The organism is Lysinibacillus sphaericus, assembly GCF_006864135.1.
Classification (GTDB): Bacteria; Bacillota; Bacilli; order Bacillales_A; family Planococcaceae; genus Lysinibacillus.
Genome location: NZ_SADV01000008.1, coordinates 1 through 57,288, shown reverse-complemented (window position 1 = coordinate 57,288; position 57,288 = coordinate 1). Strand labels below are relative to the sequence as shown.

The 57,288-nt window shown below is 36.9% G+C and carries 62 protein-coding genes, 1 pseudogene, 1 riboswitch and 1 other annotated feature; of the genes and pseudogenes, 50 read left to right on the top strand and 13 right to left on the bottom strand.

Features of this window, described 5'->3' with window-relative positions:
• Nucleotides 1-42: 42 nt before the first annotated feature.
• On the top strand, nt 43-702 hold the full coding sequence (locus C7Y47_RS11750) for a tetratricopeptide repeat protein (RefSeq protein ID WP_142508959.1): 660 nt from the start codon (nt 43-45) through the stop codon (nt 700-702).
• Between the two features lie 46 nt (nt 703-748).
• Here C7Y47_RS11750 and C7Y47_RS11745 read toward each other — a convergent pair whose 3' ends face one another.
• Both C7Y47_RS11745 and hisA read right to left on the bottom strand, forming a co-directional pair.
• A complete protein-coding gene (locus tag C7Y47_RS11745) occupies nt 749-1,492 on the bottom strand; it encodes a GTP pyrophosphokinase (protein ID WP_142508958.1) in 744 nt (247 codons plus the stop codon).
• A 354-nt stretch (nt 1,493-1,846) separates the two neighbouring features.
• The gene (hisA, locus tag C7Y47_RS11735) at nt 1,847-2,614 is read right to left on the bottom strand and encodes a phosphoribosylformimino-5-aminoimidazole carboxamide ribotide isomerase (RefSeq protein WP_142508956.1); all 768 of its coding nucleotides are present in this window, start codon (nt 2,612-2,614) and stop codon (nt 1,847-1,849) included.
• A 596-nt stretch (nt 2,615-3,210) separates the two neighbouring features.
• Here hisA and recD2 point away from each other — a divergent pair.
• Together recD2 and C7Y47_RS11725 are read left to right on the top strand one after the other, a co-directional pair.
• Entirely contained in the window at nt 3,211-5,631 is a 2,421-nt protein-coding gene (recD2, locus tag C7Y47_RS11730; RefSeq protein WP_142508955.1) for an SF1B family DNA helicase RecD2, read from the top strand.
• Nucleotides 5,632-5,812: 181 nt separating this feature from the next.
• Nucleotides 5,813-7,510, top strand: a complete 1,698-nt coding sequence (locus C7Y47_RS11725; protein ID WP_142508954.1) for a polysaccharide deacetylase family protein — start codon at nt 5,813-5,815, stop codon at nt 7,508-7,510.
• A 187-nt stretch (nt 7,511-7,697) separates the two neighbouring features.
• Here C7Y47_RS11725 and C7Y47_RS11720 read toward each other — a convergent pair whose 3' ends face one another.
• On the bottom strand, nt 7,698-7,886 hold the full coding sequence (locus C7Y47_RS11720) for a hypothetical protein (RefSeq protein WP_142508953.1): 189 nt from the start codon (nt 7,884-7,886) through the stop codon (nt 7,698-7,700).
• 344 nt (nt 7,887-8,230) lie between these two features.
• Here C7Y47_RS11720 and hpaB point away from each other — a divergent pair, with 344 nt between their 5' ends.
• The 21 genes from hpaB to mtnN all read left to right on the top strand — a co-directional run bounded on the left by hpaB (nt 8,231) and on the right by mtnN (nt 29,997).
• Nucleotides 8,231-9,667 (top strand): 4-hydroxyphenylacetate 3-monooxygenase, oxygenase component, encoded by a 1,437-nt coding sequence (hpaB, locus tag C7Y47_RS11715; protein WP_142508952.1) that lies wholly within the window; start codon nt 8,231-8,233, stop codon nt 9,665-9,667.
• Nucleotides 9,668-9,763: 96 nt separating this feature from the next.
• Nucleotides 9,764-9,929: riboswitch (M-box (ykoK) riboswitch) on the top strand.
• Between the two features lie 285 nt (nt 9,930-10,214).
• Nucleotides 10,215-11,180, top strand: coding sequence for a magnesium transporter CorA family protein (locus C7Y47_RS11710; RefSeq protein ID WP_142508951.1), 966 nt, complete (start codon nt 10,215-10,217; stop codon nt 11,178-11,180).
• 70 nt (nt 11,181-11,250) lie between these two features.
• Nucleotides 11,251-11,465 (top strand) — a binding site (T-box leader).
• A 111-nt stretch (nt 11,466-11,576) separates the two neighbouring features.
• Complete coding sequence (alaS, locus tag C7Y47_RS11705) at nt 11,577-14,237, top strand: alanine--tRNA ligase (protein WP_142508950.1); 2,661 nt, start codon at nt 11,577-11,579, stop codon at nt 14,235-14,237.
• Nucleotides 14,238-14,437: 200 nt separating this feature from the next.
• The gene (locus C7Y47_RS11700; protein WP_004226839.1) at nt 14,438-14,704 is read left to right on the top strand and encodes an IreB family regulatory phosphoprotein; all 267 of its coding nucleotides are present in this window, start codon (nt 14,438-14,440) and stop codon (nt 14,702-14,704) included.
• Between the two features lie 2 nt (nt 14,705-14,706).
• Complete coding sequence (ruvX, locus tag C7Y47_RS11695; protein WP_142508949.1) at nt 14,707-15,123, top strand: Holliday junction resolvase RuvX; 417 nt, start codon at nt 14,707-14,709, stop codon at nt 15,121-15,123.
• Between the two features lie 18 nt (nt 15,124-15,141).
• Nucleotides 15,142-15,450: a DUF1292 domain-containing protein gene (locus tag C7Y47_RS11690; RefSeq protein ID WP_132356923.1), complete on the top strand. Its 309-nt coding sequence runs from the start codon at nt 15,142-15,144 to the stop codon at nt 15,448-15,450.
• 166 nt (nt 15,451-15,616) lie between these two features.
• Entirely contained in the window at nt 15,617-16,144 is a 528-nt protein-coding gene (locus C7Y47_RS11685) for a DUF1292 domain-containing protein (protein ID WP_142508948.1), read from the top strand.
• 319 nt (nt 16,145-16,463) lie between these two features.
• Nucleotides 16,464-17,228, top strand: a complete 765-nt coding sequence (locus C7Y47_RS11680; protein ID WP_255505150.1) for a MetQ/NlpA family ABC transporter substrate-binding protein — start codon at nt 16,464-16,466, stop codon at nt 17,226-17,228.
• Between the two features lie 235 nt (nt 17,229-17,463).
• The gene (locus C7Y47_RS11675; protein ID WP_142508946.1) at nt 17,464-18,543 is read left to right on the top strand and encodes a methionine ABC transporter ATP-binding protein; all 1,080 of its coding nucleotides are present in this window, start codon (nt 17,464-17,466) and stop codon (nt 18,541-18,543) included.
• Nucleotides 18,485-19,138, top strand: coding sequence for a methionine ABC transporter permease (locus C7Y47_RS11670; protein ID WP_142508945.1), 654 nt, complete (start codon nt 18,485-18,487; stop codon nt 19,136-19,138). The genes C7Y47_RS11675 and C7Y47_RS11670 overlap by 59 nt, the downstream gene beginning before the upstream one ends.
• Before the next feature lie 14 nt (nt 19,139-19,152).
• Nucleotides 19,153-19,989 carry a MetQ/NlpA family ABC transporter substrate-binding protein gene (locus tag C7Y47_RS11665; RefSeq protein ID WP_142508944.1) on the top strand — a complete coding sequence of 279 codons (837 nt, stop codon included), beginning with the start codon at nt 19,153-19,155 and terminating at the stop codon, nt 19,987-19,989.
• An 88-nt stretch (nt 19,990-20,077) separates the two neighbouring features.
• Nucleotides 20,078-21,421 carry an LLM class flavin-dependent oxidoreductase gene (locus C7Y47_RS11660; RefSeq protein ID WP_142508943.1) on the top strand — a complete coding sequence of 448 codons (1,344 nt, stop codon included), beginning with the start codon at nt 20,078-20,080 and terminating at the stop codon, nt 21,419-21,421.
• Nucleotides 21,421-22,113: an acyl-CoA dehydrogenase family protein gene (locus C7Y47_RS11655; RefSeq protein WP_255505148.1), complete on the top strand. Its 693-nt coding sequence runs from the start codon at nt 21,421-21,423 to the stop codon at nt 22,111-22,113. The genes C7Y47_RS11660 and C7Y47_RS11655 overlap by 1 nt, the downstream gene beginning before the upstream one ends.
• A gap of 398 nt (nt 22,114-22,511) precedes the next feature.
• Nucleotides 22,512-23,639 (top strand): endolytic transglycosylase MltG, encoded by a 1,128-nt coding sequence (gene mltG, locus C7Y47_RS11650; protein ID WP_142508942.1) that lies wholly within the window; start codon nt 22,512-22,514, stop codon nt 23,637-23,639.
• 550 nt (nt 23,640-24,189) lie between these two features.
• Nucleotides 24,190-24,822, top strand: coding sequence for an O-methyltransferase (locus C7Y47_RS11645; RefSeq protein WP_142508941.1), 633 nt, complete (start codon nt 24,190-24,192; stop codon nt 24,820-24,822).
• A 5-nt stretch (nt 24,823-24,827) separates the two neighbouring features.
• Nucleotides 24,828-25,760: a peptidase U32 family protein gene (locus tag C7Y47_RS11640; RefSeq protein ID WP_142508940.1), complete on the top strand. Its 933-nt coding sequence runs from the start codon at nt 24,828-24,830 to the stop codon at nt 25,758-25,760.
• Nucleotides 25,761-25,774: 14 nt separating this feature from the next.
• Nucleotides 25,775-27,055 (top strand): peptidase U32 family protein, encoded by a 1,281-nt coding sequence (locus C7Y47_RS11635; protein WP_142508939.1) that lies wholly within the window; start codon nt 25,775-25,777, stop codon nt 27,053-27,055.
• Nucleotides 27,055-27,693, top strand: coding sequence for a uridine kinase (gene udk, locus C7Y47_RS11630; protein WP_142508938.1), 639 nt, complete (start codon nt 27,055-27,057; stop codon nt 27,691-27,693). Before C7Y47_RS11635 ends, udk begins: the two co-directional genes overlap by 1 nt.
• A gap of 187 nt (nt 27,694-27,880) precedes the next feature.
• Nucleotides 27,881-28,369, top strand: coding sequence for a transcription elongation factor GreA (gene greA / locus C7Y47_RS11625; protein WP_049667741.1), 489 nt, complete (start codon nt 27,881-27,883; stop codon nt 28,367-28,369).
• A gap of 220 nt (nt 28,370-28,589) precedes the next feature.
• The gene (locus C7Y47_RS11620) at nt 28,590-29,243 is read left to right on the top strand and encodes a YrrS family protein (RefSeq protein ID WP_142508937.1); all 654 of its coding nucleotides are present in this window, start codon (nt 28,590-28,592) and stop codon (nt 29,241-29,243) included.
• Nucleotides 29,244-29,304: 61 nt separating this feature from the next.
• Entirely contained in the window at nt 29,305-29,997 is a 693-nt protein-coding gene (mtnN, locus tag C7Y47_RS11615) for a 5'-methylthioadenosine/S-adenosylhomocysteine nucleosidase (RefSeq protein ID WP_142508936.1), read from the top strand.
• Nucleotides 29,998-30,743: 746 nt separating this feature from the next.
• On the opposite strand, the gene sigK is transcribed toward mtnN, so the two are convergent.
• Nucleotides 30,744-31,451 (bottom strand): RNA polymerase sporulation sigma factor SigK, encoded by a 708-nt coding sequence (sigK, locus tag C7Y47_RS11605; protein ID WP_053484741.1) that lies wholly within the window; start codon nt 31,449-31,451, stop codon nt 30,744-30,746.
• A gap of 87 nt (nt 31,452-31,538) precedes the next feature.
• Complete coding sequence (pssA, locus tag C7Y47_RS11600) at nt 31,539-32,039, bottom strand: CDP-diacylglycerol--serine O-phosphatidyltransferase (protein ID WP_142509087.1); 501 nt, start codon at nt 32,037-32,039, stop codon at nt 31,539-31,541.
• Between the two features lie 136 nt (nt 32,040-32,175).
• Between pssA and C7Y47_RS11595 the strand changes: the two genes are divergently transcribed.
• The 12 genes from C7Y47_RS11595 (at nt 32,176) to C7Y47_RS11540 (ending at nt 41,890) form a co-directional block, all read left to right on the top strand.
• Nucleotides 32,176-32,958: a phosphatidylserine decarboxylase gene (locus tag C7Y47_RS11595; protein WP_142508935.1), complete on the top strand. Its 783-nt coding sequence runs from the start codon at nt 32,176-32,178 to the stop codon at nt 32,956-32,958.
• Nucleotides 32,959-32,994: 36 nt separating this feature from the next.
• Nucleotides 32,995-33,516 (top strand): YqeG family HAD IIIA-type phosphatase, encoded by a 522-nt coding sequence (locus C7Y47_RS11590; protein ID WP_049667747.1) that lies wholly within the window; start codon nt 32,995-32,997, stop codon nt 33,514-33,516.
• The gene (gene yqeH, locus C7Y47_RS11585; protein ID WP_142508934.1) at nt 33,513-34,616 is read left to right on the top strand and encodes a ribosome biogenesis GTPase YqeH; all 1,104 of its coding nucleotides are present in this window, start codon (nt 33,513-33,515) and stop codon (nt 34,614-34,616) included. The genes C7Y47_RS11590 and yqeH overlap by 4 nt, the downstream gene beginning before the upstream one ends.
• Before the next feature lie 29 nt (nt 34,617-34,645).
• Nucleotides 34,646-35,476 (top strand): shikimate dehydrogenase, encoded by an 831-nt coding sequence (aroE, locus tag C7Y47_RS11580; protein ID WP_142508933.1) that lies wholly within the window; start codon nt 34,646-34,648, stop codon nt 35,474-35,476.
• A gap of 5 nt (nt 35,477-35,481) precedes the next feature.
• Nucleotides 35,482-35,784 carry a ribosome assembly RNA-binding protein YhbY gene (gene yhbY, locus C7Y47_RS11575; RefSeq protein WP_132356910.1) on the top strand — a complete coding sequence of 101 codons (303 nt, stop codon included), beginning with the start codon at nt 35,482-35,484 and terminating at the stop codon, nt 35,782-35,784.
• A gap of 9 nt (nt 35,785-35,793) precedes the next feature.
• On the top strand, nt 35,794-36,384 hold the full coding sequence (locus C7Y47_RS11570; RefSeq protein ID WP_142508932.1) for a nicotinate-nucleotide adenylyltransferase: 591 nt from the start codon (nt 35,794-35,796) through the stop codon (nt 36,382-36,384).
• Nucleotides 36,353-36,925, top strand: coding sequence for a bis(5'-nucleosyl)-tetraphosphatase (symmetrical) YqeK (gene yqeK / locus C7Y47_RS11565; RefSeq protein WP_142508931.1), 573 nt, complete (start codon nt 36,353-36,355; stop codon nt 36,923-36,925). The genes C7Y47_RS11570 and yqeK overlap by 32 nt, the downstream gene beginning before the upstream one ends.
• A complete protein-coding gene (gene rsfS / locus C7Y47_RS11560; protein WP_142508930.1) occupies nt 36,922-37,266 on the top strand; it encodes a ribosome silencing factor in 345 nt (114 codons plus the stop codon). Before yqeK ends, rsfS begins: the two co-directional genes overlap by 4 nt.
• Nucleotides 37,267-37,268: 2 nt before the next feature.
• A complete protein-coding gene (locus C7Y47_RS11555; RefSeq protein WP_255505146.1) occupies nt 37,269-38,009 on the top strand; it encodes a class I SAM-dependent DNA methyltransferase in 741 nt (246 codons plus the stop codon).
• Nucleotides 38,010-38,282: 273 nt separating this feature from the next.
• Nucleotides 38,283-38,930: a helix-hairpin-helix domain-containing protein gene (locus tag C7Y47_RS11550; protein WP_142508928.1), complete on the top strand. Its 648-nt coding sequence runs from the start codon at nt 38,283-38,285 to the stop codon at nt 38,928-38,930.
• A 102-nt stretch (nt 38,931-39,032) separates the two neighbouring features.
• A complete protein-coding gene (locus tag C7Y47_RS11545) occupies nt 39,033-39,602 on the top strand; it encodes a ComE operon protein 2 (protein WP_142508927.1) in 570 nt (189 codons plus the stop codon).
• Between the two features lie 341 nt (nt 39,603-39,943).
• Entirely contained in the window at nt 39,944-41,890 is a 1,947-nt protein-coding gene (locus C7Y47_RS11540; protein WP_255505145.1) for a DNA internalization-related competence protein ComEC/Rec2, read from the top strand.
• Between the two features lie 34 nt (nt 41,891-41,924).
• On the opposite strand, the gene C7Y47_RS11535 is transcribed toward C7Y47_RS11540, so the two are convergent.
• Nucleotides 41,925-42,062, bottom strand: coding sequence for a YqzM family protein (locus C7Y47_RS11535; RefSeq protein WP_142508925.1), 138 nt, complete (start codon nt 42,060-42,062; stop codon nt 41,925-41,927).
• 165 nt (nt 42,063-42,227) lie between these two features.
• On the opposite strand from C7Y47_RS11535, the gene holA reads away from it, so the two are divergent.
• Nucleotides 42,228-43,238 (top strand): DNA polymerase III subunit delta, encoded by a 1,011-nt coding sequence (holA, locus tag C7Y47_RS11530; RefSeq protein WP_142508924.1) that lies wholly within the window; start codon nt 42,228-42,230, stop codon nt 43,236-43,238.
• A gap of 139 nt (nt 43,239-43,377) precedes the next feature.
• On the opposite strand, the gene rpsT is transcribed toward holA, so the two are convergent.
• Nucleotides 43,378-43,626, bottom strand: coding sequence for a 30S ribosomal protein S20 (gene rpsT, locus C7Y47_RS11525; protein ID WP_142508923.1), 249 nt, complete (start codon nt 43,624-43,626; stop codon nt 43,378-43,380).
• A 162-nt stretch (nt 43,627-43,788) separates the two neighbouring features.
• Between rpsT and gpr the strand changes: the two genes are divergently transcribed.
• From gpr to lepA, 5 genes are all read left to right on the top strand, one after another.
• Entirely contained in the window at nt 43,789-44,805 is a 1,017-nt protein-coding gene (gene gpr / locus C7Y47_RS11520) for a GPR endopeptidase (protein ID WP_142508922.1), read from the top strand.
• 52 nt (nt 44,806-44,857) lie between these two features.
• A complete protein-coding gene (spoIIP, locus tag C7Y47_RS11515; protein WP_255505144.1) occupies nt 44,858-45,754 on the top strand; it encodes a stage II sporulation protein P in 897 nt (298 codons plus the stop codon).
• A gap of 539 nt (nt 45,755-46,293) precedes the next feature.
• A complete protein-coding gene (locus tag C7Y47_RS11510; protein WP_142508920.1) occupies nt 46,294-48,189 on the top strand; it encodes an acyltransferase family protein in 1,896 nt (631 codons plus the stop codon).
• 100 nt (nt 48,190-48,289) lie between these two features.
• The gene (locus C7Y47_RS25635; RefSeq protein WP_255505143.1) at nt 48,290-48,421 is read left to right on the top strand and encodes a hypothetical protein; all 132 of its coding nucleotides are present in this window, start codon (nt 48,290-48,292) and stop codon (nt 48,419-48,421) included.
• A gap of 174 nt (nt 48,422-48,595) precedes the next feature.
• A complete protein-coding gene (gene lepA, locus C7Y47_RS11505) occupies nt 48,596-50,422 on the top strand; it encodes a translation elongation factor 4 (RefSeq protein WP_142508919.1) in 1,827 nt (608 codons plus the stop codon).
• Nucleotides 50,423-50,514: 92 nt separating this feature from the next.
• Here the strand turns inward: lepA and C7Y47_RS26100 are convergent, their stop codons facing one another.
• The gene (locus C7Y47_RS26100) at nt 50,515-50,667 is read right to left on the bottom strand and encodes a tyrosine-type recombinase/integrase (RefSeq protein ID WP_142508914.1); all 153 of its coding nucleotides are present in this window, start codon (nt 50,665-50,667) and stop codon (nt 50,515-50,517) included.
• A gap of 19 nt (nt 50,668-50,686) precedes the next feature.
• Here C7Y47_RS26100 and C7Y47_RS25630 point away from each other — a divergent pair, with 19 nt between their 5' ends.
• From C7Y47_RS25630 to C7Y47_RS11490, 3 genes are all read left to right on the top strand, one after another.
• On the top strand, nt 50,687-50,818 hold the full coding sequence (locus tag C7Y47_RS25630) for a hypothetical protein (RefSeq protein ID WP_255505142.1): 132 nt from the start codon (nt 50,687-50,689) through the stop codon (nt 50,816-50,818).
• Nucleotides 50,819-51,280: 462 nt separating this feature from the next.
• Entirely contained in the window at nt 51,281-51,685 is a 405-nt protein-coding gene (locus C7Y47_RS11495) for a phage holin family protein (RefSeq protein ID WP_142508918.1), read from the top strand.
• On the top strand, nt 51,682-52,170 hold the full coding sequence (locus C7Y47_RS11490) for a M15 family metallopeptidase (RefSeq protein ID WP_255505141.1): 489 nt from the start codon (nt 51,682-51,684) through the stop codon (nt 52,168-52,170). The genes C7Y47_RS11495 and C7Y47_RS11490 overlap by 4 nt, the downstream gene beginning before the upstream one ends.
• Before the next feature lie 322 nt (nt 52,171-52,492).
• Here the strand turns inward: C7Y47_RS11490 and C7Y47_RS11485 are convergent, their stop codons facing one another.
• Nucleotides 52,493-52,819 (bottom strand): DUF3139 domain-containing protein, encoded by a 327-nt coding sequence (locus tag C7Y47_RS11485; protein ID WP_132356892.1) that lies wholly within the window; start codon nt 52,817-52,819, stop codon nt 52,493-52,495.
• 94 nt (nt 52,820-52,913) lie between these two features.
• Here C7Y47_RS11485 and C7Y47_RS11480 point away from each other — a divergent pair, with 94 nt between their 5' ends.
• Complete coding sequence (locus C7Y47_RS11480; RefSeq protein ID WP_185903470.1) at nt 52,914-53,648, top strand: hypothetical protein; 735 nt, start codon at nt 52,914-52,916, stop codon at nt 53,646-53,648.
• Between the two features lie 54 nt (nt 53,649-53,702).
• Here the strand turns inward: C7Y47_RS11480 and C7Y47_RS26095 are convergent.
• Nucleotides 53,703-53,885: pseudogene (locus tag C7Y47_RS26095) on the bottom strand (hypothetical protein); the annotation flags it as partial.
• A 66-nt stretch (nt 53,886-53,951) separates the two neighbouring features.
• Nucleotides 53,952-54,056 carry an SHOCT domain-containing protein gene (locus tag C7Y47_RS11475; RefSeq protein WP_142508916.1) on the bottom strand — a complete coding sequence of 35 codons (105 nt, stop codon included), beginning with the start codon at nt 54,054-54,056 and terminating at the stop codon, nt 53,952-53,954.
• A 196-nt stretch (nt 54,057-54,252) separates the two neighbouring features.
• Here C7Y47_RS11475 and C7Y47_RS11470 point away from each other — a divergent pair, with 196 nt between their 5' ends.
• Nucleotides 54,253-54,642 (top strand): YidH family protein, encoded by a 390-nt coding sequence (locus tag C7Y47_RS11470; protein WP_142508915.1) that lies wholly within the window; start codon nt 54,253-54,255, stop codon nt 54,640-54,642.
• A gap of 306 nt (nt 54,643-54,948) precedes the next feature.
• Nucleotides 54,949-55,263 (top strand): hypothetical protein, encoded by a 315-nt coding sequence (locus tag C7Y47_RS24920; RefSeq protein WP_185903469.1) that lies wholly within the window; start codon nt 54,949-54,951, stop codon nt 55,261-55,263.
• 731 nt (nt 55,264-55,994) lie between these two features.
• On the opposite strand, the gene C7Y47_RS26090 is transcribed toward C7Y47_RS24920, so the two are convergent.
• Nucleotides 55,995-56,234 (bottom strand): tyrosine-type recombinase/integrase, encoded by a 240-nt coding sequence (locus tag C7Y47_RS26090; protein WP_366151266.1) that lies wholly within the window; start codon nt 56,232-56,234, stop codon nt 55,995-55,997.
• A gap of 21 nt (nt 56,235-56,255) precedes the next feature.
• Here C7Y47_RS26090 and C7Y47_RS11455 point away from each other — a divergent pair, with 21 nt between their 5' ends.
• The gene (locus C7Y47_RS11455; RefSeq protein ID WP_142508913.1) at nt 56,256-56,819 is read left to right on the top strand and encodes a hypothetical protein; all 564 of its coding nucleotides are present in this window, start codon (nt 56,256-56,258) and stop codon (nt 56,817-56,819) included.
• A gap of 37 nt (nt 56,820-56,856) precedes the next feature.
• Nucleotides 56,857-57,192 (top strand): hypothetical protein, encoded by a 336-nt coding sequence (locus C7Y47_RS11450; RefSeq protein ID WP_142508912.1) that lies wholly within the window; start codon nt 56,857-56,859, stop codon nt 57,190-57,192.
• Nucleotides 57,193-57,203: 11 nt separating this feature from the next.
• Here the strand turns inward: C7Y47_RS11450 and C7Y47_RS11445 are convergent.
• Nucleotides 57,204-57,288: IS3 family transposase (locus tag C7Y47_RS11445; RefSeq protein WP_142509086.1), on the bottom strand; the 85-nt coding region annotated here is incomplete at its 5' end.

The following is a 57,288-nucleotide window of genomic DNA, read 5'->3' as shown; positions in this document are numbered from 1 at the left end:
AGAGTTTAGGCCTCTTTCGCTACATAGAGATGAGGAATAACAATGGATTTTAACGAGCAGGGCATTCAAGCGTTTCAAGAAAAGCGCTACGAGGATGCTGCACAACTTTTTACACAAGCAATTGAAGCAGAGCCTGAAAACCCAATTGGTTATGTGAACTTCGGAAATCTTTTAGCGGTCTTAGAGGATACTGAACGTGCAGAACGTTTTTTTCAAAAAGCAATTACAGTTGATGAAACGGCAGCAACTGCTTATTATGGTTTAGCAAATTTATATTATAATGCGGAACGATATGCGGAAGCAGCAAAGCTTTATGAGCAAGCACTAAAACATAAAATTGAAGGCGCAGATGTGTATTATATGATGGGCAAATGTTTTGAGCGAATGGAAAGTCCGAAGCTTGCACTACCATATTTACAACGAGCTTCAGAGCTTGCACCAGAAGACACACAAATTCGTCTAGCATATGCCATCGTGCTATGTGCGCTAGAAATGTTCGAAGAAGGTAAAAAGGAATTAGACTATTTGATCGAACAGGATTGGAATAACGCAGATGCACATTATAATTTAGGTGTACTATATGCGGTATCTACTGAGCAAACAGAAGATGCTATGTACCACCTAAAACAAGCCTTTACATTACAGCCAGAATACGACCAAGCACGTTATATTTATGATATGATTGCTCAGCGATTTAACTAAAATAATTTGAAAGGATGCCGAAACTAGTTCAGCATCCTTATTTATTTTAGTCTTCGTCATCTTCTGAAAACTCATCAAATGGTAGTTGATATATATATTGTGCTAAATGTGCAATTGGGGTAGTTTCTAAAATTGATGATTCTGTGTCGTTCGCTTTTAGAATATTGATTTCTTTATTAAGTCGCTCCATTTTTCGATCCAACTCAGCTACTTGAATAGCAGCCTCCTTCAATTCAAAACGGATATGTTCAGGTACTTCCTTGTTATATTTGTAATAGATTTTATGTTCAAGGCTGGCCCAAAAGTCCATTGCAATTGTACGAATTTGAATTTCGACATATACCTTTTCCATACGATCGGACATAAAAATAGGGATTTTTATAATAAGATGCAAGCTTTGATAGCCATTTCCCTTTGGGTAGGCAATATAATCCTTTACATCCACAACTTCAATATCATTTTGTGCCTGTAGCATTGCACTCACTTTATATATGTCTTCTACAAAGGAGCAAGTGATTCGAACACCTGCAATATCACGAATATCTTCTCGAATCGCTTCAAGAGATGGCTCAAGGTTCTTTTTCTTGACCTTCAATAATATGCTTTTCGGTGATTTTACGCGAGTTGATAAATGCTCTATCGGGTTATATTCATGAATTAGCTTAAACTCTTCTTGTAAAATAGTTATTTTCGTCTCAATTTCTTGCAAGGCAAATTTATAGACTAAAAAGAAGCGTGTTAATTCTGTTTGTAAAGTTTGTAAAGTGGTTGCTTCAAGTTCATTTTTCATACTTCATAAAATCCTTTCTTTTAGTAGTAACTAAATTATTTAATATTCAATATTAGCTTAACAAAAATAGCAACTAAATAGAAATAAGGGCTCCGAATCTATGTATAATATTCTTGATTCATAAATTTACTTTGTAAAAACAAAAAAGGGGTGTCTAGTCCCCTTAGTAATTAAACGATGTTTCTCCGCTTGTTGTTTTTATAGATTTTGAAAACGCAAGTAGCATTTGTTCATCATCTAGTTGTCTATGCAACGAAAGAGAATTATCCGTAGTTACCTTGAAATTTTTACCCTCTATAATGCGTTCTGAATTTGTTTCTTGAAAAGGAAAAACATAATCCTTATATATTAATTTCACAATAACTCGCCTTTTTTGCAATAATTCACCACATCTGAATAAGGTAAATCTCCACCAAAAATTGAAAGAGCGCTACCGATTGTCACATGAAGTCTACCATTTGCGATATTTTCAAATTTCTTTAAGTCGTCCAAAGAACGAACCCCACCAGCATATGTTGTTGGAATTGTTGTCCAAGTGGCTAAATCATGCACTAAGCTTTCTTGCATACCGCCTTTTTTCCCTTCCACATCAACAGCGTGAATAAGTAGTTCATCACAGAAATTTTCGATAAATGCAATAGACTCAGCATTTACTTCAAAGTCACTAAACTTTGTCCATTTATCAGTAACAACAAACCATTTTCCATCGTGCAGACGGCAGCTTAAATCGATGACAAGATGTTGTTTACCAACAATCTGTACTAATTGCTTTAGTCGATCTAAATGAAGCTTACCATCATAGAAAATAAATGATGTGACAATAACATGGGTAGCTCCCGCATCAATATACTTATTTGCATTTTCCATGGTGATGCCGCCACCAACCTGCAACCCCTGAGGATATGCTGCTAATGCTGCTAATGCAGCTTCTTCGTTTCCATCACCTAGCATAATGATGTGACCACCTGTTAATTGATCCTTAGCAAACATTTTTGCATAATAACTAGAGTCATGATTTGAAATAAAGTTCTCGATAACTTCTTGATCTTTACGACCTAGTGTGCTGCCAACAATTTGTTTTACTTTGCCATCGTGTAAATCAATGCAAGGTCTAAATTCCAATAGTTTCACAATCCTTCCGTGCGACAAATTCACCTATATCATAGCATGGAAAGGATGATGAAAACCGTGAAATGTTTTTTATCAATACAATTTTAATTTCTTTCAGCAAATGTTTTATGTAGCGAAAGGAAAGCGACAGCTACAAATGTTTTATGTAGCGAAAGCAAAGCGACAGCTACAAATGTTTTATGTAGCGAAAGGAAAGCGACAGCTACAAATGTTTTATGTAGCGAAAGCAAAATGTCAGCTAAGAGAAGTCTCCCATCTCTATAAGCGGTGAAACAAAGGCTTTAATCTCTTTTACAGCGGGTATTGAAACATCGCTGAAATAGAGGAACGCAGGCTTAGAGCTTCACATCCTGTGAAAACGCCTGAGTGACCAACATCTTGCCGCTGCCGCTTCGTTTTCGCGCAATAAACATTTGTTGTTTGTAGGCCTAAAGCGAAGCGGATGTCACGTAATTATACCTAGGCATAATTGATTAAAATTGATTAATATTGATTGAAATTTATTGAATTCTCTTTTTAAACGATTTTTCACGTTATGGTGTGGTAAAATAATATGGTTGAAATGAACACGAAAGGACGAACCGAGAATGGCAGAAAACCTGGATTTATTTGAACTAAATAAATTTTTTATACTCGGACGCCCAATCGTCTCTATATTCCATAATGCACAAAATATGTATTCGATAGTTCGTGTGAAAATTCAAGAGACCAACTTACAGTATGAAGATAAGGAAATAATAGTTGTTGGATATTTTCCGCCGTTACAGATGGATGAACAATATCGTTTTACTGGTTTATTGAAACAACATCCAAAATATGGTGTGCAATTCCAAATTGAGACATTTACAAAGGAAGTGCCAGCAACAGAGCAGGGCATTATTCATTACTTATCGAGTGATTTGTTTGTTGGAATCGGAAAAAAAACTGCTGAAACAATCGTAGAGAAATTAGGAGCAAATGCGTTACGTCTTATTTTAGAGGACCCAAATGCTCTTGATGCTGTGCCTCGTTTATCTGCTGAAAAAAAAGAGGTTATCTATCGTACCATTGAACAAAATCTAGGCTTAGAACGAGTGATGATCCAACTTAATGAATGGGGTTTCGGACCACAGCTCGGCATGAAAATTTACCAAACATATCGAACAGAGGCCGTTGAATTATTAACTGAAAATCCATATCGCCTGATTGAAGATGTAGAAGGTGTTGGTTTCTTTCGTGCCGACGAGCTAGGTGCAAAATTAGGAATTACTGGCAATCATCCAGACCGTATTAAGGCGGCGATTTTACATACTCTAAATACAGCAGCTTTATCGGATGGGCATGTGTATTTAGATGCAGAAAATGTTTTACCACTAGTAAAAGATATGCTTGAGCAAAGCCAGCGAGAGGAAATTCCCTTTGAGATCATTTCTAAAGCTTGCATCGAATTGCGCGAGGAAAGTAAAATTTGTGGGGAAGAAACAAGACTATATTTACCATCTCTATATTTCTCAGAAGTAGGAATTGCATCAAAAATATTAGCTTTAATCGAACGTAACAATAAGGCTGAACATTTTAGTAAGGACGAAATACGTAAAGCGATTGGTGAAACAGAAGAATTTCTTAATGTCACATATGCTGAAACGCAAGCGAACGCGATTGAACAAGCACTAAATTCCGCCGTTATGATTTTAACTGGTGGACCTGGAACAGGTAAAACAACTGTTGTTCGGGGTGTGGTAGAAGTGTATGCAAAGCTACATGGATTATCATTGAACCCGAAGGAATATGCACAAAAAGAAGAACCTTTTCCGATTATTTTATGTGCTCCAACAGGACGTGCAGCCAAGCGTCTATCGGAATCGACAGAACTTCCAGCAATGACAATTCATCGGTTGCTAGGCTTTACAGGTCAGGAAAAAGAGGAAGAAACTGAGCGTGAGGTAACAGGAAAACTCATTATTGTAGACGAAATGTCGATGGTCGATACTTGGCTCGCGCATCAACTATTAAAATCCTTGCATGAGGATGTACAAGTCGTTTTTGTAGGAGATCAAGATCAGCTTCCACCAGTAGGACCAGGACAAGTGTTAAAGGATTTGTTGGCATCCGGGCAAATACCTACTGTGGAATTGACAGATGTTTATCGACAAGCAGAGGGCTCAACGATTATTGAGCTTGCTCATCAAATTAAACGTGGTAATATCACAAATGACCTAACATTAAAAACGTCTGACCGTTCATTTATTAAAGCCTCCCCAGATCAAGTAGCAAGCGTTGTCACTCAGGTTGTGAAAAGTGCGGTTGTGAAAGGTCAAGAAATCCGTAATATCCAAGTGTTAGCACCTATGTACAAAGGTCCAGCAGGAATAGACAATTTAAATAAAATGATTCAAGAACTTATTAATCCAAACGATACTGGTACTAGAAAAGAGCTCGTTTTTGGTGATGTCACATATCGCATAAAGGACAAAGTTTTACAGCTTGTCAATCAACCAGAAAGCAATGTTTTTAATGGTGATATGGGTGAGGTAATTAGTATTATTAAGGCAAAGGAAACAATTGAGAAACAAGATTTGCTTGTTGTGTCATTCGACGGTATTGAAGTAACTTATCAACGAAGTGATCTCAATCAATTGACACTTGCCTACTGTTGTTCTATTCATAAATCGCAAGGCTCTGAGTTCCAAACAGTTATTATGCCGGTTGTACGAGGTTATTCTAAAATGCTGCGTCGTAATTTGTTATATACAGGTATTACGCGTGCTAAAAATTTCTTAATTTTATGTGGCGAGCCGGATGTGCTAGCAGATGGCTTACAGCGTACTGATGATTTACAGCGCTTTACGTCTCTCCGTGCAAGACTCAATCCAATGGAAATTGTAGAGGTAGAAACGATTCCATTAAACGAAGATTTACAACAAGAAAAACAATCCATTGATTTCAAACTAACGGTAGAAACAGAACCATATATCCATCCATTGATTGGAATGGAGGGTGTCTCGCCGTATGATTATTTAGATAAGTGAGTTAATATCATAAATTTAATCCCTTTAGCACCAAGAGTTCTGAAACAATAGATTGGGCATCTCCTCAATAAGATCTTGGAAAATATGATTTATGAAATTAATACCAATAAACTTTTATTGGTTGGAAAATCGTCTAATGATTGCAGTAAAAGATAATTAAAAATTTTTTGAGGTGAATAAATTGAAACGCTTATTATTATTGCTTCTATTCATGATGCTATTACCTTTTGCAGAAAAAGCATATGCAAAAAATACTGTCATCCAAATGAATGAGGAAGCAACTGTCTTTGATAATCGTTCAGGCTCACTAGTTCAGGTGGGGACATTATCTGCAGGACAAACTTTTGAAGTAACAAAAGACTATGGAGCCAATTGGTGGCAAATTCGTTGGGCTGGTTATTATGGTTATGTTGAAAAACGTTATACAACCGTTGTTCCAGCAACAACTTATAAAAACACAGTCCCAACTGTTGCTAAAATAACGGATTATATTGTCGCAACAAAGGTTGCACCGATTTACGATAATACTGGCAGTAAACTTGTTCAATTTGCTACATTGTCAGAGGGAGTTCGCTTCCCTATATTTAGCGGAATGGGTAATTGGTATGGAATTGCTGTGAACGGACGCTTAGGCTACGTACATAGTAATTTTGTAGTGAAAGAAAAAGGTCAAAATTCAACAAATACAAATACAAATACCACAAAGCCTGTTGAAAAACCAACTACAACTCCTCCTAGTAAACAAAATGGCTATATAGAGGCGTTAGAAAACGTAATGCTTTATGATTTCCGCCGTGAAAAAGAGATGGCTATTGCTACGTTAATAAAAGGGCAACAGCTAGAAGTTGTAGATTCAATGGACCCAATATATGTTCAAGTTCGTTGGGGGAAATCATATGTTTATGCCGAAAAATCAAAGGTGAAATTTTTAAATACTCCTTCATATAAAAATGTTGGTAAGGACAATGACATGAAAAATGAGTATTTCATCCCTACTTCTGCAAACAGTGAGATTTATGATAATAAAACAAAAGCGATGCAGCCATTTGCTAAACTAGATACAAATCGCCGTTATCCGATATTGCGGAAAGAAGGGGCTTGGTACGTAACAGTACTTGGCGGCCGTGAAGGATATATCCATAGCTCTAAAGTAGCGATTGATCGTGGTGTCCCAGTAATGATGTATCATCATGTATTAAAAGAGCATGAGCTTGGGCGATTCAAAAATTTAAGTACTACGGTAACAGATGTTCAATTTACAAATGAAATGAAGTATTTAAAAAGTAAAAACTACGAAACCATTACTGTAGATGAATTATGGCGTTTTATGCGCAATGAAATTACACTGCCTGCCTATTCAATTGTTTTGACTTTTGATGATGGCCTATTGTCGACACGTGAATATGCGTATCCTGTACTTAAAAACAATGGCTTTAAAGCTACACAATTTTTAATTACGTCCCGTAATGAAAGTGCGAAAGATGGACAAATTTTTAATTATAATGATTTACAGCCCCTTTCACGTCAAGATATAACAAATATGCAAGATGTTTTTGCGTTTGATTCACACACTTACAATTTACATGTTTTAGAAGGGAATAAAGGCAAAATGCTTCTAACACCTTATCATGAGGTTGTTCAGGATTTACAGCGTAGTATAGCAATTATTCCGAATGCTAAGGCTTTTGCTTATCCGTTTGGGCAATATAATGCGAATATCATTAATGCGGTAAAGGAAGCTGGATTCACAATGGCATTTTCAACGAAGCATGGCTATAACAATCCGTACGATGATGTCTATCAAATTAAACGCTTATCTAGTAATCAACAAACAACAAATGCGCAATTCCAAAAAATGGTTCTCCCATACGCGCAGTAAAATATATAAAACCCGATCAATTCTGAATTGATCGGGTTTTTTGTGCGATTTTTTAACTTCTTCCAGCGGGTGTCCAAACATCTACTGCTGCCGCTACGCTTTCGCGCAAAAAACATCTGCTGCTGCCGCTACGCTTTCGCGCAAAAAACATCTGCTGCTGCCGCTACGCTTTCGCATGGCAATTGATTTAGTGAATACTAACTAAATGATGTTTAACGACTTCATATGCTTGGCAAACATTTTTAAATTGATCTTTTTCTTTGGCAATCATATCTGAAGCAATAGAAAATAAAAGATTTTCTTCATTATGATCCTCCATTTTATTCATTAAAGCAGCTTCCATTTCCGCCACGTATGAGAGGATTTGTTTATTCATATATATTCTCCTTTTATAAAAAGATGTTTTTCGTTTTGGTTACGAAGCTATCTTACACCTGCATATACAAAAAATCTAGCGAATCTGTACTAGTTGAAAAGGACTTTTTTATGAATGTGTCGCAAAATTGAACTCGTTAAAAAAGTGCTAATTGAAATCGTTTTTTTCTAAAGTAACTGAAAAATCGTGCAATAATTGCAGACTTTTAACTGTATTTAAAAAGTAATACAGTATGAGAAACTGAGGGTTTGCTATAATACAGTTGGCATAATCGGAACCTAATATTAGGAAAATTCATATACTAATCAAGTATAAAAACATTTGTAACGTTTAGGGGTGACTGCATGCCAGTAATTACAGGAAAACAATATATTGACCGTATTGACGCTTTACAAACTTATATTTCGATTGATGGGAAAGTTGTCACAGGGAAGGTGTCTGAGTATCCAGCATTTAAGGGAGTAATGCAGAGTCAGGCAAAGCTTTTTGATTTACAAAATGAAGAGGCATTGCTTGAAAAGATGACATATGTTTCACCGACAAGCAATAAGCGTGTAGGTATGTCTTTCCTTCAAGCGGTGACAGTCGATGATCTCGTGAAAAGACGTAATGCAATACGAGAGTGGGCATTATCCAATAATGGCCTTATGGGGAGAAGCCCAGATTACATGAATACGACATTAATGGCGCTAGCATCAGTGGCAGAATATTTGAAAGATAAGCCAAATTGTTTCCCGCAGCATTTGTTAAAATTTTATGAGTATGCTCGTGAGAACGATTTGACGATGACACATACATTTATCGAGCCACAAGTAAACCGTCAAAAATTTTATTTTGAAGATGAAGATGTAACAATTGCTGCTAAAATTGTAGATAAAACGAGCGAAGGATTAGTAATTAAAGGTGCGAGATTACTAGCGACACAGGGAGGAATTACAGATGAACTCCTTGTTATATCAACAAATGGTTTTGATGAAGGAAAAGGCTTTGCTTTCTCAATCCCAAGTAATACAAAAGGTTTAAAGTTTTTATGTAGGCAATCATTTATCGGAGGAGAATCGGTTTTTGATTATCCATTAAGTAGTCGTTACGAGGAAATGGATGCAATCGTTGTGTTTGATAATGTGGTAGTGCCGTGGGAACGCGTCTTTTATTATGAGAATGTGGAAGTTGCTAATAGCTTTTTGAACGTAAGTGGTTTTCAAACATATGGTTTACATCAAGTTCTGACACGTCAAATTGCTAAAACAGAATTTGTCTTAGGTGTTGTACAGTCAATTGTAAATACGATAAATATTGGCGGGTATCAACATGTGCAGCAAAAGGTCGTGGATATCATCGTGACATTAGAAACGATGAAGGCCTTACTGATAAAGTCTGAAGTAGAAGCAAAAAGTGATGAATTTGGTTTTATAAGACCTGATCTTCCAACAGTACAAGTAGCTATTCAGATGTTCCCTAAAGTGTATCCGACCTTTACAGAAATTATCCAGTTACTTGGCGCAAGCGGATTAATGTCCATTCCAAGTGAAAAAGCATTTACTGCGGATGACGGCGATCTTGAGCATTATTTACAGTCTTTTCAGGATGGCGGAAAGGAGCGCGTCAAAAAATTCCGCCTAGCTTGGGATTTAACGATGAGCAGCTTTGGTACAAGACAAACACTATATGAGCGCTTTTTCTTTGGGGACTCAGTTCGTTTAGCCAGCGCACTTTATAATTCTTATAATAGAGAAGAATTCGTTAATCGGGTAGAAAACTTTTTGAAAAATAATCATTAATTTTAGTGGGCAACTGTTTAAAGATTTTTAAAATTCGATGTTCCGTTTGACAGTTGTCACACTATGCATTATGATTTACAGGAACTATAAAAATAACAATCCCTTCGTTAGGTGAGGCTCCTATGCTGGAGATACGCTACTGCCCAAAAATGTCGAGAGACGCCAATGGGTCAACAGAAATCATCGAAATAAGGTGTTTTTTAACGTAGCTGGTGTAATCCCTATGCCGCATAGTGCTAAAACTCAACGTTTGAAGGAAGAAAGCAGAGTAGTTTTTTAACTATGCTGTTCTTTGATACGTGTATTCAACACGCCTTCATTCGTTGAAGGTGTGTTTTTGTTATTTAAGGAAGGTGATGAGAAATGGATAGTGGCCCTGAACCGAATACGAAAATGTTAGGTAGTAGTGAAGAATTAAGGATTGTCGATTTCTTATCGCCAAAAACGAATGGGTATTGATGAGAAACGCTTCTAAAACAAGCTAAAATATAATCAATAACGTCACCTATTTGTTTTCCTTAAATAATAAAACATGAGGTGAAGAACAATGATAAAAATCCATTATTTTAAAAAAGGAAATAGCGCAGTACAACATAATTTTGAGATTAAAGAATTTAATCATAACCTTCATGCTGAGGATTTGTTATGGGTTGATTTATATGCATACAATTACAATGACTTGAATGATATAGCTGAAATATTTGGTTTTCATCCATTAGCAGTTGAGGACTGTCTTAATGAAGGTTCACGTCCTAAAATGGATAATTATGGGGAATATAAATTTTTTGTTTTCCATGCACCAATTTATAATGAAAAAAGCAGCAATGAAATAACAACAGTAGAGTTAAACATTTTTATGGGTCCTAACTATGTTGTAACGGTTCATAAACAAAAACTTAAATGGCTAGGTCATATTGAGAATGTGTGTTTAAATAGTACAAAGTATTTAGATAAGGGTACCGATTTTCTATTGCATACTATTATCGATGGCATTACGGATGAATACTTCCCGGTTTTAGAGCGAATTAGAGCACGGATTGATGAGCTAGAAGAAGAAATATATGATTATGAACCAAAAGAAGTTACGGAAGAATTCCTTGCACTAAAAAGAACTATTATTTTAATTCGACAAGCAATTATGCCCCAAAAAAGAATTTTTTCAAATAGTAATGGACAGTGGAAATTTGAAATTCGTGAGGAAAATATACCTTTCTATAAAGATTTAAATGATCATCTAGAACGAATTGTAGAATCAACAGAAACTTATAGAGATTTAGTAAACAGTACTTTGGATACGTATTTTTCTATTATAAGTGGTAAATCAATAGAAAAGCTCAATTTATTAACGGTCATTTCAACTATTATGTTACCTTTATCAGTCATTACAAGCTTTTTTGGAATGAATGTTCCGTTACCATATCAAGATTCTCCAATAGCGACAATCATAATTACTGTGTTTCTAGTCGTTTTTACTTGGGGAATGTGGGCTTATTTTAAAAAAATGATTGCTTAGTTATGATTAGCAATTATAGTGCCAATTGACAGAAGAACATATTTTTTTTATAATTCTCGTTAGAAAATAGTAAAAAACGATGATGGAAAAAGTACGTATTTGTGCGTGTAAAAGAAAGGGATTTCTTGGCTGAAAAAATCCTCACAATAGCAAATACCGAAAGCTACTCCAGAGTGCAGTTAATCCCTGCCGTTCACTTACGTTACAAGTGCTAAAGAGGTAAGTATACTTTTACTTACAACTAGGGTGGTACCGCGAGACAAATCACAAGTCCTCGTCCCTTTTTTGGGATGTGGGCTTTTTTATGTTTATCTGCGTGAAAGCTTACGCCAAGGCAAAATTGATTTGCGGATTCATTTCGTGATTTTACAAAACATATAGGGAGGAACTTTTCAAATGAAAGCAGTAGAAATTCGTCGCATGTATTTAGAATTCTTTAAAGAAAAAAGTCATCATCATGAACCATCAGCACCACTTGTGCCAATCAATGACCCATCATTACTTTGGATTAACTCAGGTGTTGCAACACTTAAACCATATTTCGATGGTCGTATCATTCCTGAAAATCCACGTATTACAAATGCACAAAAATCAATTCGTACAAATGATATTGAAAACGTAGGTAAAACGGCTCGACATCATACATTTTTCGAAATGCTAGGTAACTTCTCAATTGGGGATTACTTCAAAAAAGAAGCTATTCATTTTGCTTGGGAATTTTTAACAGATAAAAAATGGATGGGCTTTGATCCAGACCTTTTATCTATTACGATCCATCCTGAAGATCAAGAGGCGTATGACGTTTGGCATAACGAAATTGGTATTCCTGAAGAGCGTTTAATCCGACTTGAGGGGAACTTCTGGGATATTGGTGAAGGTCCATCTGGTCCTAACTCAGAAATTTTTTATGACCGTGGGGAAGAATACGGTTCAGATGAAAATGATCCAGAAATGTACCCAGGTGGTGAAAATGAACGTTATCTTGAAATTTGGAACTTAGTGTTCTCTCAATTCAACCATAATCCTGATGGTACGTATACACCACTTCCAAAACAAAATATTGATACTGGTATGGGTCTAGAGCGTATCGTATCAGTTGTTCAAAATGTTCCAACGAACTTTGATACTGATTTATTCATGCCGATTATTGAAAAAATTGAGCAGTTAGCGAATCGCAAATACAAACGTCCAGGTGAAGTAGCACTAAGTGAAATCTTCGGTTCAGAAGAAGATATTAATACACCATTTAAAGTTATCGCTGACCATATCCGTACAGTGGCGTTTGCCATTGGTGATGGTGCTCTTCCTTCAAATGAAGGTCGTGGTTATGTATTACGTCGTTTACTACGTCGTGCAGTGCGCTATGCAAAACAAATCGGCATTGAAAAGCCATTTATGTTTGAATTAGTACCAACTGTTGGTGAAATCATGAATGATTTCTACCCAGAAGTAACGGAAAAATGTGAGTTTATCCAACGTGTTATTAAAAATGAAGAAATTCGCTTCCATGAAACATTAGACGGTGGTCTTGCTATCTTTAACGAAGTAGTAGAAGCTCAAAAAGCAGCTGGCCATGACTATATTCCAGGTGCAGATGCATTCCGATTATATGATACTTATGGTTTCCCAATCGAATTAACAGAAGAGTATGCAGAAGAAGTAGACATGAAGGTAGATCATGACGGCTTTGAAGCAGCAATGGAAGAACAACGTGAACGCGCACGTGCAGCTCGTCAAGATGTGGATTCTATGCAAGTACAAAACGAAGTGTTAGCAAACTTGACGGTTGCGAGTGAATTTGTTGGTTATGATACATTAACGACAAATACAGAAATTGCAGCGATCATTGTCAACGGGCAAGTGTCAAAGGTAGCATCTGAAGGGCAAGAAGCATTAGTTATTTTAGCTAAAACACCATTCTATGCTGAAATGGGTGGTCAAATAGCGGATAGCGGTGTTATTTCTAATGATAGCTTTACTGCTATTGTAAAAGATGTACAAAAAGCTCCAAATGGTCAGCCGCTTCATACTGTACTTGTAGAAACTGGCGAAATGCAAGTTGAAGATGCAGTGAAAGCAGTAGTTAGCCGTGAAGAACGTAATTTAATTATTAAAAACCATACAGCAACACATATTATGCAACGTGCGCTAAAAGATGTACTGGGCGACCATGTTAGCCAAGCAGGATCATATGTAGGACCTGATCGCTTACGCTTTGACTTCTCTCACTTTGGACAAGTGACAAAAGAGGAATTACAACAAATTGAACGTATTGTAAATGAAAAAGTGTGGGATGATATAGAGGTCGTTATTGCAGAAAAAGGCATCGATGAAGCGAAAGCTATGGGAGCAATGGCGCTATTCGGTGAGAAATATGGCGATATCGTTCGCGTTGTTTCAATTGGTGACTACTCTATTGAGCTTTGCGGTGGTATTCACGTAAAACGTTCTTCTGAAATTGGTTTCTTCAAAATTGTTTCAGAAGGTGGTATCGGTGCAGGCACACGTCGTATCGAGGCTGTGACAGGTAAAGTTGCATATGAAGCAGTAAAAGAGGAAGAAGCTCTATTAAACGAGGCTGCAGCATTATTAAAAGCAAATTCAAAAGATATTGTGACAAAAGTACAGGCGTTACAAGCTGACTACAAAGATTTACAACGTGAAAATGAGGCATTATCACAAAAAATCGCGAATGCACAAGCAGGCGCAATTGTGGATGCAGCGCAAACTTTTGGGGATGTAACTGTTTTATCTACTAAAGTTGAGGCGAAGGACAATAATCAACTTCGTCAAATGATGGACGACTTGAAAGTAAAAATGCCTAAAGCTGTTATCGTTCTTGGTGCTGTCGATGGCGAAAAAGTTATGCTATGTGCTGGTGTAACAAAAGATTTAGTTGGTGGTAATTACCACGCAGGAAATATCGTAAAAATGGTAGCTGAAGCATGTGGTGGTAAAGGTGGCGGTCGTCCAGATATGGCGATGGCAGGTGCGAAAGAAGCGTCAAAACTTGATGAAGCACTACTTTCTGTGTATGATTATGTTAAATCCATTTAACTTCTTTCAGCGAAAAGAAGTTAAAGCATCCGGCGGAGGTCACGGAATCGGAAAAGGAGTTCTTTGTGTAAACACAAAGCCGATTCCGGACGCAATTATGCCGAGGCATAATTGATAATACGCCAAAACATGTTATAATAAAGAGAAATTGGAGATGAGCTTTTGCACATCTCCTTATTTCTGAAAGCGAGGTGCTGGTCATGAGTTCATTTGATCAAACTATGAAATTTAATTTTCCAGAAGAATCAATGGAACAGGAAGTCAAGCAGGTAATGTTGAAAGTACATTCTTCATTAGAGGAAAAGGGATATAACCCTATCAATCAGATTGTCGGTTATTTACTTTCTGGTGATCCGGCGTATATTCCTCGCCATCAGGATGCTCGTAATTTAATTCGCAAGCTTGAGCGTGACGAAATTCTAGAAGAGCTTGTTAAGTTTTATATTAAAAAGAACAACGAGGACTAGAAATGAGAATTATGGGATTAGACGTTGGGTCAAAAACCGTTGGCGTTGCTGTTAGTGATGCTTTAGGGTGGACAGCCCAAGGTATTGAAACCGTAAAAATTGATGAAGCTAACGGCGAGTTCGGCATTGACCGTATAGCCGAGTTAGTAAAGGAGTATGCTATAACAGAATTTGTTGTAGGATACCCGAAAAACATGAATAATACGGTGGGACCGCGTGGTGAGGCTTCTGAAAACTATAAAAAGCTTTTAGAAGAAACATTTTCACTACCGGTCAAGCTTTGGGATGAGCGTTTAACAACGATGGCTGCTGAGCGTATGCTAATCGAAGCAGACGTGAGTCGTAAAAAGCGTAAGCAAGTCATTGATAAAATGGCTGCTGTGATGATTTTACAAGGCTACTTAGATAGCAAAAATTAATTGATGAGGTGACACCACATGGCACACGAGCATAACCATGAAGAAGAATTACACGTACAACACATTACAGTGATTGACGAGAACGGAAACGAACAGCTTTGTGAAGTAATTCACGTACATGAATCAGCTGAATTTGGCAAATCATACGTATTTTACTCTATGGTAGGCGCAGAAGAAGATGAGGATGGCTCTGTAGAAATCTTCGTATCTTCATTCGTTCCATCTGAAAATGGTGAAGATGGTGAATTAACACCAATCGAAACTGAAGCAGAGTGGGATATGGTAGAAGACGTATTAAACGCTTTAGAGGATGAAGACGAAGAATAATCATCGTTCTTTATAAGTGTGGAACAAGGATGGCACCAAGCACTCCTTGTTCCTTTTTTACTTTAGGAAGAATGAAGCTATGAGGTTGTAAGACGAGTTGGTGAGAATTATATCTTTTTAAGGACTCGCTTAAAAATTTGAACCATAGTTAAAAGGAGGACATTGAATGAACGAGGAAACGCAAGAATTTCTTATAGTAGGGGAAAATGGTAAGGAGCAAAAGTGTCGTGTTGTCTTCACCTTCGATGCAGATGAAAAATCATATGTATTGTTTTCATTAATCGACGAAAATGGTAATGAAATTCCTGGAGACATTTCTGCTATGACATTTGATTATGATGATAACAATGGAGAAATGACAAATTTACAGCCTGTAGAAACAGATGCAGAATGGGAAATGATTAATGAGGTAGTCCTGACACTTCTAGACGAATTCGAAGAAGAGCCGCAACTATTTACAATAACAGATGAGGATGGGGCAGATCAGGTCTGTGAGGTTATTCATACATTTTCATCAGAACAATTTGGTAAATCCTATGTACTTTATGTTCTGGCAACGGACGAGCCAATAGAGGAAAGAGATATTTTTGCTTCACAATATGTATCTGGAAATGACGGAACGATTGATGAATTATTACCGATTGAAACAGATGAAGAATGGGCATTTGTTGAAGATGTATTAAATGAATTATAATTAGAACTCTCCGAGTGGTAAAATACTGCTCGGAGTTTTTTTATGACATAGCTTGTAGAGTATTAATAAAGAATTTCTATCTCGTATGTAAAAATATTCTATCCAAAAACTGAATTTACGTAATTTCGAGCTAATTCAGTTGTTTTTGTAGATAAAACGGAATTTTCTGCTTTTTATATTATCTGAATTTTTAAATATTAAGCATTGACCAATTACGAGTAAACAGATAAGATTTGTTTTAAATTAAAATAATTAATTCGAAAAGGGGGAAATCGAATGAGGACAATGGGGACTACTAGTTGGTGTATTCATAATAGGTTTGCTGGTAGGTTGCACAAACAAAGGAGAAGCGAGCAAAGATGAAACAGTAACGTTAAAGGTGGGGGCAGCCAATGTGCCACATGCGGAAGTACTAGAGTATTTAGCAAAGGATCTTGAGAAAGATGGTGTGAAATTAGACATTACCATTTTAAAAGATGCTGTTCAAACAAATCAGCAAACGGCAGATGGTGAACTACATTTTAACTTTTTTCAACACATTCCATTTTTAGAACAAACGAATAAAGAAAGCCATTTAGATTTAGTGAGTGTAAAAGGAATTCATATTGAACCCTTTGGTGTGTACGCCAAAAAAATTAAAAATATTAATGAATTACCGCAAAACGCAAAGGTTTCCCTCCCAAATGATGTCGTCAATTTCTCTCGAGCTTTACTACTATTTAAAAATAATGGACTAATTGAATTAGATAAAACAAAGGAAAACGATTATACAGTTGAGGATATTACAAAAAATGAAAAAAATATTCAATTTATCGGTGTTGATTCTCAGTTATTGACCCGTTCATTAGATGATGTAGACGCATCGGCAATTAATACGAACTACGCCTTAGAAGGGGGCTATAATCCTATGAAGGATGCTCTTATTATAGAAGGTCCGGAATCGCCATATGTCAATATTATTGCGACGACAAAAGAAAAACAAAATGATCCAGCGATTCAAAAAGTCGTTAAATGGCTAACAAGCGAAAAGGCACGTACCTTTTTTGACAATCAGTATAAGGGGGCTGTCGTTCCAGCATTTTAACTTTTTTCAGCAATTGAAAACGGCAGTTACCATTTTTTCTGTAGAAAAAGCGAAGCGTCAGCTACATCCCTGAAATAGAGGAACTCGGTCTAAGAACGCCACGTCCTGTGGCAATTTATCTACAAAAACATTTGTTGGCCTAAAGCTCCGGCGGATGTCACGGAATTATGTCGAGGCATATTTGATCTTAAAGTCGAGAGTAGTCTAAATGAAATGCTTAGGAGGTAGACGTGGAATGATTGAATTTATCGAAATGACAAAGGAATTTCAGGTAGGAACAACCGTTGTAACGGCATTAAATAACATTAATTTAACGATTCAAAAGGGTGATGTTTTTGGTGTTATAGGCTTTAGCGGTGCTGGCAAAAGTACATTAATACGGACAGTAAATTTATTGGAGGAACCAACATTTGGTCGCGTTCTTGTGAATGGCAAAGAGCTGACAACATTAAGCAAAAAGCAGCTACGCGAGGAAAAGAAAAATATCGGTATGATTTTCCAACATTTCAATCTTCTTCGTTCAAAAACTGTCTTTGAAAATGTTGCGATGCCTTTAGTATTAAGTGGCGTAAAAAAATCAAACATTGAAGGTCAAGTAAGGGAGGTTTTGTCGTTTGTCGGTTTACAGGACAAAGCCGAACGCTATATCGATGAGCTGTCAGGTGGACAAAAGCAGAGAGTGGGCATTGCTCGTGCACTTGTCACAAAGCCAGCAATACTATTGTGTGATGAGGCGACCTCGGCTCTTGACCCGCAAACGACTAAATCTATATTAGAGCTACTAAAGCGAGTAAATATTGAGTATGGTATTACCATTTTAATGATTACGCATGAGATGGAAGTCATAAGGGATATTTGCAATCGTGTAGCTGTTATGGAAAACGGAAGAGTTATTGAAACAGGCAATGTACTTGAAATTTTTTCTGCACCGCAAGAGGAGACGACTAAAAACTTTGTACAATCGGTAGTCCGAGATGACATTCCACAATCTGTCTACGAGCAATTAAAAACGATAAATCAATCAAAAAAGATTTATAACCTGAAATTTATAGGTGTAGACGTTAGGCAACCAGTTATCTCACAAGTAGCGAAAAAATTTGATGTCGATGTCAATGTACTGTTTGGCAATATTACAGAGCTACAAGGGATTCCCTTTGGTAATTTAATCGTTGAGCTAGTTGGCTCACACAAAGAAATAGAAAAGGCACATCAATTTATTTCAACGAAAGATATTCAAATAGAGGAGGTTGTTGCACATGAAGGTGAGCTCGCAAATCATTATCGACGCAGTGCTAGATACGCTGTACATGGTTAGTATTTCGTTATTTTTTGGAGCTATTTTGGGCTTTATTTTAGGGATAACTTTAGTTGTGACGAGAAAAGGGCATATTCTTGAAAATAAAATAATCTTCTCAATCATCAATCCAATCGTCAACACCCTGCGCTCTATTCCGTTCATTATTTTGCTAGTTGCTATCATTCCATTTACACGCTTGCTCGTTGGCACAGCAATAGGAACAACAGCTGCTATTGTACCGCTTGTCTTGCATATTGGCCCATATATATCAAGATTAATAGAAAATTCATTATTGGAAGTAGATGAAGGCATTCTTGAAGCAGCGAAGGCAATGGGTGCCTCTCCGCTTCAAATTATTCAAAAGTTTTTGCTACCGGAAGCCTTCCCCTCTTTAATATTAAGTGTTACGACTGCAACAATTGGGCTTGTTGGAGCGACTGCAATGGCAGGGGCAGTTGGGGGCGGTGGCCTTGGTGATGTGGCCATTACTTACGGCTATCAACGCTTTGACAATGTAACGATTTTAGTAACAGTGGTGATTTTAGTAGTACTAGTACAAATCATTCAAAGTATAGGAAATAGTCTTGAGAAAAAATTACGCAGAGTGTCATAAAGGAGAATTTTAAGATGAGGAAACTAAATTATATATTAGGATTTATGGCATTACTGTTCCTACTAGTTGCTTGTGCAAAAGCAAATGAAAAAGAGACTGTGAAGGTTGGCATCCGTAGCTCGGAATTGGAAACATGGGAGTATATAAAAGAACAGGCTGCTAAGGAAGGTATTAGCCTCGACTTAGTGACATTCTCAGCACAATATGACCCGAACCAAGCATTGGCGGAGGGAGAGGTTGATATCAATGCGTTTCAGCATGTCGCTTACTTAAATTTATTTAATACGAATAACAAAACAGATTTGCAGGCAATTGGCACAACAATTATGGCTCCGATAGGCTTATACTCAAAAAAATATAAAACCTTGGATGAGATGAGAGATGGAGCGAAAATTGCTGTACCAAAAGATCCTTCTAACTGGGGTAGAGCTTTATTGTTGTTACAAGAATACGGGTTGTTGACGGTTACTGATAGTTTTGATGGCAATGGTGGAGAGGATCGGATTAAGGATAATCTGAAAAAATTAAACATTTTACCGGTAGATGGTGCGACTACACCGAGGGTTATGGAGGATGTCGATTTTGCGGTCATTAATAATGGGATTGCTGTTGAAGCAGGCTTACTATTGAAAGATGCCATTATTCATGAGAATGAAGCAGCGAAGCCATTTCTTAATGTCATCGTGGCAAGGCCTGGAGATAAGGACAACAAGACATTGAAAAAAATTGTTGACATCTATCAGCGTGAAGAAACAGCGAATTTCATTAAAGATATTTCTAATGGAAATTATATTCCTGTAAAAATACCATTAGATGAATTAGCTACATGGAGAGAGTCTTATCTGCATTGATCAACAATAAATTGGCTCAATGCCTCCTAACGTACTGTTAATCTATGTGAAGGCAAAGCGACAGAGAAATTTAGGGAGATGAGAGAAAATGACTAAGAAAAAGGAGTTAAAGCTTGCGTTATATTTAATTGGGGCAGGAATGCATGTGGCAGCTTGGAAACATCCGTCTGCAAAAGTTAATGCAAGCATCGATATTAATGCATTGCAAAAGGCGGCGCAAATTGCTGAAAAGGGCAAGTTTGATATTGCCTTTGTTGCGGATAGTTTAGCGATCAATCATGAATCACATCCACATATTTTAAATCGCTTTGATCCTCTTATACAGATTACAGCTTTGACAGCTGCGACAACCAAAATTGGGCTTGGGGCAACTGCATCAACCACATATAGTGAGCCATATGTGTTAGCAAGGCAACTAATGTCCGTTGATCATATTAGTAATGGTAGAGTCGGTTGGAATCTAGTAACAACAGCAGATGCCACAGGAGAGACGGCTTTAAACTTCAGCCGTGACAAGCATTGGGAGCATGATCATCGCTACGAACGTGCGGAGGAATTTATCGATGTAGTGCAGTCATTATGGGATTCATGGGAGGATGATGCTTTTGTCTACGACCGTGATAATAATATTTTTTATGATCGCAATAAAGTACATGAGACATTTTTTAAAGGCAAATATTTATCAGTGAAAGGTCCTTTGAATATAGCACGTTCCGTTCAGGGTCAGCCTGTTATAGTGCAGGCTGGTGCTTCAAAACCAGGGCAAATATTAGCAGCACGAACAGCGGAGGTCGTTTTTGTTCATTGGAACGATATTGAAAAGTCCAAGGAGCATTATCGCCACTTAAAGGCACAGCTTGCTCCATTTGGGCGCACTGATGAGGAGTTACTTGTGTTTCAGGGGATATCGCCAATTGTGGGTGATACGGAGGAAGAGGCCATCCGTAAGTATAATGAATTACAGGCGTTGATTGACCCATATGAGAGCTTGAAATTTGTTTCGGGTTATATGGGAAATGTTGATTTCACAAAGTACTCGTTAGATACACCTGCAATCGAAGTGGATTTTCCTAAGGTCAATAGTATTCAAAGTCATTTCTACGAGCATTTAGAGATTATCAAAAAAGAAAATTTAAAAGTCGGTGAATTATATGCACGCCTTTTTGGTCCTGCGAAGCGCGATGCTTTTGTAGGGACACCAACGCAAATTGCCGATGAGATGGAACGTTGGATTACAGAAGAAGCGGCAGATGGCTTTATGCTACAGTTTCCGTTATTGCCACGTGATTTAGAGGATTTTGTGAACAAGGTTGTGCCAATTTTACAAGAGCGTGGTATTTATCGTAAAGAATATACAGGTTCCACACTTAGGGAACATTTAGGGCTGAAAAAACCACAAAATAGATTTACTAAAAGCAAGGTGACTCATTGATGAGTGATGTTTATATTCGAAATGAACGTGAGCAGCAATTAGTTCAATATGCGCTTAAATTGGCACAACAAATTGACAAGACAGCTGGTAAATATGATGAGAGTGGGGAGCTTCCGTTTGAGCATTTTAAAATCTTAGAGGGTGCGGGCTATTTTAAATTAACGGTGCCGAAAAAATACGGCGGTGAGGAAATTTCCCTTTATGAAATGTTACTAGTACAGGAACAATTAGCAAAAGGATATGCTTCTACCGCTTTGTCTGTAGGGTGGCACTTATTAACTTTTTTAAATGTTCGTGAGGCGAAGACGTGGCCTGAGCCGATATTTGCGGAATTGTGCCATAATGCAGTTAAAGAAGGTTCTCTCTTAAATATTATAAATAGCGAGCGAGGGGTAAAGGATTATGCAATAGATTTTGCTAAAAATACCTATTCATATAGCCTAAATACAATCGCTCACGCAAGCCATGTCCAACAAAAAATGGGAGCACGGCGAACATTATATAGTATTGCAGCGCAAGTAGAACAAAATCCTGCGATTAAGAATCACCTTTCTGAAGATGTAAGTATTGCAAAGTATGTTATTTGTAACAATGCGATTGACACCGTAACAAAAGCAATGCAAGTTGTTGGGGGACGAAGCCTATCTAAAGCTAGTAAATTTACAGCGATTTTTTCGAGACGTTCAATGTAGTCGTTTTAATCCTCCAGCTGATGATGTGGTTATTGCACAGCTTGCAAATGGTTTATTAGTCGATGCCAAACAAGAAGCTTTTCAATTTTAGGTATCACTTTAACCTCATTCAGCAATTATTTTCTGTAGCGATGAAGAGAATATTATTGAATCTGCTAATGATATAGTTAGCAGATTTTTGCTTTTCTCCTGAAGGGCTTTCCGTTCCTAATATGCCAAGCTATCCATCTAGCTTTCTCTAGTATTTTAGTTCGTTGATTGTAAATCAACTTTGATTTATTACATTTATTCTTTTGTCGGAATCTCTTTTTATGTGATCTATTTTTACTGATTTTCTATTTCTGTTTGTCGTAAAAGTTGATTTCTAGTATGATAATGGAGTGATAGGGGGGAAACCCGTGAATAACGGTTCGAAAAAACAAGAAATGCTTGCAAAAATGCAAGAAAGAAAATCCGAGGTAAAAATTGTGAGAAAAATCGTTGCTATTGTAGCAATTGCTTTTGTTTTAATATCAGGGATTGTCGGTTTACTTGGTTATAGTTATGTGAAGAGTGCTTTAAAACCAGTGGATCCAGATGCAACTAAAACAATAGCAGTTGAAGTACCGATAGGCTCAACTTTAAGCTCTATTTCAACTCTATTAGAGAAAAAAGGGGTTATTAAAGATGCTCGTGTTTTTAAATATTATGCTAAATTTAAAAATGAATCCCAGTTCCAAGCAGGAAACTATGATTTAACACAAGCAATGACATTGGATGAGCTAATCGAAAGTTTAAAAACCGGGAAGGTTTATCGTACGCCAGTCTTTACAATGACAATTCCTGAAGGTTTAACACTTGAACAAATTGGTAATATAGTGGAAAAGAAAACGCCTTACACTCAAAAAGAATTTATGGACTTAGTAACAAGCGATGCGTTTGTACAACAAATGAAGGATAAATACCCTGAGCTTGTGACGGATGCGGTTTTAGCTGATAAAATTCGATATGATTTAGAGGGTTATTTATTCCCTGCAACTTATTCTTATTTTGAAGAAAAACCATCATTAGAATCCATTGTAGACGACATGGTAGGAGCAATGGACAAGGTTGTGAAAAATTACAACGATGCTCTAACTGAAAAGAAAATGTCAGTACATCAATTATTAACATTTGCTTCATTATTGGAAAGAGAAGCTACTGCCCAAACAGATCGAGAAACGATTGCGAGCGTATTCTATAACCGTATCGATCAAGGGATGCCATTACAAACAGATCCAACTGTTTTATATGCACTTGGTTCCCATAAAGACCGTGTCCTTTATAAAGATTTAGAAGTAGATAATGCCTATAATACTTACAAAAATAAAGGCTTACCACCAGGTCCGATTGCGGGTGCAGGAAAAACTTCGATTGAAGCAGTGCTTAATCCAAGTAAAACGGACTATCTATACTTCTTAGCGGATAAAAAGGGTGTCAACCACTTCTCGAAAACGTATGATGAACATTTACTGAAAGTAGATAAATATATAAAAAAAGCTGAGTAAGTACTTTAAATAGAAAAAATAAATAGCAATAATGTGGATAGAAGGAAAGAAGAATAGCTTTCCTTCTATTTTCATGCTATTATAAATTGTGATTTTTAATCAATCCGCATGGAAAAAATTCAATCAGTCCGTTAATGCGGAATAATATACGTGGTGGCAATTGTTTTGAGCTTATAAAAACAATTGCTCATTTTTGTATGACGAAGTACCAAGACATCACGTTTGGTCTTTTTCTTTTTGTTGCTAAATGATGAAGTACAGACAACGAGTATTGCTCGTTACGCCTCCGGCGAATGTCACGGAATCGGAGTGGAGTTCTTAAAGGATGTTAGCCTAAAATCATCGTATCCATGCGAGAACGGCTAACTGACCTGACCTGCCTCGGTAAAAACGTCACGTCCTGTGGCATTACCGAAATGTCCGACATCGTGTCGGCCCTCATGCAGGCCTAAGTACAAAGCTGATTCCGGAAGCATTGTTTATCTGCGCAAAAGCGTAGCGACAGCGGCGATTATGCCGAGGCATAATTGATATGAGGGTGAACTAAAAAATGGAATTATCAGATGCGTATATACAATCATTTATTCAACCACGTAATGAATTGCTTTTAGAAATGGAAGCATTTGCGGAGGAGAATCATGTACCGATTATGCAACTTTCAGGCATTGATGCACTAAATCAATTGCTACGTATTCAAAATCCGTCGAAAATTTTAGAGATTGGTACTGCAATTGGTTATTCTGCAATAAGAATGGCAGAGGCTATACCAAATGTGCAAATCGTTACAATCGAACGTGATGCAGAGCGTGTTGCAAGAGCAAAGGCTTATATTGAACGTTCTACAGTATCAGATCGTATTACAGTCATTGAAGGTGACGCCTTAGAAGTGAATGATGAAGCAATTCAAACGACCTTCGATGCTGTTTTTATCGATGCTGCAAAGGGACAATATCAACGCTTTTTTGAAAAGTATGCGCCTCTTGTAAAATCTGGCGGAGTTCTGTATATCGATAATATGTATATGCATGGCCTATCAGATTTGGATTTAAAAGATGTACCGCGTCGTAAGCGTACAATGATTCGCAATTTAAAAAACTTCACCGAATGGATTATGCTGCACCCTGATTATACAAGTGCTTTTTTACCAGTTGGTGATGGTTTATTATTATGTTTGAAGAGGTGACTATTATGAAAAAACCTGAATTGCTTGTTACACCGCAATCGGTGGACCATGTTAAAGCACTTTTACAAGCTGGAGCAGATGCTTTTGTCATTGGTGAACAACAATTTGGTCTGCGCCTAGCAGGAGAATTTTCTGTGAGTGAAGTGGAAGAAGCTACAAAGCTAATTCATGCAGCGGGTAAAAAGGTTTATGTTGCGGTAAATGCGCTATTCCATAATGAAAAATTGGATGCGCTTGCTGAATATTTAAAAGAAATGCAACGTATTGGTGTCGACCGTTTAATTTATGGTGATCCAGCAGTATTAATCATCCGTCGTGAGCAAGGTGTAACAATACCGCTACACTGGAATCCGGAAACGACTGCAACGAACTGGTTTACTGCAAATTATTGGGGAAAACGCGGAGCAACTCGCGCAGTGCTTTCACGTGAACTTTCTTTAGATGAAGTGCTAGAAATTAAAGAAAATACAGAAGTAGAGATTGAGGTTCAAGTACATGGAATGACATGTATGTTCCAATCAAAACGTCCATTACTAGGCCATTATTTCTTATATCAGGATAAAGCAATGGAAATTAAAAATCGTAAGGAAAATCGCAATATGTTCCTTCATGATGATGAACGAAATAATAAATATCCAATTTATGAGGATGCTAACGGTACGCATATTTTTAGCCCAAACGATATGTGCATTATCGATGAACTTGGCGAATTATTCGAAGGTAACATCGATGCATTGAAAATTGAGGGTGTTCTTCAAACGCCAGAATATGTGATCACAGTAACAGAAGCTTATCGTCAAGCAATTGACACATATTTTGACGAATCAGAAGATGCGTATGAAGATATTAAAGATGATTTATTAGCTAAAATTGAAGATATTCAGCCTGCCATCAGACCTCTTGATACTGGCTTTATCTTCAAGGAAACTGTTTACTAGGAGGTGGCAAGAACATGGCATTAGTATTAGAACAAAATGACAAAATCCGTGAAATTGTAGACGGTAAACGTGTCATTACAAAAAAACCAGAGCTACTTGCCCCTGCAGGTAGTTTAGAAAAATTAAAAGTAGCAGTTCATTATGGAGCGGATGCTGTATTTATTGGTGGACGAGAGTTCGGTCTACGTTCAAACGCAGATAACTTCTCAATTGAAGAAATGCGCGAAGGTGTTGAATTCGCCAATAAATATGGTGCAAAAATATATGTTACGACAAATATTTTTGCCCACAATGAAAATATGGACGGCTTAGAGCAATATTTACAAGATATTGAATCTGCGGGTGTTACAGGTATTATTGTAGCGGATCCACTAATCATTGAAACATGCCGTACAGCTGCACCAAAGCTTGAAATTCACCTTTCTACACAGCAATCTTTATCGAACTGGAAGGCAGTACAGTATTGGAAAGAAGAAGGCTTACATCGTGTAGTATTAGCACGTGAAGTAGGCGGCGAAGAAATGAAGCTGATGAAGGAAAAAGTCGATATTGAAATTGAGGCATTCGTTCATGGAGCAATGTGTATCGCCTATTCTGGTCGCTGTGTACTTTCAAATCACATGACTGCTCGCGACTCTAACCGTGGTGGTTGCTGTCAATCTTGCCGCTGGGACTATGATTTATATGAGCTAGAAGATGGCGAAGAAAAGGCACTTTTCGATGAGAATCACGCATCTTTTGCAATGAGTCCGAAAGACTTAAAGCTGATTGAAGCAATTCCACATATGATTGAGCTTGGTATTGATTCATTAAAAGTAGAAGGTCGTATGAAATCAATTCACTATGTTGCTACAGTTATTTCAGTGTACCGCAAAGTGATTGACGCTTATTGTGCTGACCCTGAAAATTTTAAAATTAAACGTAATTGGCTAGAAGAACTAGACAAATGTGCTAACCGTGATACTGCTGAAGCATTCTTCCATGATGCCCCTGGCCACGAGGAGCAAATGTTTGGTGTACACGGCCGTAAAACGACTTATGAGTTTGCTGGTTTAATTTTAGAGCATGACCCTGAAACGAAAATTGTGACAATGCAACAACGGAACTATTTTAAACCAGGCGATGAGGTAGAATTCTTTGGACCGGAAATTGAAAATTTCCGTTTTACAATGGGTGAAATTTGGGATGAGGATGGCAATAGCTTAGATGCTGCACGTCACCCATTACAAATTGTTAAATTTAAATGTGATACACCATTAAAACCACATAACATGATGCGAAAGGAGAATAATTAATGGTAGCAAAGCGTCCAGTCGTCATCGGAATTGCTGGTGGTTCATGTTCGGGAAAAACGAGTGTGACCCGTGCTATTTATGATGTTTTCCGCGATCATTCAGTAGTAGTAATTGAACAAGATTTTTATTATAAAGACCAAAGTCATTTAACGTTTGAGGAACGTTTAGGTACAAACTATGACCATCCGTTAGCGTTTGATAACGATTTGTTAATTGCGCACATAAAAAAATTATTGGTCCGTCAATCAATTAAAAAGCCAGTATATGATTATGTACAGCATACAAGAGCAAAAGAAGTTATTCATGTAGAGCCTGTAGATGTTATTATACTAGAAGGTATTTTAGTGTTAGAAGATGCAGATTTACGTGATTTAATGGACATTAAATTATTTGTAGATACGGACTCAGATTTACGTATTATTCGTCGTATAATGCGTGATATAAAAGAGCGCGGACGTACAACAGATTCTGTAATCGACCAATATTTATCGGCAGTGCGTCCAATGCATAATCTATTTATTGAACCGACGAAACGTTATGCTGATATTATTATTCCAGAAGGCGGGGATAATGAGGTTGCGATTGATTTAATGGTAACTAAGATTAAAACTATCCTTGAAACTGACAACGTATTGTAATAAGATAGAGTGGTATTGACAATATTTACATGCATATCTGTACATATTTCAGAAAGGCATGCATACTATTAGGTCAAAGAGTAATTTGAAACCGTTTAAAAATAATAAAATTCGATTAAGTGCATTCACTAGGCCACTTAATCGAGTTTTATGTTTTTATATTGACGAAAACAAGGAGTGAAGAACTTTGGCAAATGAAAAACAGTACCCAATGACAGCTGAAGGTAAAAGAAAATTAGAAGAAGAATTAGTAAAATTAGAAACAGAAACACGTAAGGAAATCGTAGAACGTATTAAAATCGCTCGTGATTTCGGGGATCTTTCTGAAAATGCTGAGTATGATTCTGCAAAAGAAGAACAAGCCTTTTTAGAAGGTCGAATTTCTACATTAAAATCTATGATTCGTAACGCAGTTATTATTTCTGAGGACGAAACAGACAACAGTGTAGTATCACTAGGGAAAACGGTTACATTTGTAGAAGTTATTAATGGGAAACCATCAACAGATGAGGAATCGTATACAATTGTTGGTTCGGCTGAGGCAGATCCTATGGAATTCCGTATTTCAAATGAATCACCAATTGCTAAAGGCTTACTAGGCCGTGCTGAGGGCGAAGAAGTTGTCGTACAAACACCTGGTGGTGAAATGAAAGTTAAAATTATTTCAATAAAATAATTTTGGTACAAGCAGTTAGCTTATCTTTACAAAGGAGAGCTAGCTGCTTTTATCTTCTGCATTGTCTATGGGAAATTGATCTTGATTTAAACATCTATGTAAATATTTAAATCAAGGGAAAAAACTTTTATATTTTTCTCTCTGAAAAAATATATGAGCACAATTATTTTGCAAGTACTGTTGAACTTGATAGAATATTGGCTAGAGAGGGGGAGACTTCATGAGTGAACGAAAAACTCGAAGCAGTCGTCATTTGCAGCCATCTCGTAATAAAAAGCTAGATAAACTATTGAATGTTTTAATTGGTATTGTCGTGATATTAATTATTATAACAGCAACATTTGTGTTTAAATGGCAGGATGATGCAGGAAAAGCTGAGAAAGACGAGCCAATACAGGAGCAGAAGAACGATAAAAAAGATGTGAAGGAAGAGCCTTCTAAAGAGCAAAAAAATGATGAATCAGCTCAGGAGGAAAAACCAGCAAAGGAAGAGCCAACAAAAGAATCTCAACCATCTGAACAGGACTCTACTACTGAAACTACTTCAGACAACCCAATTGTTGACAAGGTCATAACAAATAAAAATTGGGAACCTACACCAACAACACAATCAGGTCAGCATGTGTCTTCTTACGATGAAAAATCCGTAGACTGGGCTGAAAAGGTAGCAACAGTTGCGGCCGTTACAGGCATCGAAAAGGACAATATGATTATCTGGCGTATGGGGAACAATGGTAGCGCTAATTCGGCTATTGCAACAGTTTCAACGAATGATAAGACAAATATGTATCGTGTTAGCATGGAATGGGTTGACAACGAAGGCTGGACACCAGTAAAACTTGAACAACTAAATACATTAAACGGCGCCTATTGACGAAAATGATTCGTTTTATTATTTTTAATAGAGTTGAATAAAGAAGGGAAGTAACAGAGAAATGAAAATTGCAGTAATCGGCGCAATGGAAGAGGAAGTAGAGCTTTTACGAGCATCATTAGAGCAAGCAAAAAGCACAACAATCGCAGGCAGTGAGTATACAACAGGAACTTATAAAGGGAAAGAGGTAGTTTTGCTAAAAAGTGGTATTGGTAAAGTGAATGCCGCAATGTCAACTACTATTCTATTACATGAATTCAAGCCTGACGTAGTCATTAATACGGGCTCTGCCGGAGGCTATGATGAAACTCTTGAAGTTGGCGCAGTCGTTATTTCAGATGAAGTTCGTCATCATGATGTAGATGTAACGATTTTCGGTTATGAAATGGGTCAGATGGCAGGAATGCCAGCAGCTTATAAATCGGATGAAAAACTTATGAAAGTTGCTGAAGAGGCCGTAAAGGCTGTTGGAGAGCACCAATATGGTATTGGTTTAATTTGCTCAGGAGATGCCTTTATGAATGATCCTGTTCGTGTAGAAGCTGTCCGTCGTCATTTCCCGCAAATGAAGGCAGTGGAGATGGAAGCAGCTGCAGTTGCACAAGTATGTTATCAATTTGGTACTCCATTTGTTGTTATTCGTGCTTTATCAGATATTGCTGGAAAAGAATCGAATCTTAGCTTCGATGAGTTTTTACCAGTAGCTGCAGAACATTCAACGCAAATCGTACTAAAAGCTATCGAATCATTATAGAGTCTAATAATTTAGTGAAATAAACTACACAAAATAGTCAAAATGAGTGGCTTTTAGTGTGAGAAAAATCACAGTTTACAGGTTTCACTAATGCTAAACTGTTGTTAAATAAATCTCTTCATATCTAGATGGGAGGCATTCATAATGCTATTTTTAACAGCAGGTGCAGTTATTATAACAATGTTACTCGGTACACTTATTTCAGTAGAACTATCAGAGTCTGCAGAATAAAAAAATCTCTTGCGATTTTCAATCGCAAGAGATTTTTTTGCTTCATTAGTTACCCAAACTTTCTAAGAATTGGCTTATTACTAAAAGCTAGAGGTGATGTTTGGTGAAAAACGTATGCTTTATATATAAGTGATTGGAGTGGAGGCTGGGCGACTCTTTAGGGATTAACGTCACAGATAAGACCTTGGATCGCGCAGGTAGGGGAACAAAGTCTAAAACATTTTGTCTTGTGACAACGCCTCTGTGATTAACCTCCTGTTGTTGTTGCTGCCGCTTCACTTTCGTACAAACAAAACATGTTGTAGTTGTTGTTGTCGCTTCGTTTCGCACAATAACATCCTATTACCCCAAGTGGCTCATCAGACGCCCCCGAGAGAGCGTTCAGTTGGAATGGAAATCAACTTTACGTTATGGTGATTTGCCAAAGGGGTACTTTTGTAACAAAAAATACAAGATTAATTGCAGAATAAAGTAATAAGATTGTTGAAATTTTATAAGTATCAATTTACAATATATTACTCAATTATCTTTTGATCTCGTTTATATAATTGATAGAGTTTAATAAGTGCTCGCTTTTCAATGCGAGATACATAACTACGAGAAATATTTAAACGTGCAGCGATTTCTTTTTGTGTAAGTGCATCTTGCTGGTTTAGACCATAGCGGAGTGTAACGATTTCCAGTTCACGTTCGTCAAGCATATGCAAATAATGATATAGTTGTGCAACATGCTCTTTATGTTCAAGTTTTTCTGTTGCACTTTCTTCATCGCATTGTAAGAGATCTCGGATTTGTAGTGCATTACCATCTTTATCTGTACCGATTGGCTCAAATAAGCTAACATCTTTTTGCACTTTTTTCTGTGTACGTAGATGCATTAAAATTTCATTTTCGATACAACGGGCGGCATAAGTGGCAAGACGGGTTTTTTTGTCAGGAGTATAACTTTCAACGGCTTTCATCAGACCAATAGTACCAATGGAAATATAATCATCAAGTTGTTCATGCTTTGGGTGGAATTTTTTCACAACGTGTGCGACGAGCCTCATATTGCGTTCAATTAGATCAAGACGCGCTTGCTCATCACCGCCTAAAAATCGTTCAATACAAGCAGCTTCCTCTTCTTTTGAAAAGGGTTTATGGAATGTTTGCCCCTTTAAATAGCCAAGTAACGCTGGGATCTCAAGCCATAACTGCAACATAGATGTAAAAATTCCGCTCATTGAATGATTTCATCCTTTCCCCATTTTTCGACAGTATATGTTATAAAACTGTGTTAAATGAAAAAAAGTGCAACAGCAAATGCGCTGTTACACTTTTTTTAACGAGATTGTACTAATCATTAGTAATGCTAGTATTGGGAATAGGAAAAGATAAAATGCCGGGTGGAACGTATTAGATGCAAAATACGTTAAAGTTAAGATCGTACCTGCAGCTGTAATTGGTAACCCTGTAAAATAGCCGTTTGCTTCAGTAATATTGAAACGAGCCAATCTCATCGCACCGCAGATGATGTATAGTACTGTCATCGTCATGCCGACGAAACCAAAGTCGACTAAGACAACTTTATACATTAATAATGCAGGCGCCACACCAAATGATATAATATCACTCATAGAATCTAATTGTTTACCTAGATCAGACACTTGTCCGAGTGCTCTAGCTACCTTTCCATCATAACGATCAAGAAGGGCTGCAATAAAGATAAACAAGACACTGTAGCTATAGTATTCGTGTAGTGTAGCCATGATGGCCGCGCCGCCGAAGGACATATTACTGATTGTGATAAAGTTTGCTGCTTGCGATTTCATTTTCTTAACCGTGGTATCCACCAACTTGTGATAAAAAAACAAGGGGGATCACTCCTTTGCACTTAAGATATTGTACCATTATACTTCGAATGCGAAAAAATTGACAGTCTAAATTAATCGATAGGGGTTTTGTTTTATGAAAGAAAAACTATATCAACACTTGATTGAATTAACAAATGGCAAGCAATCCTCCCATCTTTTGCAATCTATTGCAAAAGCAAAGTGGAGTAAACGAATTATTCCTAGTTATATGAAAGTATACGACATTAATCTTGAAGAAGTTTCAAAACAACAACAACAATTTTCAAGTTTACATGATTTTTTTACAAGAGAGCTTTTAAAAGATGCACGTCCAATTGAACAAAATCCCACTACTTATGTAAGTCCAGTGGATGCCAAAGTGGAATCCTTCGGACGTATCGAATGGGATATGACATTTCATGTAAAGGGTAAGCCTTATGCTTTACATGATTTACTCGGCAATGTAGAACGTGCTTCACAATATGCAGATGGACATTTTATCGTGTTTTACTTGAGTCCTGCAGATTATCACCGTATTCATAGCCCGATTGATGGGGAAGTGCTAAGACAATATACACTTGGTCAAAAATCTTTTCCTGTTAACCAGCTCGGTCTTACATACGGTAAAAAACCTATTTCACACAATTATCGTTCAGTAACAGAGCTTAAAGTGGCGAATGATCAGCAAATAGCGTTTATTAAAGTTGGTGCTACCTTTGTAAACTCTATTATGCTCACTAATACAACAACAAAGTGGCATAAGGGTGAAGAAGTCGGATATTTTTCATTCGGCTCAACAGTAGTTATGCTGTTTGAAAAGGATGCTATAGAATTTACGGAAAATGTTGTACAAGGAAGCCCAATTCGAATGGGTGAAGCCTTCGCAAATATGCTATAATGGTCGAATAATACGTTTAGATTAGGGGTCGCTATTTTGTATAATTTTTTATTACCAGATGAATTTGTCACGAGTATTTATGAAATTACACCGGAAAAGCTTCAAGACTTAGGTATTAAAGGGATTATTACGGATTTAGATAATACGCTTGTGGAATGGGACCGTGCAGATGCAACGGAAGAGCTTATTATTTGGCTGCGCATTATGAAAGAATCAGGCATTCGTGTAATTATTGCGTCGAATAACAAAGAGGCGCGTGTTAAGCAATTTGCTGAGCCATTAGGTATTCCTTATATTCATAAGGCGAGAAAGCCACTTCGTAATGCCTTTTATAGTGCAATTGTTCAATTAGGGCTACGACCACAGGAGGTAGTAATGGTAGGAGACCAGCTACTAACAGATGTAATGGGCGCAAATCGCTTAGGTTTGCATACGGTACTAGTAAAACCAGTTGCACAATCAGATGGGCTCGTAACAAAATTCAACCGATTTATTGAACGTCGTGTGTTCAATAATTTAAAACGAAAAGGAATCAGTACTTGGGAGGAAAAAGAATGAACGAAATGCCAAATTGTATTGGCTGTGGTACAACAATTCAAACAGAAGATAAAACAGCAGTTGGGTATGCACCCCCATCATCATTAGAAAAAGACGTGGTCATTTGCCAACGTTGCTTCCGTTTGAAAAATTATAATGAAATTCAACCAGTGTCATTAACAGATGACGACTTTTTACGCATATTAAATGGTCTTGGAACACAGCAAGGCTTAATCGTAAAAATTGTTGATATATTTGACTTCAATGGGAGCTGGCTACCAGGACTTCACCGCTTCGTAGGTAAAAATCCTGTGTTATTAATCGCGAACAAAGCCGATTTATTACCGAAATCTGTGAAACCGAAAAAAGTGATTAATTGGCTAAAACGTGAAGCAAAGGCTCTGGGTCTACAACCTGTAGATGTACTTTTAGTGAGTGCCCATAAAGGTATAGGGATGGCCGAAGCAATGGAAGCCATTGAGGAGTACCGCAATGGACAAAATGTGTACGTTGTAGGTTGTACAAATGTTGGGAAATCCACGTTCATTAATCGCATTATCAAGCAGGCTACAGGTGAAGGTGAGATTATTACAACTTCTCATTTCCCAGGTACCACTTTAGATATGATTGAAATTCCATTAGATGATGGTAGTGCATTATATGATACACCGGGAATTATTAATCACCATCAGATGGCACACCATATTGACGCTAGCGAATTAAAATATATTATGCCTAAAAAAGAAATAAAGCCAAAAGTGTATCAACAAAATGCTGGACAAACATTATTTATTGGCGCCCTTGCTCGTTTTGACTTTATTCAAGGAGAACGTTCGGCATTTACGGTACACGTGGCAAATGACTTGCCAATACACCGAACAAAGCTTGAGAAGGCAGATACATTGTATGCAGAGCATAAGGGTGAATTGCTGGCACCTCCAACTGCTGAATTTATAGAACAGCTACCGCCATTAGTGCGTCATGAGTTCTCTATTAAAGAAGCGAAAACAGATGTTGTCTTCTCTGGTCTTGGATGGATTACTGTGCAGCATGCCAATGTAGTTGTTGCAGCTTATGCTCCAAAGGGTGTACAAGTTTCAATTCGCCCATCACTAATTTAGGAGTATAAGTAGAGAAGAGGGATTAGGAAATGAAGAAATGGTTTGCGGTTATGGGTGATCCGATTGAGCATTCAAAATCCCCAGCGATGCATAATGCTTGGTTCGAGGAAATGTCGATAGATGCAACGTATATTCCAGTACATGTATCTTCTGAAAATTTGGAGTCAGCGGTTGCTGGCCTGAAAACATTAGGTGCTAGTGGCTGGAATATTACAATCCCACATAAAACAGCGATCATTCCTTATTTAGATGAGCTAGATGAGTTGGCAAAAAAAATGGGAGCTGTCAATACGGTTGTCCGAACAAAAGAAGGAAGATTAAAGGGATACAATACTGACGGTGTTGGTTTTGTACGTTCGCTAGAAGAAGCGGTTGGTAAGTCACATAAAGACCAGCCAGTTCTTCTAATTGGTGCGGGCGGTGCTGCTCGTGGTATTGCTTTTGCCATGCAACAGCAAGGTTATACGAATTTAACCATTGCAAACCGTACAGTAGCAAATGCCCAAGCAATTGTCGATGAAATGGGTGTAGGTTATGCCATTTCTTTAGCGGAGGCTGAGGAATTATTAGCTGATTTCGGCATTTTAGTGCAAATGACATCGGCTGGACTTGCTACGGGTAATTTTTTAATGCCATTTTCATTAGAACGACTTGCAAAAGGCGCAATTGTGGCCGATATTGTGTATAATCCATTAATGACGCCTTTTTTAAAAGCGGCTGAGGAAAAAGGAGCAACCGTCGTTACGGGTCTTGGAATGTTCGTTCATCAAGGGGCTATTGCTTTTGAGCATTGGCTTGGTGAATACCCAAATACAAATTCAATGATTGCGCAATTAAAGGCGCAATTAGGAGGAAATTAATTTTTATGTTAACAGGTAAACAAAAACGTTTTTTACGTGCTGAAGCACACCATTTAACACCGATTTTCCAAGTAGGAAAAGGCGGCGTTAATGACGAAATGACAAAGCAAATCCGTGAAGCATTAGAAGTACGAGAGTTGATCAAGGTACGTATTTTAGATAACTGTGAAGACGATAAACATGAAGTTGCAGAAGCACTTGCTAAAGGTGCTCATGCAGAGCTTGTGCAATTAATTGGACTGACAGTTGTTTTATATAAAGAGTCACGCAATCATAAAAAGATTGCATTACCAAAAGCAACGAAATAAGGTGAGACGATGAAAAAGGTCGGTTTACTGGGAGGTACATTTAATCCACCACATAATGGACATTTAATGATGGCTAATGAAGTACTACATGCATTAGATCTAGATGAAGTTCGCTTTATGCCTAATGCGTTGCCACCACATAAGTTCGCACGTCATGATGCTAGCGATAAGGGACGCCTTGAAATGGTAAAGCGTGCAATAAGTCCATATCCGTATTTTTCTGTGGAGTCGTATGAGGTGGAGAAGGGTGGCGTATCCTATTCATATAAGACACTTTCTGCGATGTGTATAAGAGAGCCTAATGTGAAGTTTTACTTTATCATTGGAGGCGACATGATTGATTCGCTTCATACATGGTATTGTATTGATGAATTAGTGAAGCTTGTGCAATTTGTAGGAGTAAAGCGTCCAGGAACAGTGGCCACTACAGAGTATCCTATAGTAATGGTGGAAGCTCCCCAAATCGATTTATCGTCCACACTGATTCGTGAACGACTTGCCACTGGAGGAACGGTTACTTTTTTACTGCCTGAAGCGGTAGAGACGTTCATACGAGAGGAAGGTCTATATGGAACGCGAACAGTACTTAGCGGCGATTAAGCCACGCATGCCTGAGAAGCGCTATATTCATACCATTGGTGTAATGGAAACAGCCATTGAGCTAGCAACATTATATGGCGAGGATGAAAAAAAGGCTGAGATCGCTGCCATCCTTCACGATATTGCGAAATATGCAGATATCGAATGGATGGAGAAAATCGTCTGTGATGAAAAATTAGATGCTCGCCTTATTGGCTGGGGTAGTGAATTACTGCATGGTCCAGTAGGTGCATATATTGCAGAAAGCGAATTTGGCATTACGGATGAGGATATGTTAAATGCTATTCGTTTTCATACTACAGGACGCGTGGGGATGAGCCGTCTAGAAAAAATTATTTTTGTTGCAGATATGATAGAACCTAATCGTAAATTTGATGGTGTTGATCGACTGCGAAAAAAAGCAAAGAAAAATTTGGATAAAGCGATGAGTGCTTGTGTGCGCCATACATTGGCATTTTTAATTGACACAAAACAACCAATTTATCCATTATCAATAGAATGTTACAACGATATGATGAAAAGAGAGGACAGTGAAGGATGACTTCAACTTTATTACAAGCAGCTTACAAAGCAATTGACGACAAACATGGTGAGGATATTGTCGTTTTAAATATGGAAGGTATTTCACTTTTAGCAGATTACTTTATTATTGCTCATGGTAATTCTGACCGCCAAGTGCAAGCAATCGCACGTGAATTACAAGAGGTAGCAGTAAAAGAGGGCTATGAAATTCGTCGTGTAGAAGGCTTCGATGGAGCACGCTGGGTTCTTGTGGATCTTGGAGATGTTGTAGCGCATGTATTCCATAAAGATGAACGTGCTTATTATAATTTAGAACGTCTATGGGGCGATGCACCGCAACTAGACATGCCAGAGGCTTAAGTGTGAGTAGCTACGAACGATTTGCACACGTGTATGACGAGCTGCAAACCGATATCCCGTACAATCTTTATGTGGATTGGGTTTTGCAGCATGCACCGAGCAGTCAATTCCCAAATCTTTTAGATATCGGCTGTGGTACAGGTGTGCTTGGCCTGCTGTTTGCGCAGGCAGGTTACAAAGTGAGTGGAATTGACTTGTCTGAAAATATGCTCTCAATTGCCGCAGAGCGCTTTACTGATGCAGGATTACATGTTCCTCTCTATTGTCTGTCGATGGATGAATTAGAGGGTTTTGAGGCGCTTGACGTTGTAACGATAGCTATTGATTCGCTGAATTATGTAGTGGAAGAAAAAGCAGTTTATTCAACATTAGAACGTATTTATGGTGCTTTACGAGATGGAGGCCAGCTGTTTTTTGACGTACATTCATTATTTAAAATGAATGATATATTTTTAGACGGACCGTTTACGTATGACGATGGTGATATTAGCTATGTATGGCATACGGAACCTGGCGATTTCGAACATTCCGTTGTCCACCAAATGACGTTTTATGTGCGTGATGCTGTGAGTGATCTGTATGAACGTTTCGACGAGGAGCATAACCAACGTACATTCTCAATTGAGCAATATATGGCATGGCTTCTGGAAATTGGCTTTAACCATGTAGAAGTAACAGCAGATTTTACAGATGAAAGCCCTGAATATGAAAGTGAACGCATTTTTATCCGTGCGGTAAAATAGTAAAACAGCTCGCTGGAACTTACCAGTGAGTTGTTTTTGTTTTTAGTTGTCGAAGAACACTTAGACTCTCAAAAAATATAATGATGATTTTATCCATAATTTTAGCTAATTACCATAAGGAGCAGTCGGAACTGCAATCAAACCTACGTTATGGCGGTGGGCTTTTATTCTTAGCCTTTCTATAAATAATTTATCTTTTCAACACTTGAATGATATTGTAAGATGAAATAGACTCCATATGATTACCTTTTGCAAAGGAAAGGATGTTATTGGATGATCCAATCTTTTTGGCAAAAGTACAAGAAAAGTATGTTGCTCCCCGGCATACTAGTAATCAGTGGACTTTGTTACTTCTTTTTTTCGAGATCTGACTCTTCACCTCCCCAAGAAGAGCTCATCGAAACAATCCAACCTATTGAACAACCTGGTATGAAAGAATCTGTTGATGAAGCGGTCATACAGCAGGTATTTGTTGATATAAAGGGTGCTATTATGTATCCAGGTGTCTATGAGCTACAGACTGACCAGCGAATTATAGATGCAGTACAGCTTGCAGGAGGCTATACGCAGAATGCTGATCCGCAACTCATTAATCATGCACAAAAAGTTGAGGATGAGATGGTTATTTACATTCCTATAAAGGGTGAAAAGCCTAACGAAATTACTTCTAATATTTTGACGATGCCTACTAGCGGAGCATCACAAGGTGACAACGGTGTAAAAGATCAAAAAGTTAATTTAAATAAAGCAGATGAAGCTAAGCTTTCGACATTATCAGGTATTGGTCCATCTAAGGCGAAAAGCATTATTTCGTATCGTGAGGAGAATGGTGGCTTTAAAACAATTGAGGACTTAAAAAAAGTGAGTGGTATTGGCGAAAAAACGTTTGAGAGACTGAAGGATTTCATTACCGTTAAGTGATGGCAGGAAATTTTGAGATATTGACGTTTCTTTTCAAAAAGGGCTACACTATAGTATAAAAAGAGCAAAACGAACAGCTTTTAAATTTATGGAGGTAGTCATATGGAGCGAATTACTTGGGATCAATTTTTCATGGCGCAAAGCCATTTACTCGCATTACGTAGTACATGTACAAGGCTTGCAGTAGGAGCAACTGTCGTTAGAGATAAACGAATTATAGCAGGTGGTTATAACGGTTCAATTACAGGTGATGAACATTGTATTGAAAAAGGCTGCTATGTTGTGGAGAACCATTGTGTGCGTACAGTACATGCCGAGATGAATGCACTGCTACAATGTGCTAAATATGGTACGCCTACAAAAGGTGCAGACTTATATGTTACGCATTTCCCGTGTCTACCATGTACGAAATCTATTATTCAAGCAGGTATTGAACGGGTGTATTACGCTACCGATTATAAAAATAACCCTTATGCACAAGAACTATTTGAAAAAGCAGGTGTAGAGGTTGTACACGTTCCGTTTGATGAACGTAAAATCGACTTTTTAAGCGACGAAAAATTAGCCTTGTACATAGACATGCTAAACGAGCTTCGTGAGAGTGGTATGCCTGCAGAAAAATTGCTCCCATATGAACAGAAGGTGAGTGCATTATTTGGCAAAAAGCTTTAAAGCATAAATGGATTTACGTAGCACTAGCTGTACTTGTTGCTTCAATAGCGGCACACAAGTCAGCTTGGCTACTCACTATTCTTCTACTTTTCGCGTTATGGCTTAAATGGAAAGGTGAAAGGCGTTTAATTTCAGCGCTTGTTATAGCCTTTGGATTTCTTTCTTATTTCTTCATCGTAACATTTCAACTGACGGAATCTTCCCCTCTACCGTCAACATTCTCAATAACTTGGTCGAGTGAATATAAAATAAATGGTCATAAACTTAGAGGCTTTGTCAAAACTGAAACAGGTGAGAAGCTGTATGTCGTCTATACAATTTCATCAGAAGAAGAGAAAAGCTTGTTTGAAATTACTTCATTGACAGGCAGGACCTATCTAGTTCAAGGAGAACTTGTAGCACCTCTTCCACCTGCACACGTGTATGCGTTTTCTATGGAAAACTATTTAATCAGTAAAGGTGCCAGAGGAATATTTGAAGTTTCAAGATGGACCTTTATTGAAGAGAAAAAATCCATACGTTCGTTTCTTGCTAAACAGAGACACTCTATGAAAAAACATATTGAAACAACATTCCCTGATTCACTAGTTGCAGAGGGACAAGCACTTCTAATAGGATTACAGGATCAAGTGGATCATGAGCTTCAAAGAGCCTACCAAAAGCTTGGTATCACTCATATATTTGCTATCTCTGGTTTGCATGTGGCACTTGTCTCATGGTTGTTTTTTGAAGGCCTTCTACGTATAGGCGTACGGAAGGAAATGGCGACCTTAGTTTTACTCATCATCTTACCTATCTATGGGGTGATTGCGGGTGGTGCTCCTTCCGTATGGCGCGCAGTATCTGTTGTAGAATTAATCATGCTGATGCGTTACGCTAGGTGGCAAATATCGAATGACGATGCTCTAGCAATTAGCTTTCTTTGCTTTGTCCTACTTGAACCAGGTGTCATTTATCAGATTGGCTTTCAATTGTCCTATTTAGCAACGGTTAGTCTAGTCTATTCAGGTGTCATTTTAAGACGATCCATGAACTGGTTGATTCGTTCATTTTTTATAACATTTGTGTGCCAGCTACTTGTTTATCCATTATTACTCCATCATTTTTATGAAATTTCTATTTCTTCATTTTTAGCAAATATTATTTTCGTACCACTGTTTTCCTTTGTTATTTTGCCCTTAAATATTGCCATGTTTATAATAACGATTATATCGATGCCAGTAGCAAAAGCTTTGTTTGCTGGATACGAGCCGGTCCGTGTTTGGCTTACAAAGTTTATTTTATATCTTCAGGAATTGCCGTTTCAGCTGTGGTCGCCTGGGAAGCCTGCTATATGGCTTATTTTCGTAGCATTGATCAGCGTATTAGCGGGATTCTATTTTATAGAGATAAAACATTATGGTAAATTTGCAGTGGTCATTTTTATTCCTGCATTGTGTATTCATTTATCACCGATGTTGTTTAACGAAACGAAGCTGACATTTTTAAATGTTGGTCAAGGTGATTGTACAGTTATAGAATTACCGTTTAGAAGGGCTGTTTATGTTATTGATTCAGGCGGTTTACTACGCTTTGAGCAGGAAGTATGGAAGACTTCAGAAAGCCCATATGAGGTTGGGAGACAAGTTGTTGTACCGTTTTTGAAAGGAAAAGGGATACGAGACATTGCTATTTTTATCGCCACTCATGCGGATGCCGATCACGTAGAGGGAGCTGAAGAGATTTTGCAAGAGATTACTATACATGAAATTCATCTCACTCCTGGTTCGATGGATAAGCCTGTAATGCGGGATTTACTGATGGAAGCCAAAAAGCAAAAAGTTCCTGTGAAAGAAAAAATGCAGGGAGCTGCGTGGCGCATAGGAAAAACTAGTTTTTATTATTTATGGCCCCGTGACACCTTTTATGAGGGGAATGGTGATTCAATTGTATTATATATGCAGCAGGGGTCATTTCGAGCGTTGTTAACGGGTGACTTAGAGGAACATGGTGAACAGGAGCTTATTCATCTTTATAACAAGCAATTAGCGAATATGACAGTGTTGAAGGCTGGACACCATGGCAGTAGAACATCGAGTATTGAGCCTTTTGTAGAGCTGTTACGGCCTGAATTAACCATTTTCAGCGCGGGGCTCAATAACCGCTATCGTCATCCACATGCTGAGATAGTGGAGCGTTTTACAAGTCGAAATTTAGCTACTTTAACAACTGGAATAGATGGGACGATTGAAGTAAGAATTCGTGGCAATAGTTGGTCTGTACAAAAGGGAAAAGACCTTGTCCAATGAGCAAGGTCTTTTTTTCTAAGTACATTACATTCAATTATTTAGAGGCTACTTCTACTACTATCGCGATGAGAAACATAAGTGCGAACATTCCGAATGATACACCGAAGCCAACTCCTGAATCAGTTGCATCGTTACGGCGACATTGTATGTTTTTTCCTTCAAATGGATTCATTGTTATCCCTCCAATTCTGTTATTTATTATAAGACATCGTTTTCATAAAAGCTATATCGAAACGGAGAATTTACCATGTGGCAAAGAATCGACACAATTCGGTCAAAGTCACAAAGGAATTTCAAATCATGTATACTAGTAGTATTGCTAGATGGAGGGAAAATTATGATTGCAACGATTTGGAATAATATTAAAAAGGGAGAGCTCTCACCAGTGTATTTACTCGTTGGTGAGGAAGGCTATTTTATAGATGAAACAGTTAAACGATTGAAAGAAGCGATAGGACCCGAAGAAGAGATAGAGATGTCAACATTTGATTTGGAAGAAACGCCAGTAGATGTCGTTATAGATGAAGCTGATACAATTCCTTTTTTCTCTGAGCGAAAGCTTATCATTGCTAAAAACGCATCCTTTTTAAAGGCAACTGAAAAAGGAAAAGAAAAAATTGACCATGATATGAAACGCTTAGAAACATGGCTTGCTAATCCTTCTGATTTTTCAGTAACAGTTTTTATCGCACCTTATGAAAAATTGGATGAACGTAAAAAAGTGACAAAGATGATGAAGGAGCATGCATTATTAGTCCAAGCCGAAACGCCAAAAGAGCAGGACTTAGCTGTGTGGATACAGAGTAGAGTTAAAGCAGAGGGCAACAGCATTACACAAAATGCGATTGAGCAGCTTGTCGCAATGGTTGGATCGAATATGCTACAATTGCAAATGGAAATTGAAAAGCTAACCCTTTATATAGGAGATGGCGGTGAAATAACTGCTACGCTAGTCGAGGATTTAGTGGCAAAAACGTTAGAGCAGGATGCCTTTAAAATGTTAAATGCTTATTTTGCAAACGATTCTGTAGGGGCATTGTCTATTTATCATGATTTACTACGTCAAAAGCAAGAGCCTATTATGCTTGTTGGTTTGCTTGCATCAAATGTACGTACGATGTCCAATGTGTTTTATTTATTAAAAAAGGGCTATCATCCACAGCAAATCGCCAAAAATTTAAAAATACATCCTTATCGTGTTAAGTTGATGGTTGAGCAGCGTAATCGTCCATCAGAGGAAAGCTTATTGAAGGCGTTATATCAGTTAGCAGAGGTCGATTTACAACTGAAATCAACAGGAGGCAATCGTGAGCGTTATTTAGAACTCTTTTTACTGCGTCAGCTTTAAGAATTGTGTAGTAAGATAACATCTATTGATGAGCTGTCCGAAGCACTAGGGGGCAGCTTTTTATCAAGATGTAATTAATTTTCTTGTAAATTAAAAAGATCAGCTACTCTTAATAGAGTAAACTGATCTTTTATAACAATTACGCTTTTTTAGCAAGGCGAGACTTTTTACGAGCCGCCGCGTTTTTGTGGATAAGTCCTTTTGAAGCCGCTTTATCTAAAGATTTGTAAGCTGCTTGTAAAAGTTCTTGAGCGTTTTCAGCTTTAGCAGCAACAGCGTTCTCAGCTTTTTTCACTGTAGTACGCATTGCAGATTTAGCTTGAGTGTTAGCAGCGTTAGCTTTTTCGTTAACTTTTACGCGTTTAATCGCAGATTTAATGTTTGGCATATGTTTCACCTCCTAAAATAGGTACGAGATGATATCTTCTCATTGATTTCTTGTGTCAATACAACAAAAATCATTTTAACAAACGCTAGGACAAATTGCAATAGATAAATGCAAAGAATATTTACTTGACAGTTTGAACAAACTACAGTTGAGGTGAACTGTATGCAAAATTTTAATTGGCAACGCACGGATTTGATTGATGAGTCTGAAGAGGTTGTTTTACATCAAACGAAAGAGCAAAAAGATACACTTAAAGAATCGAGTGGTATTCAAATTGAAGATCAGAGTGCTGGTCGGGTAAAAATCACTGATGTGCTCGTTGATGCCGAAGGTGAGAAGCAAATCGGGAAGAAGAAAGGGAAGTACATTACTCTTTCTGTTCCTACTTTGACGTTAGAAGATCAGGATGGCTTTGAGCAGCTTGAGAAAGAATTGCTTGTGAATTTCAAAAAAATGCATGAATCCATGTCATGGAAAGAAGATGACAAAATTTTAATTATTGGTTTAGGGAATCGGACAATTACACCAGATGCTATAGGACCGTATCTTATTGATCATTTGCATAGTTTAGATGTAATAGATGAAAAATTCGTCATGTATGCGCCTGGTGTAACGGGGCAAACAGGATACGAGACTGGTGAATTTGTAGCGGCGTTGGCAGAGCGTCTTAATCCTAAATTAATTATTGTTGTAGACGCACTTGCAACGAGAGCTAGTGATCGCTTATGTAAAACAATTCAATTAACGGATACAGGGATACACCCTGGTTCAGGTGTAGGAAATCACCGTAAGGAAATTTCATATGAGATGCTTGGCATTCCTGTTACCGCAATTGGTATCCCAACAGTAGTTGATGCACCTGTATTAATTGCGGATGCTGTAGAAGTAATGCTACGTTCTATAGCTGCACGGGTGGCAGAGCGGAGTAAACCTTCATCAAAATTGTCATTGTCGTCTTGGCAACCAGATATAAATAAAGAACTAGATATGTCTTTAGTACAGCCGATTTTTGGCGAATGGGCTACATGGTCTAAAGAAGAGCGTCAGCAATTATTTGCTGAGACTTTCGCAGGCTCGCATACACAGCTGATGGTTACGCCAAAGGAAGCTGATTATTGGGTAGACAAGTATGCAAAACTCGTGTCATCTATGCTTATGAAATGGGCTAATAATCTATAATTTTTTTCGTTCTAAAAGACACATCCCCTCCATACGATAAGGGGAGGAGGGTGTGACTTTGCTAAAAAAACTACAGTGGTCATTTGGTTTATTATTGTTCTTCTTCGTATTACCTGTCATTGCTGGGCAACTTCCGTTCAACAAGCAAGCATCGACTCCGATTAAAGAACCAGAGGATAAACAAGTCGTGTATGCCGCTACTAATTTAGCTGAACAAAGTGCACTGGAGCAGACAAAAAAGGAAACAAAAGAAGAAACAAAAGAAGAAACAAAAGAAGAAACAAAAGATCAAACACAAGATCAAACAAAAAACCCATTTAAAGTATTGTTATTATTTACGCATTCACAGGAATCATATCAACCAATAGTGAAAGCTGCTAGCGGGAAAGCCGCCGTTTATGATGAAAAAACGAATATTTATCAATTAAAAGATACTATTTCTAAGCATTTTAGTACGAATGGTATACAAACCGACGTTTTAGATGTGGATGTTATGAAGGAACTAAAACTTAAGGGGAAAACTTTTCCGTATTCTTACAACTTTGTACGTCCTTATTTAGCAAAACGTTTACAAGAGCAATCGTACGATTTAGTTATTGATTTGCATCGAGATTCTGCCAAGAGAGATGCGACAACTTTAACATATAATAATGAGTCCTATGCACGGATTGCGATTGTTATTGGTGCAGAGCATAAGAATTATAGATGGAATACTGCTTATGCAGAAAGTCTATCTGCTGCTATGAATGGAATTGTGCCAAAAATTTCTAGAGGTGTTATATCAAAAAGTGGTGACAATGTAGATGGACGTTATAATCAAGATTTAACAAAAGAAATGATATTAATCGAACTAGGTGGAATTGACAATACAGAAGTAGAATTGAATCGTACGATTGCTGTAATAGGAAAAGCTATATCAAAATCCTTTATTACAGGAAAACAAGAATAAAAAATAAATAGATTATTAAAATTGGCGAAAAAGCATTCTTCTTTTTGCCAATTTTTTATTGATATATTGCACTTCATTACATTTTGGACAAAGTATGAAAATTGAATGATTGTTAGTAAAAAATACCAGGAATTTATTTAAGGAAAAATAGTGATTAAGCCTTTTAATTATTCATTTCTTGCCTTATAATTTTCGAGTCAGCACATAAAGATTTGACGATGAGTTGTAAAAGTGAAGCGGCATATGCAATAGGCGAAATACGCTTTTAAAGCATCTACCATTTTGGAGATGCTTTTTTGATGGATAAAATATGAATAAGATTAACCTTTATTTTATAAGGATGAAGGACAACTATACATATGAGAAGTTATTTTCAATGTTGTTTATGTGATAAAAAAGTAAACTTTTATAAATACTCATCCGTCATTTATATAAGTGAATGCACCGAATCAGTAGTTAAAAGGGGACGATATTGACGACTTAATACTAATTTTCACACTAAAAGTTTGTAGATTATCGGAAGAAGAGGAAGGAATTTTATGTCAGGCAAGACAGTCAATCATCGTTATATCCCTGGAATAGATGGGATTCGAGCTTTAGCAGTACTAGCTGTGATAGCTTATCATTTTAACTTCAAATGGGCCAGTGGAGGGTTCCTAGGAGTTGATATCTTTTTTGTTTTATCGGGTTACTTAATAACTTCTACTATTTTACCTTTAAAAGGAAACCGATTAAAAGTAGGTCTAGGAGAATTTTGGATTGGGCGATTTCGACGCCTACTACCTGCTGCGTATGTAATGATTATTACTTCATTCGCTTGGGCTACCTTATTTCATAAGGAGCTTCTCCATACATTGCGCGGAGATGCAATATCCTCTATTTTTTATTCAAGTAATTGGTGGTTCATTTTTCATAAGCTCTCGTATTTTGATAGTTTTGGATCCCCTTCACCTATAAAAAATTTATGGTCTTTAGCAATTGAAGAACAATTTTATCTTATTTGGCCAATTCTGTTAATGCTAGGGCTTTATCTTGTAAAAAAACAGAGTAAATTAGCCATTTTTATCTTTATCGGTGCATTATGTTCCGCTGTGTTAATGGGTATACTGTATGAGCCAGGAGCTGATCCTAGTCGTATATATTACGGGACAGATACACGTTCCTTTGAATTACTTATAGGCTGCTGGCTAGCTCTCGTTTGGCCGATGAAAAGACTATCTTCTCAAAAACTATCTACTGACCATGTCAATAAACTAAATGCTATAAGTTTGGTTGCTTTTAGTATTTTCATATTAAGTATTATTTTTGTAAATGAATATCAAACTTTCTTATATAGAGGGGGCATGTTCCTATTTTGTTTGAATGCAGCTATATTAATAGCGTGTGTTTGTCATCCAATTAGCATATTAGGAAAATTACTTTCTTTGAAACCACTACGTTGGATCGGTTCAAGATCATATGGAATTTATCTATGGCATTATCCAATCATGGTGTTGGGTACTCCAGTTCACGAAATAGGTAATCCTGCATACTGGCGAGTTGCTTTACAGCTAGTTCTTATATTGATTATTGCAGAATTATCGTATCGTTTTATTGAAATGCCAATAAGGAAAGAAGGATTCCGCTCCTATTATCGACAATATCTTGTAGTTAATAAAGATAAATGGGGCAGCTTTTCGTTTACTAGAAAAATTTCTACTGTGCTTGTTTCACTATTCCTTCTAGTATTTTTTACTGGAATGACAGGCGTTATAGGAAAAGAACAAACGGAATCTAAAGAATCTAAGCCAACAGAAATTAAAATAAATGGTGAAGAGCAACCTTCTAAGCATCATGATTCCGTAGCGGAAAAAGGAGCAACGGGAAGTAATTCATCGAATGTTGAGCATGAAAAAACTGAAACTAGCCCTCAATCGGACAAAGAAGAACCTAAGCAAGAAGAAAATGATGCAACTGCTAATCCTAATGAATCCTATAATGGTATATTAGCTATTGGAGATTCTTTAATGATAGATATTGCTACTAGCTTACATAATATCTATCCTAACATTACAATTGATGCAAAAATTGGTCGGCAAGTTTCTCAAGCTGTCCAATTGGCACCGAATTATGCTAGTTTTAATGAGCCAAATAAAGCGGTTATTATTCAACTTGGCACAAATGGTTTCTTTACCAATGATCAGATCGATTCACTACTTAAAGCTTTCTCCAATGCCGATATTTATTTAGTGAATACTCGAGTACCTCGATCATGGGAAAGTAATGTAAACTCTTCATTGCAACAAAAAGCTCAAGAGCATGATAATATTACATTGATTGATTGGCATTCGGTTGCTATCAACCATCCAGAATTTTTTGCTCCAGACGGTGTGCATTTAGAACAAAAAGGTGTTAAAACGTTAACAAACCTTATTCAACAAACAATAAATATATAACTTCTTTCAGCGGGTGTCCAAACATCTGTACCTGTCGCTACGTTTTCGGTACAAAAACATCCGCTGAAATAGAGGTACTCAGTCTAGGACGCCATGTCCTATGGCAGCGAAGCGTCAGCGGCAATGTTTTCTGCGCGAAAGCGAAGCGTCAGCGGCAATTATGCCAGGTCAAATTGATTTTAGTAATAGCCAGTGTGCACCATTTCTAGGTGTAGCTGGCTATTTTTTATGAAAGGTATAGGAAATTATTTTTAGCAACTTATTATCTTTTTTGCATTGTTTTGCAGAGGAAACGGCACACTATTTAGAATAACTATTGATTTAACAGCATTTATGCTGTTCTGTTGTTGTGGTTTGTATAAGGTTCATAGTATAATTCATTATAGTTTAATTAGGAGTGGAAAAGATGAACCGAGAAGCACGTTTAAAAAGACAAGAGAATATACGAAATTTCTCTATTATTGCACATATTGACCACGGGAAATCAACGCTAGCTGACCGTATTTTAGAGCAAACGAAATCACTAACATCTCGTGAAATGAAAGCACAGCTACTCGACTCAATGGATTTAGAGCGTGAGCGAGGCATTACGATTAAATTAAATGCAGTCCAATTAAAGTATGAAGCTAAAGATGGTGAAGTGTATATATTCCATTTAATCGACACACCAGGACACGTCGATTTCACATATGAAGTATCACGTAGTCTAGCTGCTTGTGAGGGTGCAATTTTAGTTGTCGATGCAGCGCAAGGTATTGAAGCACAAACACTAGCAAATGTATACTTAGCGCTTGATAACGACTTAGAAATTTTACCTGTTATCAATAAAATTGATTTACCAGCAGCAGATCCAGAACGTGTACGTCAAGAAGTTGAAGACGTAATCGGGTTAGATGCTTCTGAAGCGGTTTTAGCTTCTGCTAAAGCCGGTATCGGGATTGAAGATATTTTAGAACAAATTGTAGAGAAAGTGCCTGCACCGACTGGTGATCCGGAAGCACCGTTACAAGCCCTTATTTTTGACTCTGTTTACGATGCTTACAAAGGTGTTATTATTTCCATTCGAATCATGAATGGTACAGTAAAACCTGGCGATAAAATTCGTATGATGGCTACTGGAGCAGAATTTGAAGTTATTGAAGTTGGTATACACACACCGAAAGTTGTACCACAAGCTGAATTAACAGTCGGTGACGTAGGTTACTTAACAGCGTCTATTAAAAATGTAGGTGATACTCGTGTGGGGGATACAGTTACATTTGCGAATCGCCCAGCAGATGGGCCATTAGCAGGTTATCGCCGTTTAAATCCAATGGTATACTGCGGATTATATCCAATCGATACAGCGAAATATAATGACTTACGTGAAGCGTTAGAAAAATTAGAACTTAATGACTCTGCACTTCAATATGAGCCAGAGACATCACAAGCATTAGGATTTGGTTTCCGCTGTGGCTTCTTAGGGCTTTTACACATGGAGATCATTCAAGAGCGTATTGAGCGTGAGTTTAACATTGATCTAATCACAACAGCGCCTTCTGTAATTTACAATGTTCAAATGACGGATGGCTCTACAGTGAAGGTTGACAACCCTTCATTTATGCCAGATCCTCAAAAAATTGATTATGTGGAAGAACCATATGTAAAAGCTACAATTATGGTACCAAACGATTATGTAGGAGCTGTTATGGAGCTTTGTCAATTAAAGCGCGGTAATTTTATGACAATGGATTATATTGATACAACACGTGTCAGCATTATTTATGAAATGCCGTTATCAGAAATCGTTTATGACTTCTTTGATTATTTAAAATCAAATACGAAGGGCTATGCTTCATTTGACTATGAACTCATTGGTTATCAGACTTCAAAACTAGTGAAGATGGATATCTTATTAAATGGTGAGCAAGTCGATGCACTAAGCTTCATCGTACACCGTGACTTTGCATACGAGCGCGGTAAAGTCATCGTTGAAAAATTAAAAGAATTAATCCCACGTCAACAATTTGAAGTGCCAATTCAAGCAGCAGTTGGCCAAAAAATTGTGGCACGCTCAACAATTAAAGCTATGCGTAAAAACGTATTAGCGAAATGTTACGGTGGGGATATTTCTCGTAAACGAAAACTTCTTGATAAACAAAAAGAAGGTAAAAAACGTATGAAACAAGTAGGTTCAGTCGAAGTACCACAAGAAGCATTCATGGCTGTTCTGAAGATGGATGATTCGAAGTAACGTTGATGTAACAGCGTTTATAAGGATTTGAATTGAGTGTTTTTATATTAATATGGTGGAAGTTGCCACCGCTTTTAAATTGTGCCAGCAATTTATAAATCTTTTGCGATGGAATCAAAAATATCGGCAGCATCTCTTGCCATCTTTTGAGTTAAATGGACATAGCGGTCTTCAGTAGTTGCTGATCTGCTGTGTCCTAATCTTTTTTGGACAGTTTTTATAAGTTGTCCACTTTCAATCAACATTGTTGCGTGGGTATGTCGTATGACAGAGATGCAAAAGAATGAATTATTAACAAGCGTGGATTTATTTGTTCTGACAAAACGTATCACACAAGATGAATATAAAGAGTTATGTACATTAATGGACGAACAGCAAAACCAAGTAGAAGCATAAACCGTTTAAAAACCTTTTTATTTTCCTATCCTTAATCCCATAGGGAGTGATTGATATGGAAAATAGATTTTTTATAGGAGTCTTTAACGGCTTAATATTAAGTATTATTTTATGGGCTTCTATTTTTGGATGGATACGAATAATTAAAAATTTACTATAAAAACGCAGGCATAAGCCTAGCGTTATTTTTTATGCCTGAAAGGAGCAATAGTTATGAATAATGTTAAATTAACAGATGATGAACTAGCGTTAATACTTACATCATTGCATATGAATATTGCTAGTTCTGAAAAGTATATTAATCGTAATGGTAAAGGACATAGATAATACAACTCCGAAGCATTAAAAGGAATGAAAATACTATATAAAAAAATTGAATCGGAATATTTTTAAAAGATTTCACAAGAATGCCTTCCATGCCAATGTGGAGGGCTTTTATTATGCAGAAAAGGAAGTGTTGTAATGGAAAAATGGATAGGAGCAATTAGTGGAATAATTGGCGCTCTAGTCTCTTATGCTGTGGACGGTCTAGGGATGGCAGTAACCGTTCTAATCGGATTCATGGCTATTGATTATCTTACAGGAATTATGGGCGGTATCGTAAACCGTAATTTAAATAGCCGTGTTGGATTCAACGGCATCATTAGAAAAATTTATTATTTAATGCTAGTCGGCTCAGTGTATTTATTGTCGCTAGTGATTCCGGGTATCGAGTACGCAGGTGATGGGGCAGCCATTGCATTCTGTGTACTCGAATTTATTTCTATCACGGAAAATGGTACAAAGATGGGTTTACCAATGCCAGATTTTATTAAAGAACTTTTAGCAATTGTAAAGGATAAAACAGGGGAAGGTGAAACGAAATGAGTACAAGCGTAACTACTACATGTCGAGACTTAGCCGAACTATTACCAGCTGCACAAACGGCTTGTAGATTACTATTCCAAGAGTGCTTTAAAGCTGGTATTAAGAACATCTTCATTACTGAAACATATCGCTCTCAGGAACGCCAAAATTACCTATATGCACAAGGACGAACGCGACCAGGGCAAATCGTTACTTGGACACTAAATAGCAATCATAAATCACGTCTAGCATGGGATATTGCTGTTGGCCCTCCACAATCATTGTATGATGTGACAACTTTAAATCGGATTGGCGCTATTGCTCGTAAACTTGGCATTACATGGGGCGGTGATTGGGTAGGTAGTATTGACCGACCGCACTTTGAAGTTAAATCATCTTGGAAGATGCCAAAAGGTTATAAAATAGAAGGACAAGTAATCGTACCAAGTAACAGTAAAATGAAAGTCCAATTATTGTGGAAGACAAAAAGGAGGAAATTAAATTGACAAATACAAATTGGAATCCAGGTTCACCAACTATGCAAACATAAGCAGAAAACTATATCGCACAGGCTGTAAAGGATGGTATTATTCAAGCTTCACATTTGAAGGATTTACAAAGTGGTGCAATGACAACTGATCGTTTGATAGGATTGTATATTACTATTCAACAACGTAGAAGTAAATAAAAAATATGAGGACCAGCAAAGCTAATTTTTAGCTGAGCTGGTCATTTTATAAATTACCAAACTACAAATATAGTGTAAATATTACATTAAAAAAAGGTTGTAGTGATAATGGAAAAACATCTGCCATTACTCTTTTTTCGTTAAGGTAAATATTTTTTTGTAGTTATTTCAACATTGTTTTCGTTATCTACAGCATAACCATGTACCTCTTTATGATGTGAATTGTAGTAATATTCATAACGTATTGACGGAAGATCTTTATAAAAAACTATTACGTAAGTATCTCCTGTTTTGAAGTTATATTTCGCTTTCTTTGATTCAATATTTTGCATGTAATTTTGGGATTCTAAGAAATTATCAACTTCGTCAATTGTTTTCTGATGTTCTTTCCATTTTACAAAAGTATAACCGGCAATAATAATTAATGCGATAATTAACAAAATTGTTAAAAATTTGGATATTTTCAAAAATACACCTCTTTCTAGTTATTTTTGGTATATAATGTATTTAGAATTTTAACATATGTTGGGTTCTAAATACAAATGGAAAGAGGATGGTACGATGAAGACCAAATTTAAGAAGATATCGTTTTTCATGCTGTTTGTTTTATCATTTACTTTACTATTTAGTTTTGGTGGAGAGAAAGCAAATGCAAGTGAAGAATTACCTACTGCACCAGATTTAAGTTATGAAACCTATGAAAAATTAGTTAATGAAGGGGTACTAGGAGAAGATGTTTCTTATGATTTATGGGTTTCAATTAACACTGAATCTTCTGAGGGTGCAGCCTTTTCATCAGGAGTAGACGAACCGTCTATATCTACTTTAGCTGCTTACACGTTAAAAACTGGTGATATATTAATTTCTAATGGTACCAGTTCAGCTGGTTTAACTGGACATGCTGGTATTGCAATTAGTACTTCAGAAATTTTACACATTGCTGGACCTGGTGAATATCCTAGCGTAGTGAGTTTAAATACTTGGATTTCAATATACGGCAAAGGTAAAGGTGGAAAAGTTAATACGGAAGTATATAGAATTGCTTCTTCATACGATGCATCTCAAGCAGCTAAATGGGCTAGTGATAATTACAAAGGTAAAAAGTATAGCTATGGAATAACTACTACGTTACAGAAATTAGATCCTACGTATTGTTCAAAAATAGTGTGGCAAGCATATATGCACGGTCCTTATTCGACGCAAGTCTTTAATCCAGCTGGGATGATTGTTTTACCTTATAGCTTACCATCATACTTCAAGAAAGAAGCAGACATAAATAAAGTTACCACTATCTAACTAAAAAAGAGACAAGCTTATAAATTGCTTGTCTCTTTACTAATTTTTCTATATTTATTCATTGTTACTTGCTTTTACTCCTGAACCAAACCACATTTTCATTAACGGAGTCGTTAATATCCATGTTCTGTGTGATTTTTTTATTAACCCTGCATCAACTGTTGCTTGAAATTTCGCGTCGTCTTTCGTAATAGTGCGCATTCGGCTATGTATAGTATCACTACTTATACCCCATCTTTCAGAAGCTTCTGGTAGTCATTATATCATTTAATGTATACTTGTTAATCTCTCCTAGATTATGACCTATATCCCTAACAATTGCTTTTTCTTCGCGTCAAACTCTTCTTGAGTCAATATCCCATCATCTAATGAATCCTTCAATTCACGGATTTCATCACCAATAATCATACATATCTTTTTCCTGTTTATAACGTCCAGTACCGTTTTACAACTGGTTGAATGAACGTGATGGTTGCTCAGTGATAAATAATAGACTAGGAAATTTAGATAATTGGTTGGAATCGTAATCCTCCACAATTTATATAAAGTGTTAGTATAATTAAATACTATTAATAAGACTTTATAGAGATGGTGGTGTTAACAGATGTCAAATAACCAGGTTGATCAAGAAACAGTAAGCAAACAACTAAAGTATGCACAACAACATTTAGCAAATGAAAGAACATATTTAGCTTGGATTAGAACGGCTATTTCAATCCTAGGTGTTGCTTTCTTAGCAACAAGTTTACATTTTGCTATAGGGACTGTTCGGAATTTTTGGGTGGATTTTTTATCAGCAATGATCGGTTTGTTGGCATGTTTATTTGGATTGTTAATTATTTTTACAGCTACATTTAATTATTCTTCAAAAAGAAAACAAATAATAGATGAAGTATTTATACCTTCTAATAGACATATTGTTTGGGTATCTTATTTTTTAATTGTATTGATTCTAATGGTAATTATCTATTTTCTGATGATTAGTTTATCGTAGGTTAAAAAATTTGTTGAATAATTTAAACCGCTATAAATGCTCGGAGTTATGTGAATACAGGTTTAGTCAATGAGCAATTTATAGCGGTTGAGGGGAATTACACATTAAGTATGTGGTACCAAATTTATTTTATACGTTGGGAAAATGAAGAATGTTTCATTTTGAATACATGGAGCAATTTCACTTTTAATGTAGGGACTATGTAGATACAATAATAATCCAAAAAGTGTTCAGTATAGTATAAGCCTGATTTCCAATACTAAATCTGTTTAAAAATAATTAACATAAGGAAGGCGGTTTTCAATAGTGAAATTTCTTACATGGGGTCTAATTGGAGCTGTTATTTTGGGTGTAGCTAGAGGATTGCAAAATGGTAATCTTCAACAGTTTACAAAAAATATTTCGAATAAATTAAATCTGCAGAATGCTCAACAAATGATGCAGCCACTACAACAAATGGCACAACCATTGCAGCAAATGACTCAGCCTTTACAACAGATGAACCAATCTTCACAACAATCGAAGCAACCTCAACAACAAGCAAACCAATCTTCACAACAAATGAATCAATCATTACAAAATGCAGCCGTTAACGCATCAACTGGTAATTCATCAAAATAATAATGTATACAAAAACAATTGCTATGAAATGCAGAATGTATTCATAGCAATTGACTCTACATATTTTAGTATTCACTCAGACGGTAAATTATTTTAGTGGATCAGATTATGATTTCCTTTCGGCCCAAGAATCGGACCATGATTTAATTTTGGACCGATTGTCGTCCACAACTGTTAATAAAGAAAAAGTGACCAACTAAATAAGTTTAATAGTTATAAACATTTTTAAACACTTATTATTGTTAATACAAAGGCGCAAGATAAGCGATATGACAATAAAGCAATTCTGAATAAAATTCATTCTAAAGAACCACCTTATTATTACCATTTTAGGGAATTGAGAGATGAAAGTACATACAAAAACAAACGGTCAAAAAATATCAGTTTTCATAATCGGTGTTTCAATTATGGATTTGTTGAGTGAAGAAGTATATTTGTCGACATATTGCTTACGGAAGGTTAAAAAATCACTACAATTTGAAAAGATTTAATTTGATGCAAAATGAGTTTAAGAAACCTTATAAATTCATGGTTTAGGGGGATTTATAGAAGTTGAAAAAGGGCAATAAAACTTAATAAAATATGTTCATGAATTAGGAAGCATTCATGGCTGTTCTGAAGATGGATGATTCGAAGTAACGTTGATGTAACAGCGTTTATAAGGATTTGAATTGAGTGTTTTTATATTAATATGGTGGAAGTTGCCACCGCTTTTAAATTGTGCCAGCAATTTATAAATCTTTTGCGATGGAATCAAAAATATCGGCAGCATCTCTTGCCATCTTTTGAGTTAAATGGACATAGCGGTCTTCAGTAGTTGCTGATCTGCTGTGTCCTAATCTTTTTTGGACAGTTTTTATAAGTTGTCCACTTTCAATCAACATTGTTGCGTGGGTATGTCGTATGACAGAGATGCAAAAGAATGAATTATTAACAAGCGTGGATTTATTTGTTCTGACAAAACGTATCACACAAGATGAATATAAAGAGTTATGTACATTAATGGACGAACAGCAAAACCAAGTAGTTCTGTACCTTTTAGTAATGCGGAAGCTCAAACTTTAGATAGTTCGAATGAAAATGATTCGATTGAGCAAATAGTGGTTGATGTATCGTTATTGAATGGAACTGAGCCCTTTTCTATAGTTGAAGATGATTCACTTGAAGAACCCGATAGTGTTGTGAATAGATTCGGAATATCATTTACAGATTTTGAAGTAAATCTAACAAAAGGTTATGGATCACTTACAGGTCATTGGAAATATAAAGCAAATACTTCTACTAGAAGAGTGAACATTACTATGAAACTAAATTATAGAAAAAATTGGCTAAGTTCATGGGAAGAATATGATTCGGTGTATTTCAACTACGCTGGTGGATTGGGTAAAATTGAAGAAAATTCACAATCATGGTATCCGAAAAAAGCGGGTCAGTATCGTATGTGCGCTTCAGGAGTTATCACTACAGTATCTGGTGCTCCCAAAATGGCAGCATGTACCGGAGTAGTAGAGCATGACGGTGGTACAATCATTGCAAAAAAAGATGTAAACAAATAGTCAATTTTTTGATAAAACAAAAAAGGATGTTAGAAATATGATAGATGTTAATGCTATGAAAGAACGAAAGAAAATAAGGTTAGAGATTTTAGAACAACTCTATAATCTTCATTTTGTTGCACCTACTCAAAATAATTGTTTAATTAGTAAAATTAATGAATTATATGGAGAACGGAATAGTGAAAAACACTTAGCTTATCATTACCTTGTAACATCTGGATATATTAATATAGATAATATGGACGATAGTGTAGCGGTAAGTATTACTGCTACAGGTATTGACTATGTCGAATCATATTATGAAAAAAAAAAAGATCTAAAAGCCCAGGTACTCAAAATGAACTGCACCCCGTCAAGTAGACAGTGGAAATAATAAAAAATGTATTAAGCGGCTTGAGTCCTGAATTCTAACGGACTCAAGCCGTTTAATCGTTTCTGATAACGATAGTAATTATAAAAATGAATATAA

What these genes read in the sequence shown, in the direction of transcription:
- C7Y47_RS11750 (WP_142508959.1), top strand. Translation starts at nt 43, where the DNA reads ATGGATTTTAACGAGCAGGGCATTCAAGCGTTTCAAGAAAAGCGCTAC.
- C7Y47_RS11745 (WP_142508958.1), bottom strand. Translation starts at nt 1,492, where the DNA reads ATGAAAAATGAACTTGAAGCAACCACTTTACAAACTTTACAAACAGAA.
- recD2 (WP_142508955.1), top strand. Translation starts at nt 3,211, where the DNA reads ATGGCAGAAAACCTGGATTTATTTGAACTAAATAAATTTTTTATACTC.
- C7Y47_RS11720 (WP_142508953.1), bottom strand. Translation starts at nt 7,886, where the DNA reads ATGAATAAACAAATCCTCTCATACGTGGCGGAAATGGAAGCTGCTTTA.
- hpaB (WP_142508952.1), top strand. Translation starts at nt 8,231, where the DNA reads ATGCCAGTAATTACAGGAAAACAATATATTGACCGTATTGACGCTTTA.
- C7Y47_RS11710 (WP_142508951.1), top strand. Translation starts at nt 10,215, where the DNA reads ATGATAAAAATCCATTATTTTAAAAAAGGAAATAGCGCAGTACAACAT.
- alaS (WP_142508950.1), top strand. Translation starts at nt 11,577, where the DNA reads ATGAAAGCAGTAGAAATTCGTCGCATGTATTTAGAATTCTTTAAAGAA.
- C7Y47_RS11700 (WP_004226839.1), top strand. Translation starts at nt 14,438, where the DNA reads ATGAGTTCATTTGATCAAACTATGAAATTTAATTTTCCAGAAGAATCA.
- ruvX (WP_142508949.1), top strand. Translation starts at nt 14,707, where the DNA reads ATGAGAATTATGGGATTAGACGTTGGGTCAAAAACCGTTGGCGTTGCT.
- C7Y47_RS11690 (WP_132356923.1), top strand. Translation starts at nt 15,142, where the DNA reads ATGGCACACGAGCATAACCATGAAGAAGAATTACACGTACAACACATT.
- C7Y47_RS11685 (WP_142508948.1), top strand. Translation starts at nt 15,617, where the DNA reads ATGAACGAGGAAACGCAAGAATTTCTTATAGTAGGGGAAAATGGTAAG.
- C7Y47_RS11675 (WP_142508946.1), top strand. Translation starts at nt 17,464, where the DNA reads ATGATTGAATTTATCGAAATGACAAAGGAATTTCAGGTAGGAACAACC.
- C7Y47_RS11670 (WP_142508945.1), top strand. Translation starts at nt 18,485, where the DNA reads ATGAAGGTGAGCTCGCAAATCATTATCGACGCAGTGCTAGATACGCTG.
- C7Y47_RS11665 (WP_142508944.1), top strand. Translation starts at nt 19,153, where the DNA reads ATGAGGAAACTAAATTATATATTAGGATTTATGGCATTACTGTTCCTA.
- C7Y47_RS11660 (WP_142508943.1), top strand. Translation starts at nt 20,078, where the DNA reads ATGACTAAGAAAAAGGAGTTAAAGCTTGCGTTATATTTAATTGGGGCA.
- C7Y47_RS11655 (WP_255505148.1), top strand. Translation starts at nt 21,421, where the DNA reads ATGAGTGATGTTTATATTCGAAATGAACGTGAGCAGCAATTAGTTCAA.
- C7Y47_RS11645 (WP_142508941.1), top strand. Translation starts at nt 24,190, where the DNA reads ATGGAATTATCAGATGCGTATATACAATCATTTATTCAACCACGTAAT.
- C7Y47_RS11640 (WP_142508940.1), top strand. Translation starts at nt 24,828, where the DNA reads ATGAAAAAACCTGAATTGCTTGTTACACCGCAATCGGTGGACCATGTT.
- C7Y47_RS11635 (WP_142508939.1), top strand. Translation starts at nt 25,775, where the DNA reads ATGGCATTAGTATTAGAACAAAATGACAAAATCCGTGAAATTGTAGAC.
- udk (WP_142508938.1), top strand. Translation starts at nt 27,055, where the DNA reads ATGGTAGCAAAGCGTCCAGTCGTCATCGGAATTGCTGGTGGTTCATGT.
- C7Y47_RS11620 (WP_142508937.1), top strand. Translation starts at nt 28,590, where the DNA reads ATGAGTGAACGAAAAACTCGAAGCAGTCGTCATTTGCAGCCATCTCGT.
- mtnN (WP_142508936.1), top strand. Translation starts at nt 29,305, where the DNA reads ATGAAAATTGCAGTAATCGGCGCAATGGAAGAGGAAGTAGAGCTTTTA.
- sigK (WP_053484741.1), bottom strand. Translation starts at nt 31,451, where the DNA reads ATGAGCGGAATTTTTACATCTATGTTGCAGTTATGGCTTGAGATCCCA.
- pssA (WP_142509087.1), bottom strand. Translation starts at nt 32,039, where the DNA reads ATGAAATCGCAAGCAGCAAACTTTATCACAATCAGTAATATGTCCTTC.
- C7Y47_RS11595 (WP_142508935.1), top strand. Translation starts at nt 32,176, where the DNA reads ATGAAAGAAAAACTATATCAACACTTGATTGAATTAACAAATGGCAAG.
- yqeH (WP_142508934.1), top strand. Translation starts at nt 33,513, where the DNA reads ATGAACGAAATGCCAAATTGTATTGGCTGTGGTACAACAATTCAAACA.
- aroE (WP_142508933.1), top strand. Translation starts at nt 34,646, where the DNA reads ATGAAGAAATGGTTTGCGGTTATGGGTGATCCGATTGAGCATTCAAAA.
- yhbY (WP_132356910.1), top strand. Translation starts at nt 35,482, where the DNA reads ATGTTAACAGGTAAACAAAAACGTTTTTTACGTGCTGAAGCACACCAT.
- C7Y47_RS11570 (WP_142508932.1), top strand. Translation starts at nt 35,794, where the DNA reads ATGAAAAAGGTCGGTTTACTGGGAGGTACATTTAATCCACCACATAAT.
- yqeK (WP_142508931.1), top strand. Translation starts at nt 36,353, where the DNA reads ATGGAACGCGAACAGTACTTAGCGGCGATTAAGCCACGCATGCCTGAG.
- rsfS (WP_142508930.1), top strand. Translation starts at nt 36,922, where the DNA reads ATGACTTCAACTTTATTACAAGCAGCTTACAAAGCAATTGACGACAAA.
- C7Y47_RS11550 (WP_142508928.1), top strand. Translation starts at nt 38,283, where the DNA reads ATGATCCAATCTTTTTGGCAAAAGTACAAGAAAAGTATGTTGCTCCCC.
- C7Y47_RS11545 (WP_142508927.1), top strand. Translation starts at nt 39,033, where the DNA reads ATGGAGCGAATTACTTGGGATCAATTTTTCATGGCGCAAAGCCATTTA.
- C7Y47_RS11535 (WP_142508925.1), bottom strand. Translation starts at nt 42,062, where the DNA reads ATGAATCCATTTGAAGGAAAAAACATACAATGTCGCCGTAACGATGCA.
- holA (WP_142508924.1), top strand. Translation starts at nt 42,228, where the DNA reads ATGATTGCAACGATTTGGAATAATATTAAAAAGGGAGAGCTCTCACCA.
- rpsT (WP_142508923.1), bottom strand. Translation starts at nt 43,626, where the DNA reads ATGCCAAACATTAAATCTGCGATTAAACGCGTAAAAGTTAACGAAAAA.
- gpr (WP_142508922.1), top strand. Translation starts at nt 43,789, where the DNA reads ATGCAAAATTTTAATTGGCAACGCACGGATTTGATTGATGAGTCTGAA.
- C7Y47_RS11510 (WP_142508920.1), top strand. Translation starts at nt 46,294, where the DNA reads ATGTCAGGCAAGACAGTCAATCATCGTTATATCCCTGGAATAGATGGG.
- C7Y47_RS25635 (WP_255505143.1), top strand. Translation starts at nt 48,290, where the DNA reads ATGGCAGCGAAGCGTCAGCGGCAATGTTTTCTGCGCGAAAGCGAAGCG.
- lepA (WP_142508919.1), top strand. Translation starts at nt 48,596, where the DNA reads ATGAACCGAGAAGCACGTTTAAAAAGACAAGAGAATATACGAAATTTC.
- C7Y47_RS26100 (WP_142508914.1), bottom strand. Translation starts at nt 50,667, where the DNA reads ATGTTGATTGAAAGTGGACAACTTATAAAAACTGTCCAAAAAAGATTA.
- C7Y47_RS25630 (WP_255505142.1), top strand. Translation starts at nt 50,687, where the DNA reads ATGACAGAGATGCAAAAGAATGAATTATTAACAAGCGTGGATTTATTT.
- C7Y47_RS11495 (WP_142508918.1), top strand. Translation starts at nt 51,281, where the DNA reads ATGGAAAAATGGATAGGAGCAATTAGTGGAATAATTGGCGCTCTAGTC.
- C7Y47_RS11490 (WP_255505141.1), top strand. Translation starts at nt 51,682, where the DNA reads ATGAGTACAAGCGTAACTACTACATGTCGAGACTTAGCCGAACTATTA.
- C7Y47_RS11480 (WP_185903470.1), top strand. Translation starts at nt 52,914, where the DNA reads ATGAAGACCAAATTTAAGAAGATATCGTTTTTCATGCTGTTTGTTTTA.
- C7Y47_RS11475 (WP_142508916.1), bottom strand. Translation starts at nt 54,056, where the DNA reads ATGATTATTGGTGATGAAATCCGTGAATTGAAGGATTCATTAGATGAT.
- C7Y47_RS11470 (WP_142508915.1), top strand. Translation starts at nt 54,253, where the DNA reads ATGTCAAATAACCAGGTTGATCAAGAAACAGTAAGCAAACAACTAAAG.
- C7Y47_RS11455 (WP_142508913.1), top strand. Translation starts at nt 56,256, where the DNA reads ATGTACATTAATGGACGAACAGCAAAACCAAGTAGTTCTGTACCTTTT.
- C7Y47_RS11450 (WP_142508912.1), top strand. Translation starts at nt 56,857, where the DNA reads ATGATAGATGTTAATGCTATGAAAGAACGAAAGAAAATAAGGTTAGAG.